Consider the following 57,019-nt stretch of genomic DNA (forward strand, 5'->3'; position numbering starts at 1 on the left):
CAGTTGGTTAGAGCACCACCTTGACATGGTGGGGGTCGTTGGTTCGAGTCCAATTAAACGCACCATAATGCGTCCGTAGCTCAGTTGGTTAGAGCACCACCTTGACATGGTGGGGGTCGGTGGTTCGAGTCCACTCGGACGCACCATTTCACAGCCTCGTGATCTGGTGCCTTTTATCTCCCGCATTGAAATATCCGAAAATTACTTTCAGCACTGGCGATACGCTATTTTCTGATTTTTCCCGGTCGTGTCCTTAATATCTTTCACCATTCCGACAACTTATTTCCCGCGCTTATGTAAAGAGACGTAAAGCCCTGCGCCGCGTCTACGCTGCATTTATTAACGCAGCGGCCCCGCCGATATTCCCTCGCGAATAAAAATCTTTCGTTAGATCATAACCCGTTATGCTGACATTCATTAAAAACAAGCGAAACGGTAACAGCAGCGCAATTCAGAGTATTTCAAAAAATATCACCACAAACCGGTTTGACTGTTCAAAAATAACGACTAAATTTAATTTCTGAACGACAACGGATACGTACCTGAAGCGTATCTTCCTGACATAAACTCAACAACAGAGGTATGAAAATATGGCAGAACATCGTGGTGGTTCCGGTAATTTCGCTGAAGACCGTGATAAAGCATCTGAAGCAGGACGTAAAGGCGGTCAGCACAGCGGTGGTAACTTTAAAAACGATCCGCAGCGCGCATCTGAGGCCGGAAAGAAAGGCGGCCAAAATAGCCATGGCGGCGGGCGTAAATCTGATAATTCCTGATATTAATCGCCTCATTCTCTTGTAACTAAAAGAGTAACCTGCGAGTCTGCGGACTCGCAGTTATTCTCCGTTTATAAAGGTAATTAATATGAATATGAAGAGCATAGAAGACGTTTTTATTCATCTTTTATCGGATACATATAGCGCAGAAAAACAATTAACCCGCGGCCTGGCGAAACTCGCCAGAGCGGCGTCCAGCGAACAGCTTAGCGCCGCGTTCAAGGCCCACCTGGAGGAGACTCAGGGGCAAATTGAACGTATCGATCAAATTGTCGAGCAAGAGCCTGATATCAAAATTAAACGGATGAAATGCGTGGCCATGGAGGGGCTGATTGAAGAAGCTAACGAAGTTATTGAGAGCACGGAGAAAAATGAAGTGCGGGATGCGGCATTAATTGCCGCTGCGCAAAAGGTTGAACATTATGAAATTGCCAGCTACGGCACTCTCGCCACTTTAGCAGAACAGCTTGGCTATAAAAAAGCGGTTAAACTTTTAGCGGAAACGTTAGAAGAAGAAAAATCAACCGACCTTAAATTAACTGACCTGGCGGTCGGCAATATTAATAAAGACGCCCAAAATAAATAGCCAGATGGTAAACCAATATTAAGGAGTTGATTATGAATTATCTTGAACATTATCACGACTGGCTACGCGATGCGCATGCAATGGAAAAACAGGCAGAATCTATGCTGGAATCCATGGCGAGCCGCATCGATAATTATCCTGACCTGCGCAGCAGAATTCAACAGCACGTAACTGAAACCAAACGCCAAATTACGGTACTGGAGGAGATTCTGGATCGTAATAATATATCACGCTCGGTGCTGAAGGATTCCATGAGCAAAATGGCCGCGTTGGGCCAATCCATTGGCGGGATGTTCCCTTCCGATGAAATCGTTAAAGGGTCAATTAGCGGTTATGTATTTGAGCAGTTTGAAATTGCCTGTTATACCTCCCTGCTTGCCGCCGCGAATAAAGCCGGCGACACCGCCTCAATCCCCGCCATCGAATCGATTCTGGCAGAAGAGCGGGCCATGGCCGACTGGCTGCTGAAACATATTCCGCAAACAACGGAAGAGTTCCTTCTGCGCTCTGAAGCCGAAGGCGTTGAAGCGAAAAAATAAGCAATAAGGATAAGAGCCTATGTTCCGACACGTTAAGCAGCTTCAGTATACCGTAAGGGTCGCCGAGCCGAATCCGGGACTGGCGAACCTTCTTCTGGAACAATTCGGCGGTCCCCAGGGCGAACTGGCCGCCGCATGCCGGTATTTTACTCAGGGCCTGAGCGATGACGATCCGGGCCGTAAAGATATGCTGATGGACATTGCCACCGAAGAGCTGAGCCACCTTGAAATTATCGGCTCGCTGGTTGGCATGCTCAATAAAGGGGCCAAAGGCGCCCTGGCGGAAGGCGCGGAAAACGAAGCCGACCTGTACCGCTCGCTTACCGCTAACGGTAACGACAGCCATATCACCTCTTTGCTGTATGGCGCAGGCACGCCGCTGACCAACTCCGCCGGGGTGCCCTGGACCGCCGCCTATATTGATACGATTGGTGAGCCAACCGCGGATTTACGCTCCAACGTGGCGGCCGAGGCGCGGGCCAAAATCATTTATGAGCGCCTGATCAACGTCACTGATGACCCCGGAGTGAAGGATGCGCTGGCCTTTCTGATGACCCGGGAAGCCGCTCATCAGCTCTCTTTCGAAAAAGCGCTCCAGTCCATCAGAAATAACTATCCGCCGGGAAAATTACCGCCCGTCCCTGAATACGCCAGCACCTACTACAATATGTCAGAGGGCGACGACATTCGCGGTAGCTGGAATAGCGATAGGCACTTCGAATATGTGGCAAATCCACAGCCTGCAGTGGATGGCGGAGAGGGTGGCGCCAGCGTTAAGCTAACGGCCAAACAAAAGGCCCTGGCGAAAACCATGGCGAAACGGACCCAATCCGATCCGGATGGCGATCCTCTGACCGGCGCAGAGCTCGGCGCAGGCAAGAAAAGCCCTGGTCCTCGATAACCTGCTGTTAATCACTTCCCCCTGCTCAATTCGGGGGGGGTGTTCTGTGATGGGGTCCGGAATATGTTTGAACTCGACGCGTTTAATCTGGCTCGGCTGCAGTTCGCATTTACCGTCTCTTTTCATATCCTTTTTCCGGCGATTACCATCGGACTGGCCAGCTATCTGGTGGTGCTGGAGGGGATGTGGCTGCGGACAAAAGATGACGTCTGGCGCTCATTGTATAATTTCTGGCTGAAAATTTTTGCCGTTAATTTCGGGATGGGCGTGGTTTCAGGCCTGGTCATGGCTTATCAATTCGGCACCAACTGGAGCGGTTTCTCACAGTTTGCCGGTAGTATTACCGGTCCCCTGCTGCTTTACGAAGTGCTCACCGCCTTTTTTCTCGAAGCCGGTTTCTTAGGCGTTATGCTCTTTGGCTGGAACAAAGTTCCTCCCGGCCTGCACTTCTTCACCACCTGCATGGTGGCGCTGGGCACGCTGATGTCAACCTTCTGGATCCTCGCGTCAAATAGCTGGATGCAGACGCCGCAGGGTTTTACCATTGAAAACGGTCATGTCATTCCCCAGGACTGGCTGGCGATTATCTTTAACCCTTCTTTCCCCTATCGTCTGTCCCATATGGCGATTGCCGCTTTTCTCAGCAGCGCGATGTTCGTCGGCGCCTCCGCCGCCTGGCATCTTCTGCGGGGCAATGATACGCCGGCCATACGTAAAATGTTTTCCATGGCGATGTGGATGGCCCTGCTGGTCGCGCCGGTCCAGGCCATCGTTGGCGATATGCACGGGCTCAACACGCTTGAACATCAGCCAGCAAAAATCGCTGCCATAGAAGGCCACTGGGAGAACAAACCCGGAGAAGCCACCCCGCTGCTGCTGTTTGGCGTGCCCGATATGGATGAAGAACGCACCAAATACGGGCTGGAAATCCCTGCGCTTGGCAGCCTGATCCTCACCCATAGCCTGAACAAGCAGGTCCCGGCGCTGAAAGATTTTCCGCCGCAGAATCGGCCAAACTCCCTTATCGTCTTCTGGTCTTTCCGCATCATGGTCGGCATGGGCGTGTTGATGATTGCCCTCGGCGTATGGAGCCTGTGGCTCCGCTACCGGCAGCGTCTTTTTCACTCCCGCGCCTTTCAGTGGTTTGCGCTGGCGATGGGGCCGGCGGGGCTGCTGGCGCTGCTGGCCGGCTGGATCACGACCGAAGCGGGACGCCAGCCCTGGGTCATCTATGGTTTATTACGCACCCGGGATGCGGTCTCTCTCCACAGCACAGCGCAAATGATCGTCAGCCTGCTGGTCTTTATCGTGGTGTACTGTTCGGTGTTTGGCGTAGGTTATTACTACATTATCCGGCTGATTCAGAAAGGGCCTCAGCCCGTCAGCGAATTGACATCGACAACCTCCGGTACGCCGGCTCGCCCCCTTTCCGCCGCAGAGGCCGTGCCTGAAGAGGAGACTCGCTAATGGGCATCGATATCCCCGTTATCTGGTTTGTCATCATAGTGTTTGCCACGCTGATGTATATCGTTATGGACGGCTTCGATCTCGGCATCGGAATCGTCTTCAGCTTTGTGCCCAACGCCAACGAGCGCGACGTGATGATGAACAGCGTCGCCCCGGTGTGGGACGGCAATGAGACATGGCTTGTGCTGGGCGGCGCGGGGCTATTCGGCGCCTTTCCGCTGGCCTACGCCGTCATCACCGATGCGCTAACGATTCCGCTCACCGCCATGTTAATTGGCCTGATCTTTCGCGGCGTCGCCTTCGAATTTCGTTTTAAGGCCACCCCCTCCCATCAAAAATTCTGGGATTACTCATTTGTGGGCGGCTCGTTGTTGGCTACCTTTAGCCAGGGGATAGTCGTGGGCGCGGTCATCAGCGGCTTTGAGGTTGCCGACCGCAGGTTCATCGGCTCAGCGCTGGACTGGCTGACGCCCTTTAGCCTGTTCTGCGGCTTAGGGCTGGTGGTGGCTTATACGCTCCTCGGCACCACCTGGCTTATCATGAAAAGCGAAGGCGCGCTGCAGCAGCGCATGCGTGAGCTGACCCGTCACACGCTTCTGGCGCTGATGGCGGTTATCGCCGTGGTCAGCGTCTGGACGCCGCTGGGCTGGCCGTCCGTTGCTCAACGCTGGTTTACCCTGCCTAATTTCTACTGGTTTGTGCCCGTTCCCATTCTGGTACTCGTCTTTAGCCTGTGGATCTGGCGCCTGAGCGCTCATCCCGCGAGCCACGCCCGCCCTTTCCTCCTGACGCTTGGGCTTATTTTTCTCGGCTTCAGCGGCCTGGGCATCAGTCTGTGGCCCAATATCATCCCTCCGCATATCACGCTGTGGGAAGCCTCCGCGCCGCCGGCCAGCCAGCTATTTATGCTGGTAGGAACCCTGCTTATCATTCCGGTGATTTTGGTTTACACCGCATGGAGCTACTACGTATTCCGCGGCAAAGTTTCCGGAAATGAAGGCTATCACTGAGGTGGGCTATGGCTGACTGGCATACGCGGGCCATTATCTATCAGATTGATTCAGCGCTGTTTTACGATCTTAACGGCGATGGCTGCGGCGATATCGCCGGGATCGCGGCGAAGCTGCGCTATATTCGCCGGCTGGGCGCGACGGTGATCTGGATAACGCCCTTCTACCTGACGCCGTTTCTGGATGAGGGTTACGATGTCAGCGACCATCTGCAGGTCGATCCGCGATTTGGTCAACTGGCGGATATCATTGCTTTTATCGAGCAGGCCCGCGAATTAGGCATGCAGGTTATTATTGAATTGCTGATCCAGCACACCTCCGACGCTCACCCATGGTTTCAACAAGCGCGGCGCAGCCGTCGCTCGCCGTTCCGCGACTATTATCTGTGGGCAGATAGCGATGATGACGATACGCCGCCCATGTTTCCCGGCGTCGAAGAGAGCATCTGGTCATGGGATGACGAAGCCGGGCAATATTTTCGCCATATGTTTTACCGCCATGAACCCGATCTCAATCTGGCCTCTCCCGCGGTGATCAAAGAGGTCGAAAATATCGTTATCTTTTGGCTGAAGCTGGGGGTTTCCGGCTTTCGTCTGGATGCCGCCTCGCATTTGACGAAACAGGCCGGACGCGGCGAGGAGAAACGCGGGCTATGGCTCCTGGAACATCTGCGTCGGCTGGTTGAACGACATAATCCGCAGGCCATACTGCTCGGCGAAGTCGACGTTGAGGTGGCGCAGTATCGCGACTATTTTGGCGATAATAACCGACTTAATATGGTACTTAACTTCTGGCTGAACAAATATTTTTACGTCAGCCTCGCCAGCCAGAGCGCCCACCCGCTGATCGACGCCATCAAGAAAATGGTGGTGCCTCCTGACGCCTGCTGCTTCGCAAACTGGCTGCGCAACCACGATGAACTGGATCTTGAAGGGATCGGTAACAAGAACAAGCAGACCGTGCTGGATGCCTTCGCGCCGGATAAGGAGATGAACGTTTATCAGCGCGGTATTCGTCGTCGGCTGGCGCCAATGCTGAATGGCGACCGGCGGCGGCTGGCGTTCTGTCATGCCGTGCTTTTTTCGCTGCCCGGCGTACCGATCATGCGCTACGGGGATGAGATCGGCATGGGTGACGACCTGGCGCTGGAAGAGCGCTACGCGGTGCGTACGCCGATGCAGTGGGCCGGTTCAGCGGGCGGCGGCTTCTCCGCAGCCGATCCGCAGACGTTTGTGGCTCCCATGATCGACCGGGGACCGTTTCGCTATCAGAAAGTCAACGTCGCTGATTCCCTGCTGCACCGCCATTCTCTCCTGCACCGTATTATTGATATCGCCAATACGCGGTCAGAATTCCCGGAAATCGCCGTTGCGCCTTTCCGCATCATTAGCACCGATCGGCAGGCGATTCTCGGGATCTGCTACGATGACCACGAGCGCAGCGTTATCGCCTTCCTTAATTTCAGTGATAAACCGCTGCGTTTTACCGCGAAAGGGATCTATGCGGCGGTGTGGACGCCCTGCCTGGCCGACAAAACCTACGCGGACGCCCTCACTCCCGGTAAGCACGCTAAGCTGGAGATTAGCGCATATGGCTATCGATGGTTCTGGACCAGCAGTAGCGCTCTGCGTTAGCGTTTTTTACGCGAGATAAACCATTTTGCTAAAAGTACCCCCGCCGCTGCCGCGCCGCCCAGCAGCGCTTTTCCGGGCACGCCGGAAGTGATGGCGGTGGCGCGATATTTCGCCTCAGAGGAAAAACGCCCGTGCGTTTTATGCAATCCGCTGACCGGCTGTTCGAGATAGTCCTGACGGTCGTCGGCATTCAAGCGCCGGGTCATTTGCCCTTCCCACGCTTTTTTGACCATCAGCCGGTCAAGGAAGCCCGGGAAAAGAAATTGCCCAATAATGGACTGAATCGTGCTGCTCCCTACCCAGAGTTCGCGTACGGGCCGGCGCGCGACGTTGAAGATAGCCTGGGCGGCCACTTCCGGCTGAAATACGGGCGGCACCGGGCGCATCGCCCAGGCAAACTTATTGCGCGCCCACTCGAACTGCGGCGTATTCAGCCCCGGCATCTGTACCATCGCAATACTCACGCCGCTATTTTCATGCATCAGCTCCGTACGCACCGCATCGGTAAAACCCCGAATCGCGGCCTTTGCCCCGCAGTAGGCGGACTGTAGCGGAATGGAGCGATAGGCGAGCGCGGAGCCAACCTGGATAATCACTCCGCGATCGCGGGGCGTCATCAGCGCCAGCGCGGCGCGAGTCCCGTTGACGTAGCCGAGGTAGGTGACCTCGGTTACCCGTCTAAATTCGTCGTGGGTCATCGCTCTGAAAGGCGCCAGCACCGCACACATCGCGTTATTGACCCATACCTCGATAGCCCCGAGCCGATTTTCGATTTCGCCGGCGGCGGTCAAGAGCGCATCGGCATTTGCCACATCGGCCTGCACGGTATGCACCCGAACGCCGCAACGAAGGAGCTCCTGCTTCGTCGCCTCAAGGCTTCGGCCATCGCGGGCAATAATGCCGACGTCATAGCCTGCCCGTGCAAAGCGCAGGGCCGTTGCTTTACCGACTCCCGCAGTACCGCCAGTGATCGCCATGACTGCCATATAAACCTCCGCAATAAAAGCGTTATGCGCTCTGCCAGCTGGGCAGTTTCTCGATGAGCATCGCCAGTGAATAGCGCACGGCTTTCTCCACAACATCCTGGCACTCGCCGGAAAACAGCGTTTTATGCGCGTCGATACTGCCGCGAAAATTCCACGCGAACCAGACGGTCCCCGCAGGCGTCCCGTCATCGCCGCCGTCCGGCCCCGCGTATCCGCTAATGGCGATACTGATATCCGCCCCGGAACGCGCCAGCGCGCCGGTGGACATCTCTTCAACGGTCTGCCGACTGACGGCGCTATATTTCTCCAGCGTTGAGGCGTTGACGTCGAGAAGCTGCTGTTTCGCCCGATCGCTAAAAGTGATTAAGCCAATATCGTAGAATGCGGCCGTATCCGCTTCCGCGCACAGCGCTGCCGCCAGGCTACCGCCGGTGCAGGATTCCGCGGTGGTTAAGCGTAAACGACGGTCAATCAGCGCGCTGGCGACCTGTTTAGTCAGCTCGCCGGTGGTTTTCGCCTGGTTATAAGGGTTATTTGACATAAAAAGACCTTTTTAACTCTCAGCAGGAATAATAGAAATGTGGCCATTCCGTTCCAGTATGGCATATTTGATTTTACTTAATTCCGTAATACCCTGATTCTGCCGCGCGGCGACCAGAATATCATCACAGGAGACGTCCACTTTTTTCAGCTTGTCAATTAACGGCACGCCATTTTCGACTAAAATCACCGGGCAACCATCAAGCGCTGACTCTGCGCCAGCGGAATATTTCTTCATTAATCCGAAAAGCATATCCACGACCACCAGCGTCATAATCGTCAGCATTGCGCCGGTCACCGAAAAATCGTTCCCCAGCAGCGCCTGCTGGGTAGCCTCGCTGATAATAAGTAATAAAATCAGATCAAAGCTGGTCATTTGTAATAGCGCCCGGCGGCCGGCGATTTTAAACACCACCAGCAAAATTAAATATATCGCTAACGCACGCAAGACCATCTCCATCGCATCCTCCTAAGGATAAATAAATTGCCAGAAGCGGATTTCGGGTTCGCCGTTTAGCTGCAAAGAGTGGTTTAACTTACCTGGGCGGGTGGGCGTAACGTAGAGCCATATAGAAAAATTATTCATGCTTTTCAGATCATTATAGACCAGAAAGAGCCGGTCGTTCTGACTGTACATCCTGTCTGGCCGGGGCCAGATACTGCCAGGTTCAAAAGAAGAGGTAAAATCACCGCCAAGGCTAAAAATATATTTATCCGCGACCCGCGGGTGGGCGGTAATCTTTAGCCTGAATTCAGTTTGCAAACGACCGAAGCGGTCATAGGCCACCGTTAAATTGCGCTGCGCAGTTGTTTTTTCGGCAGTGCTAAAATATCCTCCAGAAAAGAGACCCAAAAGGGCTGCCAGTATGATCGCCAATAATATTCCGAGGCCTATCTGGCGGGCAGCGCATTCAAAATTAAGAAAAAATTCGTTCTCTTTAATCCCGGGCAGCCTCTTTTTTTCACTTGCCATTTTTCACCTCACCGTTGCGCTTATTATCGGAGCGCCAGTTTAAGAAATAGCAACCCGGTTTAATATGTCAAGTTCGTCGCGCCAAAGCCGGAATAATAGCTAAACGGGACATCTCGCTTGTTATTCGTTGAGCATCTCCCCCGCCTCCATCCGGAGGAAGATGTTTCCATTTAGCGCGGCGGGTGCACGGATGTTGTCTCGAGCTTAGGCCGTTGCCCGCGACAACATCCGTACCGCTCAGCAGGCGTGTCGTTAACTTTATTGTGAGTCAGGTCATGTTTTATAAAAATGAGGTTGACCCGGCTCCTGCGCGAAAATATTTTATGCCCATGTGATATCGATTTCATAAGAACCATGGCAACCATAAAAGACGTCGCTGTAAAAGCCGGCCTGTCGGTCACGACGGTATCCCGCTTCCTCAACAATCATCCTTATATCTCTGAAGATAAAAAGGAAAAAATCCTCGCGGCCATGAAAGAGCTGGATTACGAGCCGAGCACCGTCGCGCAGCAGATGCGCGGGGTGAAAACCCACCGGATTGGCGTGCTTATCTCAAGGATAACCAACCCTTTTTTTGCCAGCCTGGTCGACGCCCTTGAAGTTACGGCACGAAAAAACGGCTATTCGGTGCTGATCGTCCAGAACCACAATAGCGCGGGCGAAGAAGAAAACTGTCTCGATCTGCTGAAGAAAAAAATCATCGACGGGCTGATCTTATGCGCCGTAGAGAGTGACAAAGACGTCATTGAGCAATATCAGAAATATGGCCCTATCCTGCTGTGCAACACCAGCATAGATAATACCACTTTGCCCGTCGTCAGAATGAACGATGAACTGGCAACCTATAACGCCGTCAGCTGGCTGCTTAACAAAGGGTATAAAAAAATCGCCTACTCCACCGGTGGCGCATTCCAGCAAAAGGGCCACGGCAGCAGAAGGAACCGCGGCTTTATTGCCGCTATGCAAGACGGACAGCAGGCGGTTAACGAGCGGTTTATTTTTCGTCATGTCCACACCTGGCGCGACGGGCAGCGCCTGGCTGAGCAAATTCTGCAGATGACGAAAAGCGAACGTCCCGATGCGATTTTCGCCGGCAGCGATGAGGTCGCCTGCGGCCTGATTTCCGCGCTATCGGCCCACGGCGTCAGCGTTCCCGGCGAACTGGCGGTCATGGGCTTTGATAACCTTCCCGTGGCGGAGATGGTGCATATTCCGCTCACTACCGTTAGCCAGCCCATTGAGCAGCTGGGCCGCATCTCTGTAGAACGCCTGCTGTCCCTGATCAACCACACGCAGTATCGCTATGACGAGGAAGACCTGAAATCGGAACTGGTTATCAGAGCCTCGGCGTAATTTTTTTTCACTCAATATGGTATCGATTTCATACTCAGGAGAAATGATGAATCAATCACAACAAAGCGCATGGTGGAAAGAATCGGTTATTTATCAGGTGTACCCAAAAAGCTTCTATGACAGCAATAACGATGGCGTTGGCGATATCCCGGGTATTATCGCTAAACTGCCGTATCTGAAAACGCTGGGCATCACCCTGATTTGGGTCTCGCCGTTCTACCGCTCGCCGGGAGCAGATAACGGCTACGATATCGCGGACTACTATGCGGTGAATCCCGATTTAGGCCAGATGCAGGACGTTGATAACCTGATTAAACAGGCTGGCGAGCTGGGCATTGAGGTAATGGTCGACCTGGTGGTTAACCATACCAGCGATGAACACCCCTGGTTTCAGGCCGCGCTGGCCGACCCTCAATCGAAATATCGTGATTATTACATCTTTAAACCCGCCGCGGCGGGCGGCGCGCCCAATAACTGGCGATCGATTTTTGGCGGCAGCGCGTGGGAAAAAGTCGCTGGCGAGGAGTGCTACTATCTGCACGTTTTTCATAAAAAGCAGCCGGATCTCAACTGGGAAAACCCGCAGCTGCGCGAGGAAATCTACGCCATGATTAACTGGTGGCTGGATAAAGGCATCGCCGGTTTTCGCATCGATGCAATTACCTTTATTAAAAAAGATCAGGACTACGCCTCTCTGCCCGCAGACGGTATTGATGGTCTGGCATCGATTAAAGCGAAATCGCGCAACCGTCCGGGCATCGAGCGCTTTCTCCATGAGCTAAAAGAGCGCACTTTCCGTCGTCACCGCTGCGTAACCGTGGGCGAAGCGCCGGGCGTGCCTCTGGAAGAGTACGACAGCTATATTGGGCCAGACGGCTACTTTAATATGATTTTCGATTTTCACGCCGCCGATATTGATGTCGAAAACGGTTCTGAATGGTTTAAGCAGCGCGACTGGAACGTTCGCGAATTCAGGGAGGCGCTATTTGCCAGCCAACGGGCCTTTTACCAGGCCGGCTGGGGAACGACGTTTATTGAAAACCACGACCAGCCCCGCGCGCTATCCAAGCTCATCCGCGACGCGGATTATCAAAATGACGTCGGTGCCAAAGCGCTGGCCGCGATGTACTTCTTTATGGCCGGAACGCCGTTTATTTATCAGGGCCAGGAGCTGGGGATGAAAAATTTCCGCCGACAATCGATCGCGGAATTTGACGATATTTCCAGTATTGATAACTACCACCGCGCCCTGGCGGAAGGTTTCTCTGAACAGCAGGCGTTAGGCTTTATCAACCAGCGCTCGCGGGACAATTCGCGAACGCCCTTTCCGTGGTCAGATAGCGCCAACGGCGGATTTAACCGGGGCGCGCGGCCCTGGCTGGCGTTTTCCGCAGCTGACTTCAGCGTCAACGCGCAAAGCCAGATAAACGATGCGGATTCAGTATTCGCGTTTTACCAAAAGATGATCGCCTTGCGAAATAAGCACTATCCGCAAACGCTGATCTATGGTTCATTCGCCGCCATAGAAGACGTTGACGATCGCATCATTGCCTACGAACGGAGAACGGCGACCGCACGTTTTATCTCGATAACCAATTTAAGCGCACAGCCTCTGCCCTTTACGCTCCCGGCGGGTGAGATTGTCCTCAATAATTATGCCAACGCTGAGACTCCCCTGAAACCCTATCAAACCCTTCTCGTTAAGGAATGAGTCAAATATGAACAACTATAAAAATATCGCCGTTGAGATCGTGAATATCATCGGCAAGGAAAATATTGCCTCAGCCACCCACTGCGCCACCCGTTTACGTTTGCAGGTAAAAGATCGACAGAAAATTGATGACGATAAAATCCGCAATATTAGCGAAGTCAAAGGCGTATTTTTTAATGCTGGCCAGTATCAGATAATCCTCGGAACCGGGATCGTCAATAAGGTTTACCAGGCGTTTGTTAACGAATTCCAGGTTGCCGAAATCAGCAAGGATGAAATGACGAAGCAGAGTACGGGCCGGTTACAGCGGGGAATTCGCAATTTATCGGACGTGTTTGTGCCGATTGTCCCGGTACTCGGGGCCACCGGCCTGTTTCTCGGCCTGAAGGGGGTCATTTTTAACGATACCGTCCAGGCGTGGTTTGGCGGCAGCGTTCATCAGGTTCCGGTGGCGCTGCAAACGCTGACCACGGTGCTTTGCGACACCGCTTTCGCCTTTCTGGCGGCGTTTATTTGCTGGTCGGCGTTTAAGAAATTTGGCGGTACGCCAATAATCGGCTTCTTAATCGGCCTGATGCTGGTCTCCCCCGCGCTGCCGAACGCCTATGACGTGGCGTACGGCAACAGCAGCCCGATTTATGTATTGGGTTTTATTCCTCTGGTCGGCTATCAGGGGTCTATTCTGACCGCCCTGATCACCGGCATTATCGGCGCTAAGCTGGAAATTTTTTTCCGCCGGGTGATGCCCAACTCGATGGATCTGATTTTTACGCCGTTTATCGTCATCCTGATTGCGGTGGCCATCGCTTTACTGGTTTTAGGGCCGCTGGTGCATGCATTTGAACATTATGCCGTGATGGCTATTCAGCAATTTCTGACGTTGCCTGCGGGTATTGGCGGTCTGTTAATCGGCTTCATCTATCCCATTGCCGTGATGACCGGGATGCATCATATGTTTATTATGATTGAAACCTCGCTGATTGCCGGTACCGGGTTTAATCCATTAATTACGGTGTGCGCGATGTACGGTTTTGCCAACGCCGCCGTATGTCTGGCTATTTCACTGAAGGCGAAAAATATCGCGTTTAAAACCGCCGGGATTTCCGCGACCATTACTCAGCTATTAGGCGTTTCGGAACCGGCTTTATTCGGTATCGTGATGCAATCCGGGCTACGGGCGATAATGGTGATGCTCACCAGCTCGGCGCTGGGTGGCATGGTGCTGTCGCTATTGTCGATAAAAGCGAACTCATACGGTCTGGCGGTCCTTCTGTCGCCGCTGATGTATCTCTACGATCGCTATCAGTTTGTTACCTATATTACCGTCGGACTCGCGGTCTTTATTTTTGCCTTTATTATCACGTTCATTTTTGTCAAAACCGATAAAGCGACCAAAGAGGCCTGAAAAAAATAAAGCCCAACTATTAATTTAACACCCCAATAAACATCCCATTTTAATGGCACAGTAACCTGTGCTCTGCGCCCGCGCGTCCAGAGCACAGCTACCCCTGTACAGGTATTAATGATGAAAGCCTATATGCTTACGCTCTGCGCGCTGGCTTTGCCAGCATCCGCCGCTGCGGCGGATACGACCCTGAATGAAATTAACGCCCGACTCGAAAGGCTTGAGGCCGAATTAAAACAGTCGCGCATCCAATTACAGGATGCGACGCGAAAAATAGACGCTGCGGAAAAAAGAGCGGCCAGCGCCGAAAAAAACGCGGCGCGCGCGCAAGAAAGATTACAGTTTGTCGAACAGCAAACCGAGCAAGACCTGGCGCGAATAAAAAGTAAACCGTCGCAGCCTCTTATCGCACAAGAGAAGGATCGGGAGATTAAATTCGGCGGCTACGCGCGCAGCGGAATATTGACCAGCAAAGGCACCACCAGCACCGTAGGCCCCTCTCTGACGCCTGCGGGCAGTACCGGCGGCAGCGTCGGGCGCCTGGGCAATGAATCAGATACCTACGTAACCGCCGATATCAACTACCGGCGAAAATATGATAATAACAGCCAGCTGCGTTATTACATGAAAATCGCCGAGTGGGATAAAACGTATAATACCGACAGTTCATTCAACGGTCAGATGAACGTACGGCAGGCGTTTGTCGAAATGAGCGATATGCCTTCGTTTAGCGGCGCATTTAAACAGGCCACGCTGTGGGCCGGCAAGCGTGAAGACCGGGATAACTTTGATATTCACTGGCTTGATTCCGATATGATGAATTTAATCGGTACCGGCGCAGGTATTTATGACGTGAACTTGTGGGGCGATATCAAAACCAATCTCGCCGTATACGGGCGTAATTTCAACGATATCGATACGATGGACAACGTTGAATATAACAACATGACCGGCGCGGATAACACCTATATTCAAAACTACACCTTCTCGCTGAATAACCGGCTGGACAGCTGGCAGTGGATGCTCAACGGGTTATACTCGCAGGACAACGATAAACGCATTAACGATGGCCTGGCGTCGGATAAAGCGGCCTCGCAGGGGTTCAACACCATGCTGGCGTACCATGGCGACAGCTTCTACGGCCTGCGTCCCGGCAGTACCAAAACGGCCCTGCTTTATGGCCGCGCGCTGGGAGCGGAGGTTCGCGGCCCGGGCTCCGACGGCTATCTGATAAACCCGGCATGGACCGTCAAGTTTGCCTCTTACGGGACAACGTCCCTCACCGACAGGCTGAGCTTCGCGCCGCTGATCGTCGCCCAAAGCAGCAATAGCCGCTATATCGATTCAGACCATTACGACTGGGTGACCCTGAACGCGAGAATAATTCAGCAGATTAAGCAGAACTTCGCCCTGCAGTACGAAACCAGCTATCAGTATATGGATATCGATCCGAAAGGCTTTAATGGCAACAGAGCTGCCAGCGGCAGCTATTACAAGCTGACGTTTGCTCCTACTTTCAAGATGCAGAACGTGACGGACTTCTTTGAACGCCCGGAAATCCGCTTTTTTGCCACCTGGATGTGCTGGGACAAATCGCTGGATGACTACTCCTCGACGGACACCTTCGGCAGCGCCGGATACCATAGCGCGGGGACGTTATTCTTCGGCGCCCAGCTCGAAACCTGGTTCTGAAAGCCTGCCTCTTTGACTAACCCCGAGGAAGAGGCGCGCCAGCAATTGGCCCTCTTCCTCATTTTGAACCACAATTATTGGGCCAGATTTCCGTTACCCGGAAATGATCTATCGTGGAGCTTTTCAACTGGCGGAAGGCCACCGACAACAAATGTGATAACAACAACGGCGGGTCAGTCATTATGAAGAAAATTGCCATTATCGGCGCAGGTCCAACCGGAATTTATACCCTGTTCTCATTACTCAAACAGGGCGAGCCGCTGGACGTCTCAATTTACGAGCAGGCCGAGGAAGCGGGCGTGGGCATGCCCTACAGCGATGAAGAGAATTCGCGCATGATGCTGGCCAATATCGCCAGCATTGAAATCCCCCCCATTCAGAGCAGCTATCTCGACTGGCTGAAAGCCCAGAGCCGGACGCGCCTTGCGCGCTACGGCGTGGATTACGACGCTTTGCACGATCGTCAATTTTTACCGCGCATCCTGCTGGGTGAATACTTTCGCGACCAGTTTCTTGCGCTGGTCGGAGAGGCCAGGGAGCAGGGCTTTCGCATCCGGGTCAATGAGTCCTGCCGGGTCAGCGACCTGCAGGCGACCGAAGAAGGGGTCAGACTGTGGGTTGAGGATGAGCCGGTCGCCGAAGCCTTTGACCTCGCGGTAATCGCCACCGGACACGTCTGGCCCGATGAAGAAGAGTCGACCCGCACATGGTTTCCCAGCCCGTGGTCTGGCCTCATGGAGGCCAGCATTCCCCCCTGCCGGGTGGGCATTATGGGCACCTCGCTTAGCGGAATTGACGCCGCGATGGCCGTCGCCGTCCAGCACGGTCGGTTTATCGGGTCCGACGATGACGCCCTCGCCTTCAGGCTGGACGAGGCAAGCGAGGCGCTAAGCATCGCGCTGATGTCGCGCTCCGGCATTCTGCCGGAAGCGGATTTTTACTGTCCTATTCCCTGGGAGCCGCTGAGCATCGTCAGCGAAAGCGCGATGGAGCAAGCCATCGCCGCGGGCAGCGACGGTCTGCTCGATCGCGTCTTTGAGCTGGTGGCGCAGGAAATCACGCTTGCCGACCCCCTATGGAGCGAAAATATCGCCCTTCACAGCCTTAACGCCGACAGCTTCAGCGAGGCGTGGTTTGCTAAACGCCAGCAGCATAATCCGTTCCACTGGGCGCTGGATAACCTTGAAGAGGTTGAGCGCAACAAACGCGCGCGATATACGGTTCCCTGGCGCTACGCGATCCTGCGGCTACATGAAGCCGTTCAGGCGATGGTGCCTCACCTTAATGACCATGACCGGGAGCGTTTCAAAAATGGCCTTGCGCGGGTCTTTATCGACTGCTATGCCGCCATTCCTTCAGAGTCTATCCGCCGGCTGCTGGCGCTGCGCGAAGCGGGCGTCATCACTATTCTCGCCTTAGGGCATGACTATGAGATGGCGGTAGAGCAGGAAAAAACGGTGATTACCAGCGAACAAAATCGCTATACGTTTGATGTGTTTATTGATGCCAGAGGGCAAAAGCCGCTGAAAAATAAAGATCTTCCCTTCCCGCATTTAAGGGAGCAGCTGCTGGCGACCGGAGAAGAGATTCCTGAGGTCGGAGACGACTATACGTTGCGGGAACCGCCCGAAGTACGCGGGCGCATCGCGTTCGCCGCCATTCCCTGGCTGATGCACGACCAGCCTTTCGTTCAGGGTATCACCGCCTGCGCGGAGATCGGCGCGGCGATAGCGAAAGCGATATCCCAGCCGGCAAGCCGCTCGCGCAGGCGTTTATCCCCGCTCGATCTTTAGGAAAGAAAAATAGCCGCCCGTTGACGGGCGGCTATTTTTAACGCTTTTCAGGCTGGGGATGCCAGGGATCTTTTTTATGATCTTCGCTGTCGTCTCTTTTACGCGGCACTTCCCCCTGCTCGCGCGGGTCCTCTTTCGATGGATGACGGCCCCGCTTATCCGGGTCGGCTGGATGCTGTACGGACATCAATTCCTCCTGCTTGAGCGGTTATTTCTGGATCCGGTCCACCCGCACTACCGGCGGCGTCATTTTTTTATCGAGGCTGCCGTTGATGCTGATCATCTGATCGGGCTTCACTTCGCGGCCATCAAAAACCGCGGCGGGGATAATCACTGCGATGGTGTCGGTTTTATCGCGAAAGCTGTAGCGGTCGTTACCGTGCTGCTCGATAAGATTGCCGCGTAATGAGATGGTTGCCCCATCGTGCATTTCCAGGGCCTGGCGCACGGTCATAATTCGTCCGTCCTCCGTCCCGCGGTAGCCATCGTCAATTTTATGCGGCGGCGGCGGAGCGGCATCTTTTTTAAATCCCCCGTCGTCCGCGGCATAAACGCCCTGAGCCATCAGCGCACAGAAAATAACGGGCAGTAATTTTTTCATCAACCATACCTCCGGCATATTTTTGTCTTGTCTTAATAAGTCTGGTTGCTGATGTTCATTTTCACAAGTTCCGTACCTGATGAATCGCCCGGGAAATATTTTTAACGACTTCACCGCCCGCGTAAATATGCGCGCCGGGCAGCATTAAAAAGGCGATAAATATACCGTCAGGCTTGCGATAGAATAATCCTAAAATGCCAAACGCCGCTGGCGCCTCTCATTTTGAAAAGTTTCCCGGCAATCAGTAAATTACCGATGGGAGAGGAATCAAAGCGCCAAAATTATAACAGCGAAGCCGTTCAATTATTCTTCAATATTCCACGGCAGGCTGGCCAGGCAACTACGCTTACTCTTTTAACACGAGGAGGTCAGTATGAGCGACAACGCTAACAATACCGCGAAGTATCCCCGTCCCCCCTTTGTTGACCAGCCGCAATCGCCGCCGGGTCTTGCCGAAGAGATGAAGCCGCAGCCGGATCACGGTGAGCTGAGCTATGTCGGTTCCGGGCGGCTCGCCGGTAAGCGCGCCCTGATTACCGGCGGCGATTCCGGGATTGGGCGCGCGGTCGCGATCGCCTTCGCCCGCGAAGGCGCCGATGTGGCGATAAACTATCTGCCGGAAGAGGAGTCCGATGCGGAAACCGTGATTGCCCTGATTCAGGCCGAAGGACGTACAGCCGTCGCGATTCCGGGAGATGTGCGCGACGAATCCTTCTGCGAAACCCTGGTGGAACAGGCCGCCAGCGAACTCGGAGGGCTGGATATTCTGGTCAATAACGCCGGACGCCAGCAATATTGCGAATCACTGGAAGAACTCACCACCGCCGACTTTGACGCCACCTTCAAAACCAACGTTTATGCGGCCTTCTGGATCACCAAAGCCGCCCTGCGACATCTTAAAGAACACAGCGCGATTATTAATACTTCATCCGTCCAGGCCTTTAAGCCGAGCCCCATCCTGCTGGACTACGCGCAAACCAAAGCCTGCCTGGTGGCGTTCACGAAATCGCTGGCCAAACAGCTGGGGCCGAAGGGTATCCGGGTAAACGCGGTCGCCCCCGGTCCCTACTGGACGGTGCTGCAGTCAAGCGGCGGCCAGCCGGATGAGAAGGTGCGTCAGTTCGGCGCCGATACGCCGCTGGGGCGTCCCGGGCAGCCGGTAGAGATTGCGCCGCTGTACGTTACCCTTGCCTCTGATGCCTGCTCCTTCACCTCCGGCCAGGTGTGGTGCTCCGACGGCGGCGACGGCGTGCTGTAAATCCCGCGCGGCGGCGCGCCCCTCAGCGGTGCGCCGTCGTCTTAAGACAGGCGAGGTATTTCTGCGCTGAGTCCAGAACGATCTGCCGGGCATTTTTGGGGACGTTCTGCCCCTTAAAGGCGCCGTACAGCGCCCCGAAAGGCGTATCGCCCAGACGTTAAACGATCTTCTCCACGCTGGCGGCCGCCAACGGCAGCAAATTGGGATAGCTCCACATAAACGAAACGGCGCGCGCCCCCGGCGTCACCTGGATAATATCGCCCGCCAGCATAATACCGTCATCTTTCGCCCAGTGCAGAACGGTTCCTCCGGCGAAATGGCCTCCCAGGCGCAGCAGCCGCACCGCCGGGAGGATCTCCAGCGCATCTCCTTCCCATAGCGTGATGGCCGGGCTATCGCGCATAATCCATTCGCGATCGCTGGCGTGGAGATAAATTCGCGCATTAAAGGCGTCGGCCCAGTCCTGCATCGTGGTGTAGTAATGAGGATGGGAGATGGCGATCTCGTTTATCCCGCCCAGGGCGGTAATCAGCGTTTTGCTGGCGGCATCAAGATTGGCGATGCAGTCCCAGAGAATATTCCCCTGCGGCGTGAGCAGCAGAAACGCGCGCTGATCGATTGCAAATTTCGGTACCGTCCTGACGCTCAACAGCCGATCGTTATGCTGCTGCCACGTATTCGTATGCGTCTCGCTCAGATCGTCTGGCTTGATCCAGACCTGCCCGCTGGCCGGGACGTACTGGCGTTCATCCTCACAGATACGACAATGGTTCAGGGTGTTGCCGCGATCGTCGTAGGACGTCCCGCAGGTTGCGCACAGCTTAATCATCACTTCTCCTTAAGAAATCATTCAGGGAGCCGTAATGAGTATGGCAGACAGGGAATTTATGGCAGGAGGTGAGCATCTCAGGGCTTCCGTGCCCTGAAAGAGAAGTTTATTCGAAATAAACGTCAGGGTTTTCCGACAGCGACACAAAGGTTTTGCTGTTTTTATCCAGCGCGCGAATGTCACCGCTTTCAATATCGTAGAACCAGCCGTGCAGACGCAACGTGCTATCCCGCAGACCCACGGCAACCGACGGGTGGGTTTTAATATTGTTCAGTTGGGCGATAACGTTTTCCTGCACCATACCGTTGACTTTATCGGTCTCGTTGGCCCAGGTTTTCTTCTCCACGACGGCTTTCGCCGCATCGGAGTAGCGCAGCCAGTGGGAAACGGCAGGCATGGGGTCCAGGCACTGGCAGGTGGCGATGGCTTTCATCGCGCCGCAGTTGGAGTGGCCGCAAATGACGATATCGGTCACGCCCAGGGCCACGACGGCATACTCGATCGTCGCGGAAACCCCGCCCGGCTCAGGACCGAAAGAGGGCACGATATTCCCGGCATTACGGATCACAAACAGCTGGCCCGGCTCCTGCTGGGTCACCAGCTCCGGCACCAGGCGGCTATCGGAACAAGAGATAAACAGCGCTTTAGGATTTTGGCTGGAGGCCAGGCTGCGGAAGAGCTCTTTACGTTGCGGGAAAATCTCTTTCTGGAAGTTGAGGAAGCCCTCAATGATATGTTGCATAGCAGTGTCTCTTTTCTCTGTTTTAATGACGATATGACAAAGATCACATTTAGCCAGTTTATCACCGACGCGCGAAATGGGAATCGTTATTCGAACAGGCGATGAAACATCGCGCCGTAAAGTCGGGTGACAGCGCGCTAAAGATTGTTTATTTTTTGACGGTGAAACAATCATGAGCGGGAGCCGGATGCGACTTTAGCGCTCAACATCAACCAGGAGCGTTTATGTTTTTATCCAGCCTGATGGCCATTGCCGCCGTACTCATTATGGGCGTGATCAGCCCCGGCCCAAGCTTTATTTACGTGGCCCGCAACGCCGTTGCGCGCTCAAGGATGCATGGTCTGGTCACCGCGCTGGGAACCGGGACGGGGGCGGCTATCTTTTCGATTATGGCCATGATGGGGCTGCAAAAAGTGCTGACGGCAGTGCCGGAAATGTTTATTGGCCTGAAGGTCGCGGGCGGCCTCTATCTGCTCTGGCTGGGGTATAAAATCTACCGCGGCGCGGCGCAGCCGATGGATTTTGCGGCAGGCGGCATGGCGGCGGAACATTCCCTGCTGAAAACCTTCCGCGATGGCCTCTATACCCAGCTCAGCAACCCAAAAACGGCGCTGGTGTTCGCCTCTATTTTTACCGCCCTGCTGCCGGAGCGTATCCCGCTGGCCTTTTACTATATCGTGCCGCTGATGAGCTTCCTGATTGACGTCAGCTGGTATTCGCTGGTGGCCCTGGTGCTCTCTTCCGCGCGACCGCGCAGCGTCTACCTGCGCATGAAGCGTAAGATCGATATCGTCACCGCCACCGTGCTGGGCGCGCTCGGCCTGCGCCTGATTGCCACTTCGCTGTCAAAGTAGGCCAGCAAACCGTTTAAACGGTATAAATACGAATATCGTGTTCGCTAAACGCGTCGCGATATTCGCGACTGATATTCTCCTCGACCACCAGCACGTCAATGGCGCTGCTTTCGACCACCACAAAACGCGCCACCGCCGGGATTTTGTCCGAGGTCAGGCCGACGATGATTTCGCTGCACTGTTTTATCACCGCTTTTTTAAATTCACAGTCGGCGTAGTCAAAGCCCGTCAGACCGGACTCAGGCGCCATGGCGCAGCCGCCGATAAATCCCTGATCGAAGAGCATGCCCTGAATCTGCGCCACGGCGGAGGCGCCCACGCAGCCGCCGCTGGCCCGCTGGATTTGACCGCCAAGCATCACCACGTCATACAGCGGTTTTTTGAGCAGTACGGCAGCGATCTCGGGAGAATTCGTGACCACCGTTAACGCCAGCTCCGCCGGCAGCGCTTCCGCCATCGCCAGGTTGGTGGTGCCGGTATCGATAAAAATGCAGCCGCCGGGCTTCACCAGCTTTGCGCACTTCTGCGCGATCCTGCTTTTTGTCGCCGTATTTTTCTCTTTGCGCTCGCTATAGTCCCCCGCCTCCGGCAGGGTCATCACCGCGCCGCCGTAGACCTTTTTACAGTACCCTTCGCGGCTAAGTTCATGTAAATCACGGCGAATAGTATGCTCGGAGACGTTAAGGCGGCTGGCGAGTTCGGCGCAAACCACCCTGCCGTTCTCCTGCAGGATCTGGCAAATAAGCGCTTGTCGTTGTTTAGGAAAAACAGCATAATCGAGCACAAATAACTCCTGATAAAATCTTTATCGAGCAACAAAGTGCATGATCGTGCATTCAGACCCTGACTGTCAATACACCCTATAAAGAGGTTTGCTATGAAAATTGCCCACATCGCCCTATGGACCCGCCAGCTTGAGCAACAGGCCCGCTTTTGGGTGGCCTTCTTCGACGGCGAGATTAATGAGAAGTACTGCAGCCAAACCAACCCGGGCTTTGAGTCCTTTTTTGTCAAGATTGGCGACGGCATTGCCATTGAGCTGATGACCAAGCCGGGGCTTGTCGCGCAGACGGCGGATAACAACCACACCGGCTGGGTACACCTGGCGATTACCGTTGGCGGCGCTGAAAAGGTCAATACGCTGGCAAACCGCGCCGCCGCGCAGGGGATTCTGGTCTCGCCGCCGCGGACCACCGGCGATGGCTATTATGAAGCGGTGATTAAAGACCCCGATGGCAACCTGATTGAAATCGTCGCATAGTATCAGGCACTGACTCAACAGGAGACGCCCGTGGCCAACTATCGCGTAATCGACAAACAAAACTGGCCGCGTAAAGATCATTTTGATTTTTATCGCGGTTTTGCCAACCCCAGCTTTAATCTCTGCGTTCCTGTCGAGGCGCAGCGGCTATATGAGTGCGCGAAAGATCGCGGCGTCTCGTTTTTCCAGCTGGCGCTCTACGCCCTGGTTCGCGCGGCGAACGGGGTGCCGCAGCTGAAACAGCGGCTGCTGGGCGACGATATTATCGAATATGACCAGCTGGCGGTAATGACGCCGGTGATGACCGCCCAGGAAGGCTTTCGCCAGGTCTGGTGCGACAACGCCGCCGATTTTGCCGCCTTCAGCCATGCCGCCACGCCGAACATTGAAGCGGCGAAACATACCGCGCCGGCGCCGCTTATCGTCAACGGCGAGAATTTCTTCTGCGCCAGCTGCCTGCCGTGGCTGCATTTCAGCGCCATCACTCACGCGGAGTATTACGTCGGCGCGGCGGTGCCCGCCCTCACCTGGGGCAAGCTGAAAAACGGCATCATCCCGGTGGCGGGCAAATTCAATCACGCCTTTGTTGACGGCCTGCACGCCAGCCGCTTCTTTGCCCGAGTCGAAGAGGGGTTCGCCGAGCCGGAGACCCTCTGGCAGGCAGAATAAATATCGTCCCTGTCATTCCCCTGCCCCGACCTTTCCCGGGGCGGCTTCCCCTCCCTGCGCTGCTGCAAATCCAACACGCGGGTTGCCTCAGGTTGCAATTGCAGCAGCCCGCGCGCTTTCCACAAAACCTATCTAACTGATTAATAAACATTAAAAATGAAATGCGTTCTGGCATAGCCTTTGCTTTAGCTGTCATATAACCCACAGGAATTATTAACTATTTAGATAGTTATTTTTTGCATATACCGTTTATTGAACCGTGAGATGTGACTATGCCCGACGAAAAACTAACCCTTCGCTATACCCGCCAGACGCCAAAGGCATACGTTATCCGCAGCGATGACGAAGCGATCGCCATCGCCCATGAGATCGCGGCGGTACTGCAGCCCGACGCGGCGCAACGCGATCGCAGCGGCAGCGTGCCGCCGGAGATTATCGATACCTACTCCAACAGCGGCCTGTGGGGGATTACCGTCCCGCGGCAGTGGGGCGGCGCCGAGGTTTCTGCCGCGACGCTGGCTCAGGTGATTGCGATTATTTCCGCCGCCGACCCGTCGCTGGGGCAAATCCCGCAGAACCACTACTGCCTGCTGGAGGATATTCGTCTGCAGGGCAGCGAAGCGCAGCAGGCCTTTTTCTTCGCTCAGGTGCTGAAAGGCTATCGCTTCGCCAATGCCCTTTCTGAGACCGGCGGTAAGACGGTGCTCGATATCCGCACCCGCCTGGAGGCCAGCGATCGCGGTCTGCGCATCACCGGTCGTAAAGGATACTGCACCGGATCGCTCTACGCCCACTGGATCGGCATTCTGGCGCTGGATGCGGAGAATAACGCGCAGCTGGCGTTTGTTCCGCGCGAATCTGCAGGGCTGACGGTCATCGACGACTGGGCCTGCCTCGGCCAGCGCACCACCGCCAGCGGGACGGTCCTGGCGGAGGATCTGGCCGTCGAGCCTTTCCACCTGTTCCCGACGTGGAAATCCTACGCGACGCCAACCCTTGCCGGACCGTTTGCCCAGCTCACCACCGCCGCCATCGATCTGGGAATCGCCCGCGCGGCGCTTAGCGATACGGTAAGCTTTGTCAGCGAATTCGCCCGGCCGTGGATTGATGCCGGCGTTGAGCGCGCCAGCGAAGATCCGCTGACTATCTATCAGATAGGCCAGCTTGACAGCCGCCTGGCGGCCGCCGACGCGCTGCTGGAGCGGGCCGGGAAGGTGCTCGACCGGTATAAATACGATCTGAGCGAGGATAACGTCGCCCAGGCGTCTATCGCCGTGGCGCGCGCCAAGGTCTTTACCACCGAAGCGGCGCTGGAAGCCGCCAGCCGCCTGTTTGAGCTTAGCGGCACTCGCTCGACCAGCATCGCCCTCAATCTTGATCGCCACTGGCGCAACGGGCGCGTCCACACCCTGCACGACCCGGTGCGCTGGAAATATCAGCTGCTGGGCAACTGGGTGCTCAACGGCATTCGTCCGCAACGCCATGACTGGAACTGAGATGAACCGCGCGCTGGCTTTTTTCGCGAATATCGACTGGGGCGACGTGGCGCAGGCCAGCGTCGATACCTTGACCATGCTGGGCTGGTCGCTGGGCTTTACCGTGCTGATTGGCCTGCCGCTGGGGATTGTGCTCTATCTCAGCGGCCAGCCTCGCCTGCTTCACGCGCCGCGCCTCTATCGCCTGCTGTCGCTGGGGGTCAACGTCCTGCGATCGCTGCCGTTCATCATTTTATTGATCGTGATGATCCCGGTGACGACGCTGATTACCGGCACTTCGCTCGGCGTTGAAGGCACCATCCCGCCGCTGGTTGTCGGCTGCGCGCCCTTCTTTGCCCGGCTGGTTGAGACCGCGCTGCGCGAGGTGGAGCACGGCCTGGTGGAGGCCAGCTGGTCGATGGGCGGCAACACCTGGCAGCTTATCTGGCACACCCTGCTGCCGGAGTCGCGCGCCGGGCTGATTGCCGCCGTGACCGTGACCGCGATTTTACTGGTGGATTACACCTCGATGGCCGGGGTCATCGGCGGCGGCGGGCTGGGCGACCTGGCCATCCGCTTTGGCTATCAACGCTTCCAGACGGACGTCATGGCGATTACCGTTCTGCTGCTGATTGCGCTGGTGCAGATAGTACAAATGAGCGGCGATCGTCTGGTGAAGGCGATGAGCCGCAAATAACAATAGCTTCAGGAATAAGACAATGAAAAAAACAATCCTCGCAGCGGGGCTTCTGGCCCTTTTCTCCCTGTCCGCCAGCGCCAATGAGACGCTGACCGTGGGCGCAACGCCGGTCCCCCATGCCGAAATTCTCGAGTTCGTGAAGCCCGAGCTGGCGAAACAGGGGGTCGATCTGAAAATTAAAGTCTTTAACGACTTTATCCAGCCTAACCAGCAGCTGGCGGAGAAAAATCTCGACGCCAACTACTACCAGTACCGCCCTTTCCTTGATAACTACAATCAGACCCGCCATACCCATCTGCTTCCGGTGGTCGGCGTGCATATTGAACCCTTTGGCGCTTATTCGAGTAAATATAAAACGCTCAAAGAGGTACCGGATGGCGCCACCGTTGCCATTCCGAACGATCCGGTGAATACCGGTCGCGCGCTGGTGATGCTCAGCAATGCCGGGCTGATTACCCTGAAAAACCCGCAGGATCCGCAGTCGGCGACCAAAGATATCACCGCTAATCCACACCATTTTAAAATTCGCGAGCTGGAAGGCGCAATGCTGGCGCGGGCGGTGAATCAGGTCGATCTGGCGTTTATCTTCGCCAACTATGCGCTGGAGGCCGGAATTGATACCGACAAGGCGCTGCTGGTGGAAAAAGGCAGCGACCTGTACGTCGAGTATCTGGTGGCGCGTCCCGACAACATCAACGATCCCGGCATTCAGAAGCTGGCGAAAGCCCTGAACTCAGACCGCGTGCGCAGCTTTATTCTCACCCGCTATAAAGGCAAAATTTTGCCCGGTTTTTAATCGCCGGATGTTCATCGGCAGCCTGCGGGCTGCCGCTTAATTTCGTTAACAGAGCCGCTATCGTGACGCAAAAACCCAACGCCACAACGCATATTCAGCTAAGCCAGATAAGTAAAGCCTACCCCAACGGCGTGCAGGCGCTGCGGGATATTAATCTGCAGATCGCGCAGGGAGAAATCTTCGGCATTATCGGGCGCAGCGGCGCCGGAAAATCAACCCTGCTGCGCCTGTTCAACCGCCTGGAAAATGCCGATAGCGGTGAAATTATCATTCACGGCGAGCATACGCGGCACTACTCCCGCAGCCAGCTGCGCGACCTGCGCCGCCGGGTCGCGATGATCTTCCAGCACTTTAATTTGATGGCCACCAAAACGGTGGCGCAGAACGTTGAGCTGCCGCTGAAAATGGCCGGGGTACCGCGAGCGGAGCGGCGGCGACGGGTCGATGAGATCCTGGCGCTGGTCGGCCTCAGCGCCCTGCGCGACAGCTGGCCGGCTAAGCTTTCCGGGGGACAAAAGCAGCGTACCGGCATCGCCCGCGCGCTGGTTACGCAGCCGGAGATCCTGCTGTGCGACGAAGCCACCTCGGCCCTCGACCCGGAAAATACCCTTGCGGTGCTGAAACTGCTAAAAGAGATTAATCAGCGCCTCGGTCTGACCATCGTACTGATCACCCATGAGATGGACGTCATTCGCACCCTCTGCGACCGGGTCGCGGTGCTTGAGCGCGGAGAAATTATCGAACAGGGGGAGGTGTGGCGAGTATTTGGCCATCCCCGGCACGAAGTCACCCAAAGCCTGCTCGGCACGCTGCACCATGACCGCCCGGACGAGCGTCCGCCGCTGAGCGGAAACCAGCAGCTGGTCACGCTGCATTTTGACGGCAGCAGCGGACATGAACCCAACTTACAGCATATCGCCGCCCTGCTGGGCGACGATGCTCGCCTGCTTTACGGCAGCTGCGAGCAGATTCAGGGACGGGTGATTGGCCAGCTGCGGGTACGCCTGGCGACACCGCTGGCAAATCAGCGCTTAGCGCAGCATGCCGGCTGGGTAGCAGACCGCCTGACCTTCTCCGGCGAACCGACAGCAGAGAATGCTGGCGCTTAGCGCAAAAATGACAGATTAATGCTGAATTATTGCTAATGCTAAATCGCTATAAGCCATAGCTTTTCGGTGTTAGACAGTGCGCGGTGCGCCTCTTATCTTTCGTCATGATTTGTAAATATTTTACGCAATTCTTTGATGAGGGAGCACTTTTGTCCAGACTACTGCACGGGTTAAAAACCAAACAGACGCGGTTCGCGCTTGCTCTGAAAATCGCGTTGCTCGGCGGCGCGGTGGCATTTTCTTCGGTCGCCATCGCCGACGACATTTTAAAAGAAGGGATCACCCCGGCCAGCGATGCCAGCCAGATCCCCGCCGCCGCGAAGCTGCGCAAAGATACCGTCGTGGCCGGCATCTCCGAGCCGCAGGGCATTTTTAACCCCTACTTCTTCGTCAACGGCTGGGATGAGAACGTCACCAACGTGATTTTCTCTCGCCTGATCGACTGGGACAGCCACGGCAATCTGGTGCCGGGCCTCGCCGAAAGCTGGACAGTGAGTCCGGATAACAAGGTCTACACCATCAAGCTGCGCCCCAACCTGACCTTTAGCGACGGTTCGCCGCTGACCGCCGACGATGTCGCCTTTACCCTTACCGTGCTGCTGGATCCGAAATACGACGGCGATACCGATATCACGCTCGCCAATATTGCCGGCGGCGCGGAGTACAAAGCGGCGAAAGCCGATAGCGTCAGCGGTCTGAAAGTGCTTGACCCCTTAACGCTGCAGGTGACCACCACCCAGCCGGGCGCGACGACGCTGGCAAAAATTGGCGGCCCGGTACTCTCCAAAGCCTATTACGGCAAAGGCTACCAGCGCGGCAACCTCGACTATCTGCGCACCCTGCACGGCAAACCGCTGGGCAACGGTCCTTACGTTTACGACAAATACATCCCCGGCCAGGAGATTCGTTTCCACGCCAACAGCCATTTTTATCGCGGTACGCCGCCCACCCCGCGCTTTATCTATCGCGTGACCAACCCGTCAACCAACTTCCAGCTCTTCCAGACGGGTGAAACCGACTACGACGCCTTTACCTCGCGTCCTGACGATATCGAACAGCTGAAAATGCTCGGCTTTGCCAACATCAACCTTTATGGCTCCAGCGACTACAGCCAGGTGGAATTTAACGTCCGCCGCCCGGCGTTGAAGGACGTGAAGGTACGCCAGGCGCTGATTTACGGCCTCGACCGCCAGAAGCTGATTGATGTGGTCTACCAGGGCTACGGCAAGGTGGCGATTGAGCCTATCGCGCCGATCTCCTGGGCCTGGAACGCCGACGGGGTAAACCCGTATCACTACGACCCGGCGCAGGCGAAAAAGCTGCTTGACGAAGCCGGCTGGAAACCGGGGCCGGACGGTATCCGCGTTAAAGAGGGCAAACGCCTGGAGTTAACGCTGCTGGTGAGCAAGAAAGTGCTCAACGATGCGCTGATCCCCATCGCCAAAGAGAACTGGCAGCAGATTGGCGTCCTGTTAAAACCGCAGGTCGTCGATTTCAACGCCCTGATGGCGCAGCGTAAGTCGGGTAATTACGATCTGGCGTCGTTCAGCACCAGCACCCTTAACGACCCGCATGATGGCGTGTGGGATTTTTACAGCGCGGAAGCGAAAGAGTCCGGCTATAACAACCCGCAGGTCGATAAGCTGATTACCGAAGGTAACTCGGTGCTCGACGTCGAGAAGCGTAAGCCTATCTACCACCAGCTGTATCAGGTACTGGCGCAGGACCCGCCGGTGATCCTTCTCGGCTACCGTGAAATTCTCTCGGCGAGCAGCGCCCGGGTCACCGGCTTCAAACCGGATATCTACAACGGCCTGACCGGCAGCCTGCCGGATGTCAAAATCGTTAAGTAAATCCCCGGCCGCCGGGATGACCGGCGGCTGACGTGAGAATGTCATGAGAAATTTCATCCTGAGACGGCTGCTGCAAACGCTGCCGATGCTGCTGCTGGCCTCCTTTATTATCTTTATGCTGTTTGCCAAAACGCCGGGCGATTTTATCGACGGCAATATCACCCTCACCGCCGCCCGCGCCGCCGAACTGAAAGCCATTTACGGCCTGGATCAGCCGCTGCTCACCCGCTATATCCACTGGCTCGGCCAGCTGCTGCGCGGCGATCTCGGGTTTTCGCTGCAGTACCAGATCCCGGTCAGCCAGCTGCTCAACCAGTACATCTGGAACTCTTTCCTGCTGGCCAGCGTGGCGCTGGTATTTTACTGGGGAATTGGCCTGACGGTGGGCGTGGTCTCAGCGCTGAAGCCCAATTCTGCGTTCGATCATCTGGTGAGCGTCGCGGTGTTCGCCGCCATGTCGTTCCCGACCTTTTTTCTCTGTCTGCTGCTCATCAAGTGGTTCGCCGTCGACCTGCACTGGCTGCCGGTGGGCGGCATGACCAATACCGGCAGCGACGATCGCGGCTGGGAGTATGTGCTGCAGGTCGCCGCCCATCTGGTGCTGCCGGTACTGGCGCTGGTGATGCTCCAGGCGGGCAGCCTGACCCGCTATTTTCGCGCCAGCATGCTCGACGTGGTGAAAATGGATTTTATCCGCACCGCCCGCGCGAAAGGGCTGCGCGAACGCACGGTTATCCTCAAGCACGCCCTGCGTAACGCCCTGCTGCCGATCATCACCCTGCTCGGCTTCGAGCTGCCGGGGCTGTTCTCCGGGGCGATCATTACCGAAAAAGTGTTTAACTGGCCGGGGGCCGGGCATATTCATATCGATTCGCTGGCCGCCCGCGACTACCCGGTGTTAATGGGCTTTACCCTGTTTCTGGCGGTGCTGACCATTCTTGGCAACCTGATTGCCGATGTGCTTTACGCGTGGGTCGACCCGCGCATTCGCGTGAGGTCCTGATGCTCAGCTCTCTGTTTTCTGCTAACCGACGCCTGCGCAAGGCGGAAATCCCGGCGCTGGCGAAGGTGACCCCATCCCCCTGGCGTCAGGCCTGGCAGGCGCTGCGCCGCAATCGCCTGGCGATGCTGTGCCTGCTGCTGCTGGTCGTAATGGCCCTCTGGTGCATACTGGGGCCGCTGTGGTCGCCGTGGAAAGACGATGCCACCGACGCGCTGATGATTAACAGGCCGCCCGGCGCGGAACACTGGCTGGGTACCGACTTTCTCGGTCGCGATATTTACACCCGCCTGCTGCTGGCCGGGCGCATTTCGCTGATTATCGGCCTGCTGACCATGCTACTGTCGGTCACCCTTGGCTATCTGCTCGGCGCGCTGTCGGGCTACGCCGGCGGCCTGACCGATAAACTTATTATGCGTTTTGCCGATCTGGTGATGACTATCCCCGGCCTGCCGCTGCTGATTGTCGCGGGCGCGATGCTCTCGGAGCTCGATTTCTCACCGGACTCACGCATCTATATGGTGGTGATTATGCTGAGCCTGCTGGAGTGGCCGAAGCTGGCGCGTCTGGTACGCGGGCAGTGCCTCTCCCTGCGCGAGCGCGACTTTATGCTGGCGACCCAGGTGCTGGGACTGTCGGCGCGACGCCGTCTGTTTGGTCATCTGCTGCCGAATACGGTACCGATTCTGGTGGTCATGGCGACCATGGCGGTGGCGAACGCCATCCTCAGCGAGTCGGCGCTCAGCTACCTCGGGCTTGGCGTGGTACCGCCGACGCCATCGTGGGGCAATATGATGGACGCCGCCAATAGCCTGATCGACTTTCAGCGCCGGCCCTGGCTGTGGATGCCGCCGGGGATCGCCATTTTTATCACCGTCATCGCCATTAACGTGCTGGGCGACGGCCTGCGCGACGCCATGGACCCTAAAATGAAACAGAGGCTGAAATGAGTCGCGCATTAATCACCTTTAATCAGCTTTCGGTCTCTTTTGCCGCCGACAAAAACCGGGTACGCGCGGTACAGGATGTGTCGTTCACTATTCGCGCCGGGCAGACCGTTGGCGTGGTCGGCGAATCCGGCTGCGGCAAAAGCGTCACCGCCATGTCGTTAATGGGCCTGCTGCCACCGCAGGCGGCGCGCATTGACGGCGGGGAAATTCTTTTTGAGGGCCAGGACCTGCTGCGGCTGAAAAACGCCCGTATGGCCGACCTGCGCGGCAATCAGCTGGCGATGATTTTTCAGGAGCCGATGACCGCCCTGAATCCGGTACTCACCGTCGGCGAGCAGCTCTGCGAACCGCTGATTCGCCACCGCGGCGAGCCGCCGAAGGCCGCATGGCAACACGCTACCCAGCGCCTGACGGATGTCGGGCTGGCGCGCGCGGAGAGCCTGATGGCCAGCTATCCGCATCAGCTTTCCGGCGGCATGCTGCAGCGGGTGATGATTGCCATGGCGCTGAGCTGCCAGCCGAAGCTGCTGATTGCCGATGAGCCGACAACCGCCCTGGACGTCACCGTGCAGGCGCAGATCCTGCGCCTGCTGCGCGACCAGGCGCGGGCCAACCGGATGGCGATGATGCTGATTACCCACGATCTCGGGGTTATCGCGCAGATGGCCGAGCACGTTGTGGTGATGTACGCCGGGCGTATCGTCGAGCAGGGCGCGACCGCCGCGATTCTGCGTCACCCGCAGCATCCCTATACCCAGGGGCTGATTGCCTCGCGGCCGGTGCCGGGGGCCCGGCGCCGACGCCTCTATTCAATCCCCGGCCAGGTGCCGGACCTCGCCGCCCTTCCCGCCGGATGTGCCTTCGCCGAGCGCTGCGCAAAAGCCACCGCGCGCTGCCGACAGAGCATTCCGCCGCTGTCAGGGCAAGACCGGCAGGCCGCCTGCTTTTACAGTGAACTTTCGGAGTCCGTGACATGAGTCATGAATACGTGATTGAAGTGGATGGGCTGAAAAAACACTTCCCGCTGCGCGATGGGCTGTTCGGTCAGCAGACCGGCGTACTGCGGGCGGTGGATGGCGTGAGCTTTAAGATTCGCCGGGGAACGATTTTTGGTCTGGTGGGCGAATCCGGCAGCGGGAAAACCACCGTTGGCCGTACGCTGCTGGGGCTGTATGAGAAGACCGCCGGCAGCGTCAAGTTTCGCGGTCAGGAACTTGCCGAACTGCCGCCGCGGGCAATGCGCGCGCTGCGGCCTAAAATCCAGCTGGTGTTTCAGGACCCCTACAGTTCGTTAAACCCGCGCATTCGCATCGGCGACGCCATTGGCGAAGCGATGCTGGAGCACAAGCTCTGTCGCCGGGCGGAGCTGTATGACAAAACCCTTGAGGTGATGCGCATCTGCGGGCTGGCCCCGCAGCATTACAACCGCTTCCCGCACGAGTTTTCCGGCGGCCAGCGTCAGCGCATCGGCATTGCCCGGGCGCTGATCTTAAACCCGGATTTTATTATTGCCGATGAGCCGATTTCGGCCCTCGATGTGTCGATTCAGGCGCAGATTATTAATCTGTTTTCCGATCTGCGCGACGATCATGGGGTGACGTTTTTGTTTATCTCCCACGATCTCGGGGTGGTAGAACATCTCTGCGATGACGTGGCGGTGATGTATCTCGGGCAACTGGTGGAGACTGCCAGCCGCGATGCGCTATTCAGCCGGCCTTTGCATCCCTACACCCGGGCACTGCTGGCGGCGGTACCGACCCTCGATCCGGACAGCGAGCCGGTCGCGGTGGTACAAGGTGAAATTCCCGACCCGTCCCGGCCGCCTTCCGGCTGTCGCTTTTCCTCCCGCTGCCCGCAGGCCAGCGACCGCTGCCGTCGCGATATTCCACTATTAAGGGAGGTCGCCGACGGCCACCACGTCGCCTGTCACGCGGTTTAGCGCCGGCCAGGCTTCGGACCATAAAAAAACCGCCCACAGGGGGCGGTTACTTGCGCAAGAGCGAAACGGCTGCGGCTACTCTTCCAGCGCGAAGGCAATAATATCATCGCCCACGTCCGGCGAGTGGCTGGCGCCCCCGGCGGAGATCACCACGTACTCTTTACCGCTTTTCGGTGATTTATAGATCAGCGGCGCCGCCACTGCCCCAACAGGCAGACGAGCGCGCCACAGCTCTTTACCGGTGGCGGAATCCAGCGCGCGCAGGTAGTTATCCTGAGTTCCCGCGAAGAACACCAGTCCGGAAGCGGTTGACGTCGGGCCGCCCAGCGTCGGCATACCCAGCGGGATATGCATGTGCGTTTTCAGCCCCAGCGGACCGGTATCCTCCACCGACCCCATCGGCACCTGCCACAACAGCTGGCGAGTGTTGAGGTCAATGGCGCTCATGGTGCCAAACGGCGGGGTATTACAGGGAACGCCCAGCGCCGACTGCAAAATATCGATCCGCACGCCGCCGTATGGCCCGGCAATTTGCGGCCGCACGGTTCCCATAAAGCCGGGCACCTCGTCGGTGGAGACTTTATATTTCGCCATATCCTCTTTGCGCACCAGCGACATTCTCAACGGCATCCGCATATCGTTGACGAACAGCGTTCCTGTGCGCTCATCGATAGTGATACCGCCCCAGTTCATGCCGCCCAGCAGGCTTGGCCACTCGATGTACGGCTTCTCTGACGGCGGCGTGTACATGCCCAGATAAGTCGACGCTTTGAAGTCGATACGGCACATCAGCTGATCGAACGGCGTCACGCCCCACATCGATTTCTCGGTGAGCGGCTCGACGCCCAGCTGCGGCATGCCGGTGGAGAAAGGCTGGGTGGCGGAGAGATGCTCGCCTTCCGCGCCATCATGGGCGACAGGCTGCTCTTCCACGCGGGTCACCGGCTTACCGGTACGCCGGTCGAGTACGTAAATCTGCCCGGTTTTGGTGGTCTGGATCAGAACCGGAACCTCTTCGCCCCGCTCGTTTTTCATATGGAACAGTACCGGCTGCGACGGCAGGTCATAGTCCCAGATATCATGATGCACGGTCTGGAAGACCCACTTCGTCTCGCCGCTGCTGGCGTCCACCGCCACCACGGAAGATCCGTATTTCTCTTTGGCCGCGTTGCGATCGCCGCCCCAGTAGTCCGGCGGACCGTTACCGGTCGGCAGATAAATCAGGTTCAGCTCTTTGTCAAAGCCCGGCACCGTCCAGACGTTCGGCGTTTCGAGGGTATAGACGCGACCTTTTACCGGGTCGGTAACGTTTTCCGGCTGGCCGACGTCCCACGCCCACACCACGTTTCCGTTACGTACGTCAAACGCGCGTACCACCCCGGACGGTTCACCGTGCACGATATCGCGCACCCAGCCGCCGAGCACCGCAATATGCCCCATAATCACCGGCGTTGAGGTCGGGTGGTAGCGTTTGCTGTTTTCGGTATTGTCCATACCCTGTTTCAGATCGACGCTACCGTGATCGCCGAAGTCATCGCACAGTTCGCCGGTTTTGGCGTTCAGGGCGATCAAACGGGCGTCGACGGTAGACACCAGGATACGCTGCGGGCACTGCTGCAGCGCCGGGCTGGCCTTCTCTTCTGCGCTCAGCGAATCATCGCTTTGTACATCGTAATAGCCGACCCCGCGACAGGTGACGTGTTCGGCGGTACTTGCGTGCGGGTCAAAACGCCAGCGCGCTTTCCCGGTATCCGCATCCAGCGCCGTAACCACGTTCAGCGGCGTACAGGAGTACAGCGTGTCGCCTATTTGCAGCGGGGTATTTTCATCGACGCCAATCCCGGCGCCGGTTAGCCGGCGGCCGGTGTGATACGTCCAGGCGACTTTCAGGTTTTTGACGTTTTGCGGCGTGATCTCATCGTACGGCGCAAAACGGGTGCCGGAGGCATCGCGGCCGAAGAACGCCCAGTTATCGCTTTTGGCAGCCAGGGTCGGCGTGCTGTCGTCGCTCGCTTTCACCACGCCGTGATGAATACCGCCGTGCGGGTAGAAGGCGGAAACCAGCGTCGCCAACAGCAGGAGAAAAATCGCCGAGGCACTCCAGTTGGCGTAGCGTCTGCGCGCAGGCGGGATCGGCAGCGTCGCCGCCAGCCACAGCGCCAGCATCAGCATCAGCGCGGGAACGACCAGCCGGGGGATCAGGCCCCAATAGCTGAGCTGCACTTCATACAGCGCCCAGCAAAGGGTCAACAGGAAAGTCAGAATGGCAAAAGGCAGGACATAGCGGCTGCGGACAAGATAGCCGACGGCGATAAGCAGATAAGCGAGACCGGCTAACAGATACCAGGCGCTGCCGCCGAGAGAGAGGAGTTTGCCCCCCCAGATAGTGAAAAAGAGTCCAGTGCCAAAGCTCAGTAATGCAAAAAGTACCCGGTAAACGGTAAAGAACAGGCCCCTACCGCTACCTTGTTGTTCGTCCATATTTCATCCCATACGACGTCAGTCGAAAAAACCAAAACATCTCATATAAACAGCGCGTTATCAGACCAAGAAAAGCGCATACCGCATATCATGTTGGTTGGACGCTCTCGGACAGAGCGAAGAACGTAAGGAATTATATGTATTTGTAAAAATAATGTAAAACTATCAGGCATTAAATGTTTAAAATTTTTTAATTTATAAAAGTAAGTTGAACGAATGATGGGTTATAACGAAAGCCGCAAAGCCCGCGTTGCATCCGCTGTTAAGCCCGTTTCGATCCAGGCGAATCAGTCCGATCGTCTTGCTATCCTCCCCCCGCTGTTTAATCATACCCGGCGCGTTCATTTGACCGCTTACATCGGGCGAAGCCATTCGCCTTGACACCTGAAGGGGAAAAATTTCATGGCTGTTCAGGAGAGTAAACATGAATAAACGAAAATATCTCACCGAAACTGAGATAAAAAAAATCATCAACGAGGCGTATAAGGGAGCGAACCCGGAGAGGGATCGTTGTTTAATCTGGATGTGCTTCATTCACGGCTGCCGCGTCAGCGAAATTCGCCACTGGCGGCTATCTGACCTTGACTTGCATAACCACTCAATTTACGTCAAACGGCTTAAAAATGGGTTTTCCACCACGCATCCTCTCTTTTCCAGCGAGATGACGTTTATCCGTGAATGGCTGTCGGCGCGTAAAAACTATCGCAACAGCGACAGCGACTGGCTATTTCTTTCGCAAAAAGGAACGCCGCTATCGCGTCAGCGGATCCACGTATTGATTAGCCACTATAGCCAAAGTGCGGGTTTAAGGATTGCGGCCCATCCGCATATGCTGCGCCACGCCTGCGGTTTTTCGCTGGCCGATAAGGGCATGGATACCCGGCTAATTCAGGATTATCTCGGTCACAAAAATATTCAGCATACGGTGCTTTATACTGCGAGCAATGCTGCAAGATTTAAAAATATATGGTGACGCGATAACCAATATATTTCTTACTTGACATAATGTATCAGATTGTCACTAACATAATAAATCGCTAATAACCTTTCAGCCCGTAAGGTTTTTCGCATCTCGAAAAATTAAAAACATTAATTATCAATAGATTAGAAACTGACGCGCATTTTCCAGTAAACCCTGACCTCAGACGTTACCCTCCGAAACACCAGATTATTTACCATCCAATCCTGAATTTATAGTTTTTAATATTGCAAAAATCGCCATCCTTGGCATCTACATCTAAAAAATCAACAAACAAAATAGATAAAACTAAACATGACACTTTGATACAAAATGTCTTCTGCAGAAATAAACCTCAGCGTCACTGAATCTATTTCAGCACGACATCTGGCTATCAGATTAATAAAGGCTCATGAGAAATTTATTTCTGTGAAGCTATTACCTTTCTATATTGCATATAAGGACTACCTTATGAACAAGAGTCTTATTGCTGTTGGTCTGTTAGCCGGTGTCATGTCCGCCTCCGTATTCGCGGATGATGGCCGTATTGATTTTTACGGTTCCATCACCGATAGCGCCTGTACCGTGATCAATAATATGACAAACCCGCTGTCGGTTATGATGGGGAATGTCTCCAGCAAAGCCTTCAACGGCGCTGGCTCCACGGCCTCGGCGACTAAATTTATTATTGAGCTGAAAGATTGCCCGAAATCCGCTAAGTCGGCCACGGTAAAATTCGACGGCACGGCGGATAGCAGCGTCGGTACTATTCTGGCGCTCACCCAAGAGCCTGGCGTGGCACAGGGCGTCGGGATCCAGTTAATGGATAATAAAAACGTCGTCGTTCCATTATATACCGCCTCATCCGCTTACCCGCTGCAGCCGGGCGGAAATAGTCTCGCTTTCGTCGCCCGCTATTATGCGACATCAAGCACCGTAAACGCAGGGTTCGCTAACTCTACCAGCACATTTACCCTCAATTACAACTAACGGATATTTCGTCGGCGTATTTCTGTTGCGCTGGCGTTATTTCCGCGGACCGGCAGCGGCCGGTCCGTCCCTTTTCGTATTTGTGGAGTCAATAGCTATCATGCATAAAGGATATAGAATATTTCCCCTTCTCCTCTTGGTGCTGGCGAGCGAATTAGCGGCGGCGACAGAAAGCGGCGGCGTCACAATTGGCGGCACGCGACTGATTTTTGATGGCGGCAAAAAAGAGGCCTCTTTAAGCGTCAGCAATTCGGATACCGGCCCATATCTGATCCAGTCGTGGGTGGAGCCGCGCAATAACGATCCGGCCAGGCCGCCGTTTATTATTACCCCGCCGCTGTTCCGCCTCGACGGCAATCAGCAAAACCTGCTGCGGATCGTCAATACCGGCGGCCAGCTCCCTACCGATCGCGAGTCGCTTTATTGGCTAAACGTCAAAGCTATTCCGACAAATACCGCCCCGGAAGACGCGAACACGTTGCAAATCGCCGTAAGAACGCGCCTCAAGCTTATTTATCGTCCCAAAACGCTGAAGGGTATCCCGGAAGAGGTGACCCATAAGCTGAAATGGAGCCTGACGGGCAGCAGGCTAACGGTATCGAATCCGACGCCGTTTTACATGAATTTCAACGAGGTCACGGTGGGCAATCATCCCATTACCGAAGCCACCTTTGTCGCACCAATGAGCTCAGCCACGTTTGCTACCCCTGGCAAGGTGACCGGCCTGGTGTCATGGAAAATCATTAGCGACTTTGGCGGCGTGGGAAAAAGCCACACGCAGGTTCGCTAACCCGCCGCTGCCGACGGTTTGCGCTGCGGCGATTTGCCGTCAGCTAAGGAGCATTTCAGGATGAACAAAAGAACCTCAAGCGACTCGCCCTTGAATTTAGCTTACCTTATCGCCACCCAGATTGCCCTGATTGTGGGGATAAGCCCCTCAGCTAACGCCCGGGAACGGTTCAACCCCGCCCATCTGGAAACCGGCGCAGGCGGGCTGGCCACCACCGATCTCTCCGCCTTCGAGGAGCATGGCGGGCAGCAGCCCGGACGCTACAGGGTGGATATTTATGTCAATGACAGCAAGGTGGATACCCGGGACGTTGAGTTCCGCATACAGCAAAACGCGCAGGGACAGAACACATTACAGCCCTGCCTGTCCCTGAACGATTTGGCCTCATGGGGCGTCATGATCCAGCGTTATCCGACGTTAGGCCAGCCCGATGCCAGCTGCGCAAGGCTGTCGGCGATTCCTCAGGCCAGCGCCGACTTTCGTTTCTCGCACCAGCAGCTGCTGTTAAGTTTTCCCCAATCTTCCCTTACCAACGCCGCGCGCGGCTGGGTCGATCCGGCGCGGTGGGATGACGGCATTCCGGCGGCGCTGGTCAATTACAGCGTCAGCGGCGCCAACAACCGGGACAAAAAAGGCGGCGGCGGCGGCGGAAACGCGCAGTACATTAATTTACGCCCCGGTCTTAATATCGGTCCCTGGCGATTGCGTAATTACACCACCTGGAACCGCAACAGCCAGAACGGTGAAAGCGGCACCTCAACAAAATGGGATACCGTTTATACCTACGCCCAGCGCGATATACGCTCGCTGAAGAGCCGACTGACGCTGGGCGATAGCACCACGCCTTCCGATATTTTCGACAGTATTCCGTTTCGCGGCGGCCAGCTGGCGTCTGACGACGATATGCTGCCGGAGAGCCTACGCGGCTATGCCCCCGTAGTGCGGGGGATCGCCCGTACCCATGCCCAGGTCACGATCCGACAAAACGGATACATCATTTATCAGACCTACGTTTCGCCCGGCAGCTTCGAAATCACCGATATGTACCCCACCGGCGGTTCCGGGGATCTGTACGTCACCATCAAAGAGTCTGACGGCAGCGAACAATTCCTCGTGGTGCCCTACGCCTCGGTCCCGGTGCTGCAGCGCGAAGGCCGGTTAAAATACGCCATGACCACCGGCGTTTACCGCGCCTATGACAACGGCATCGATAAAGCCCCGCTGGCCGCCGGCACGGCGATTTATGGCCTTCCCGCCGGCTACACCGTATACGGCGGCGGCCAGTTCAGTAACAGATACCAGGCGTTAGCGTTGGGCATAGGTAAAAACCTGGGCTCCATTGGCGCCCTATCCACCGATATCACCCAGGCCTGGTCGCAGCAAAAAAATCGACCGCGAGAAGAAGGCCAATCCTGGCGTATTCGCTACAGCAAAAACCTGGTGCAGACCGGGACTAACTTCACCTTCGCTGGCTATCGCTATGCCACCAGCGGCTACTGGGATATGCAGGACGTTCTTAATACCTGGCGCGATGGGCGGCGCTACGTGATGCCGGAACGCAGGCGCAACCGCGCCGAGTTAACCGTCAGCCAGAACCTGTTTCAGATACCAGGCAACCTCGCGCTTAGCGCCATCGTGGAAGACTATTGGGATACAAACAAACGCATGGAGTCATATAGCGCGAGCTACAACGGTTCGTATAAAGGCATCAGTTTCGGTCTGAGCTACAGCTATAACATTCACTCTGCGGAACGCTACGGCCAGCGCTCCGGGCGCATCTACGACCGCGATGGGCTGTTTGCGCTCACCATGAGTATTCCTCTGGAGAAATTATTCGGCGGCCATCCCACCTACGTCAGCTACATGATGAATACCAGTAAGCAGGGGAATACCACCAATAATCTGAGCCTGGGCGGTACCTTATTGGCCGATAACAATCTGAGCTGGAGCGTCATGCAGGGCTATGGTTCTCAGGGCCAGGGAAGCAATAGCGGGATTAATGCCGACTGGCGCGCCTCTTACGCCGAGACCCTCGTCGGCTACGCCCGCGATCGCTACAGCGAACGCGTTAACTATGGTTTGCAGGGCGGGATCGTGGCGCATCGCAACGGCCTCACCTTTAGCCAGCCCCTCGGCGAAACGATGGCGCTGATCGCCGCGCCCGGCGCACAAAACGTAGCGGTGCTTGGGCAGTCAGGCGTCAAAACCGATCGCTTCGGCTACACCGTCGTCCCCTACCTCAGCCCCTATCGCAAAAACGATCTCACGCTGAATACCGAAACCCTGGCCGATGATGCCGAACTGGCGCTGGCAACGCAGACGGTCATCCCCACGCGCGGCGCGCTGGTGAAGGCCAGCTATGAAACCAGCCTCGGTAAACGGGTCCTGATGACCCTGAGAAAACGCAACGGCGCGTCGGTACCGTTCGGCGCAACGGTTATCGATCCCGCCTCCCCGACGCCAAAAAGCTTCATCGTAGGCGATGGAGGACAGGTTTATCTGACGGGGCTAAAAGACGCGGGTCAGCTGGAGGTTAGCTGGAGTCACGACCCTGATGGCCGGTGCAGAGTGAATTACAGCCTGACGCAAAGCGCCAGCGGGATCATCAACCTTAATGCACAGTGTTTATAGCAGGAGCATGACGATATGAAACGAGTCAACGTCCCCCTTATGCTGGTTACTCTGATCGCCAGCGCTGCCCACGCGGAGAACAACTATTGTCCCAGTTCTCCGCCCACGCCGTTTACCCAGCAGCTCGCGCAGATCGCGGTATCGCGGGCGCTGCCGGTAGGCAGCGATATTCCCGGCACGCAGCGGGTCTTCACCTTTAACGGAAACTGCAAAGGCCGCAGCGGTTGGGCGGATGTCACCCCGGGGCACCCCATTATCGCCTGCTATTACGGCAGCGGCGAAGAAGTCGCGGGTTTTCCGGGGGTCTATGAAACCGGCGTCGAAGGCATCGGTATTGCGCTGCAAAATAGCGCCGGCCAAAGGGTGAGTGGTATCGGCAGCGATTGCGATACGCGCGCGCAGGCGCTGGGGTATATCTCCCGCGACGCCAGCATGACCTTTGGATATACGGTCACACTAACGCTGGTAAAAACGGGGGATACGGCAACGAGCGGCACTCTCGATGTCGCGCAAACCAAATTTGGTATGGGGGTCTATGATACCGGTCTGGGCATCGGCAGCCAGGGGCAGCAAAACTATATCGGCTATGCCGGAGATATTGTTTATAAAGCGGTAAGCTGCACCGTCCCCTCGACGTTAACTGTCAACATGGGTGCTGTTCCGGTGGGCCAATTCTCTGGTCCGGGCAGCACCAGCGGCGAACAGAGTTTGTCAATTCCGGTGAGGTGCGACGATAAGGTCGCCGTGAATACGTCAATAAGCAGTCAAGGTTATCTCTCCCCGACGCTCGGCGTAGTGGCCTTAAGCAATGAAACCGGCGTAGCCCAGGGGGTCGGCGTTCAGGTGCTTTATAACGGCTCGCCCGTCCAGTTCGATCGTTTTTTCCCGGTCGGCACCATCCCTGAGGCTGGCGCATCGATAACCCTGCCGCTCACCTTTCGCTATTACCAGAACACGCCGGAGATCCATCCCGGCCACGCCAACGCGGTGGCCACCTTAACGATGATGTACAACTGAGTTTATCCCGCTCTCGTTTCTCACTGCTTACTTAAGGAGTCGATAATGAGAATTATCGCCAGCCCGGCCGTCATAACGTTATTTACGGCGATTTCGTCGTCATTACCCGCTTATGCTGCGGATGTCACTCTTTATATCAACGGCGATATTGTTGCGTCTTCCTGCACCGTCGAAAACAACGGTATTTATAATATCGATCTCGGACAAAATATTCCCAGCCGCCGGCTTAGCGCGGCCAACTCTTACTCCGAGTGGAAAGAATTTTACGTCACGCTGAGCCACTGCCCTGTAGGAACATCAAGCGTTACCGCTCACTTTACAGGCCCTGTCGACGGAGCTGACCCTGATTTATATGCCAACGTGAGCAGCCCGGACAGTTCACGCAATGTCGCGATAGAACTTCAGCGTATAACCGGTTCAATTAATGCAGGCAGCGGAAAATCTATTGCCGTCGACGTCGATAATAACCGTCAGGCCATATTCGATATGCGCGCGCGCATATTTAGCGTCGCAGGGGACGCCACCGCGGGTCATATCAGCGCGATGGTCGTTATGAACTTTACCTATAACTAAAGGGTATCTGGCTCTTATCGAGCCAGATACTCCGGCTTCAGAGGGTAATCGAGCTAAAGCGCGCCGGATTGCTCGCCGTATACAAGACGGTATGCTGGATATTGCGATGGCCGAGATAATCCTGAATCAGGCGTGTATCAACGCCCTCTTCCGCAAGCGCATAACCGCAGGCGTGGCGCAGCATATGCGGGTGTACCGGAACGGCAATGCCGGCCTGCACGCCATAATTTCGCATCATAACGTGAATGTGCTGTCGGGAAAGCGGAGTGCCTTTTCGCGACAGGAACAGCCAGGGAAGATCGGCGTTTAAACAGCTCGTGCGCTTAACCAGCCACTGGCTTAACGCCAGCTGTTCACGGGGCTGAAGAGGATGAATAGTTGAAAAGCCATTTTTTAAACGCCGAATGGCGATCCGCTGGCTGGATAAATCAATATCGCTCACTTTTAAAAAACGTAATTCACTTACGCGCAGTCCGTGAATAAAACACATGAGGAGCATGCAATAATCACGCAGCGAGCCATCCTGCTGCTGCGAAGCATCAATTAATGCCTGCACCTCTTTTTTACTTAAATATTTTCGTTTTTTCATAGCCAACCTGACGGTTTCTTCAATGGAGCCCCTGAGATTTGGCTCCTGTATTGACTCTGCTCATGGCTACTGGCAATCCACTGTCGAGCAATCCTTGATAACTGCAAGTCCTGAACACTGTTAATAGTCATAAACGCTACCGCCCAATAATATCAAATATCAGGAATAGCCCAAATGCCACATCGATAAAATTAAAACCAAATAGATTTAGCTGTTATGTAAATAAGGAGATTTATAAGCTTATGCTATTAATATTTATCTTAAGTCTGATGAGGCGGCAAGTTTTTTTAAGTCTATGTGTAGACTCATTGGGGGTTTATTCGCCCCCTCAGCGTCATCGATAATGTTTTGGCTACAGTTTGCTGTTTTTTGGGAGTTCTCTTTTTTATAAGGAAATCATAAGCATGGAAACAATCCCTCGTGTGCAACATGACACAGATCTGCTCCGGACCATCACCAAACCCATAGACGACATTGATAAACTCATTCGCTGCCTGGCACCCAAATGTAACCAAATGTTAATGGATGGGAGACGAAACATCGGCATAGTAAAAGAAAACCAGCATCAATGCTTGGTTTTGTTCCGTGGCACGATGTCTTTATATCGCAACAACGACGGACTCATCATCAACTCCGAAACGAGTCCATTCATCTTTGGCATGAATAGTCAGCTACGTTATTCTCGGCATATTTACCTGCGCACCCAGGAAACATCTTCTATTGGCCTGATATCAATTAACGAGGCGCATAAGATCATCGCCGAACAGCAATTATGGGAAAACGTCTCACGACTTCTGGAATATTCGTCGGCAAAAGTCTACGCCCACTGCTTTAAGGTTTCTAAACTTTCCTGTTATGAGATCATTGTTCATCAGCTTATAGAATTAAACAATGAACCGGAAGCGATCAAAAATAAAATCACCGCCGCCAATTATATTCTGTCGCGAACCTTTTTGTCGCGCAGTGGGGTCATGAGAACCCTGGCCAAATTAAAACAGCTGGGCGCTATTCAGCTCCATCGAGGGGTTCTGGTGACGATGAATCAACTGCCTCCCAGCCTAAAGCTTAGTGAATAACGTGTTAGCCGAGCGGCCACCGCGATGAAGGCGCCGGCCGCATTCAGCTTGCGTTGACTCCGCCATTGCCGGTGGGCAGCCCCCTGCCCACCGGCAAATGCGAAACGAGGATAATCAGCCGTGACGATTCACGCTAATGTCGCGTAGCGCGGCGGCCATATCCAGCTGGGCCAGCTCTTTCAAGCCTTCTCGCTTGATAAACTGGCTCCGGTGCTTGCTTTTAACCTCTTCCAGGCTTTTCTTTATCTCGTTCGCCGGTAATTTATACCAGCCGCGACTATGCTTCTCACCGCCAATTTCCAGCCAAAGCTCAGAATAGCTGGTTTTTACTCTGTCGCTTTTAACATGGTAATGGCTGTCGATCGCATAGATCTCCTTGATATTGAAATGCGACAAAAAACCGTACAGCAGCGTGATAATTAAGTTCTTAGGTCGGATGCCGTAAAGCTCCTTGGTCAGCGCTTTCACTTCTTCATTATCAATGTCTTTCCCACCCTGAATGCCGCCAATCCAGGCTTGGCCATCTTCGGTGCAGGAAAAACAGATACTGTAGACGCGTTTATCGCCCAGGAACATTAAGATCATCAGCTCCCCCTCCTCCTGAAAAGGCGATGCCAGCAGCTTCACATCAATGCAGGTACCGTTTTTCAGCGGAATAGTGATTAGCGAACGACCAAATGCTTTCATATCGTACAGCTGCGGCAACGCCTCGGGAAGAAAGGTTTTCTCTATAAAATTCAAAGCGCCATGAGCAATATTGAGCTTCGCTCTTTTTGACATCTTTTTATTTAAATAGGCCTTAAAGGGTTTATCTTCAAAGTTAACCAGACCCTCGGTTGCTCCTGTTAGTTTTGCGCAAGCGTAATTTTCACATAACGTCTGATATTCCTTATATTTTCCTCCGATTAAAGATATTTCTCTGCATTTCCGCAATACCTTTTTATAGTTGAGTTTAACGTGACAAATAAATTTATTAGTTTTCCGCCATTCTTTGATAGCGGCTACTGCTGTTGTCGAGACCATTGACCATAATCCATAGATACATCCATAAGCCGGTCAATATTAGCATATTTTATACAAGTCAATGTCTAACCCAGCGCTCGTTGTCGATTCGTTTAATAAATAATTTGATCGCGACTATAATAATCGCCGGCAGGTTATAAAACATGCTTTCAACTATTATTATTAGTAGGATCCCGACCCGCGCTCGCTCCCGACAGCACGCAATAACACACCCGCACTTATCGCTATGTGCTACACGGGTTCACACCGGGTGCATCCCCCCGGCGTTTTGCCTATACTTGCTCACGGTCAAAACTGAACTTAAGTGGGTAACGCATGGAAATTGATCTCGATAACCTCGTCTTTAGCGGGCTGGAAGAAGCGCAAGAGCGCAACGCTGAGCGCCTTGAAGAGGCCGATAAAAAAGCGCAGGCCGTTGTTGCCGACGATGACTGCGGCGACGCCTGTAAGATCTAACGACGAAACCGGCAGCTCTGCCGGTTTTTTTACCTGCCTCTCTCCAGGGACGGACATAAAAATGCCTTCAACGCGCCCATTTACCGGTCGGGCGCCGCCCTGCGTCCTTAAATCTGTAGGTTAAAGCGTAAAACCGACAATTAAATAAACAACGAGCGCCAGGCTACCCGTCACCAGCGCATAAGGCATTTGGGTACGAATATGTTCAATATGGTCGCAGCTGGTCGCCATCGAGGCCACGATGGCATCGCTGGAGATAGGGGAAGTCATGTCGCCAAAAATTGAGCCGGAAATCGCCGCGCCGATCATAAAGTGCGGGTCGATACCTATTGAGACGCCCAGCTGAACGCCAATCGGAATCATAATGGCGAAGGTCCCCCATGAGGTGCCCGTGGCCAGCGACATCACCGCGGCAATCAGAAAGATAAAGCCGATCGCGAAACCGGATGGAATAACGCCGGAGGTAATGGAGGCGATATACTGCCCGGTATTCAGTTCCGCTGAAATATGCCCCATCAGGAAAGCCAGGATCATGATTGAGCTAATTTTAACCATGCTGGCGTAGCCGATATACAGCTCTTTGAAAAAGTTCTCAACGTTCAGAATACCGCGCGCGCGGAACCAGATAAAAGAGACGACGGTACCAAACATAACGCCGGAGTAGACCGACATCGAGCCGCTGCCTTTTGAGAATTGTCCGTCGCCGGTAATATACAGAACAACCGGAACCATTAACACAGTGGAAAGAATGGGAATAAAGAAGTTCAGCAATGAATTGCAGGCCGGATGGTCAATTACCGAGTCCGCCTCCTCTTCGCCATGCTCTTGTTCTATTTCGGTCTGGATCGTTTCAAATTTCACCTCCGCCTTTTTCATTGGCCCCCAGCTGCAGCCGGAGAGAATATAAAACAGCACCGAGGCTAATGAAAACCAGGCCATCGTGTTCCAGATCATTGAGCTTGCCAGGACTTCAAATGGCTCGCCGGTCAGGTACCCCTGCGCAATCTGTACGCCGATAACGCCCATCATCGCCGCCCCCCAGCCGTTGATCATCACCGACGAGCAGACGGAGACGCAGGATGTCTGGATAATATAGGACATCTTTTCCGGTGAGACTTTATAGCGTCGGGCAAGGTTTTTCGTCGAGGCCCCGGCGATCAGCTGGTTTATCGAGCTCTCGATAAAAATCAACGATGTCACCAGCATCGCCAGCAGCTGGACCGATTTTTTATTGGTGACGAAATCGTTTTTTTCCGACAGAAACTGCACCAGTTTCCGCACGCCGCCGGTCACCACAATCAGCCGCATAATACCGCCGATCATCACCATAAAAACAATCGTTCGCGCATTACCGGCGGAAGCGAAGGTTTCGATAATCCCGTTCAGGGTGGCGCCAACGCCCTGGATAATACTGTGGTTAATCACCGCGTAGCCAACGAAAATGCCGGTGAGCAGGGAAAGGATCACCTGGCGAGTCAGGATAGCCAGAATAATGGTGACCAGCGGGGTAATAATCGTCCAGATGCCATAGTCATGCATGATGATTATCCTGTGCGATGCCCATCGCGGCGAAGGCGCTGTCAAGGTCTTGCAGCAAATCATCGATATATTCAATACCGACGGAGAAACGTAGCGTCGTGTCGTAAATCCCAATAGCCTCCCGCTCTTCTTTTGACATCGACCCGTGGGACATAGAAGCCGAATGGTTGATCATGCTCTCCACCCCGCCAAGCGATTCCGCCAGCACAAAATAGTGCAGACCGCCGATGAAGCGTTTCAGACTCTGGATATCCCCCTTCAGCGTTGCGGTTACCACCGCGCCGCCTGAACGCATTTGCTTTTTGCACAGCGCATGCTGCGGGTGCGACGGCAGGCCGGGATAATAGACGCTGGCAATCGCCGGATGGTTTTCCAGATATTCAGCCACCCGCAGCGCATTGCCGCACTGACGCGCCATGCGTAGATCCAGCGTTTTCATACCGCGCAGGGCAAGATAGGCATCGAATGGCGAGGCAATGGAACCGATGGTGGTTTTAATAAAGTCGAGCTTCGACGCCAGCGTTTCATTATTGGTGATTACCGCGCCGCCAATTAAATCTGAATGTCCGCCGACATATTTACTGGTAGAGAGCATGACCATATCCGCGCCCATTTCAAGCGGCTTATGATTCCAGGCGCTGGCAAAGGTATTATCGACGCAGGTAGTAATGGCGCGTGCTTTAGCAATACGGCACACTTTCGCGATATCGACCAGTTCCAGTAAGGGATTGGTCGGTGTTTCAATCCAGATTAAAGCGGTATTTTCCTGAATAGCGGCCATCAGGCTTTGCTCATCATTCAAATCGATATAGGAAATCGTGGCGCCGGTGGTACGCGTTTTTAATTTTTCGAACAGCCGCCAGGTTCCGCCATAGACGCCTTTCATGGCGATAATATGGGCATCTTTGGGCAAGAGTTCCATCACGATATTGGTGGCCGCCATTCCCGATGCGGTGGCGGTGGCGTAAATGCCGCCTTCCAGCTCGGCAAGCGCCGATTCATAAGCCTGACGCGTTGGATTAGAGACCCGGGAATAACAAAAATCGCCGCCTTCATAAAGGTTAGGTTGAATAAATGAGCTGGCCGTGACGATCGGCGTAAATATAGCGTTAGTTACCGGATCGGATTGATTTCCAGCGTGTACCGCCAGGGTTGCAATATCTTTAGTTTTGGTTTTCATAGAGTACACTCAAATTATTATTAGACATAAAGGTCGTGATTTTTTATTGACGCCTTCGGCGGAGCTGGCGAATAAAACAACAGCCAAAACTCCGTTTAATAGCCAAAAAGGAATAGCTATTTCATCATTAACAGCGTGATTTGCGTCCTTCAATCACTATTAAAATGTATATCAGACGAGGAAGAAAATTTTGCCTATTTTCACTCTATTCCGGGAAAAATGGAGAAAAATGTTCTCTACACGCCAAAATCGATGATCGCTAATTAATTGATATAAATTGATTTTATTTTAAAGAGTGATGTTAATCACAAAAAATAGGGGAAAAATCCTCTCCTGCACGCTTCCGCTGGATCTTTTTTTTCGTCCTGCCGCTCACAGCCTGAACCACCGCTGCGAAGAATGAGTTAGAGCTATTTTCTGTAGAATGCTGTATGGTCATACGCTCTTAAATCAGGAAATATCATATGTCAGAACGCAAAGACGCTAAAACTCGCCGTAATTATCTCGTTAAATGCTCCTGCCCTAACTGCTCCCAGGATTCAGAACACAGCTTCAGCCGAGTCCAAAAAGGTGCGCAACTCATTTGTCCCTACTGCCATAAACTCTTTCAGTCCTCATCACGACCCGCTGCATAATTTTCTCTTGCCAGATGCCGATTGCCGCGCGTGGTTGAGCAATAATCAGCCAGCGCCGATCTCTTTTGGCGAAAAAAAGCCCGCCAGCGCGGGTTTTATTTTGATTTGAATAGACTTCCCGCGCGCTTACTGTATAGTCGTGCCGGTTTTCATATTTAAAAGGTATTTCGTTGTTCCAAAAAATGACAGGTATTGTCAAAGCATTTGATAATAAAACAGGCAAAGGCCTGATAATCCCCTCCGATGGTCGTAAAGACGTTCAGGTTCATATTTCCGCATTATCGCCCGGCGAACCCACCACAATCAGCCCAGGAATTCGCGTTGAATTTCGTCGCGTTAACGGACTGCGAGGGCCAACCGCCGCCAATGTCTATCTTTCATAAACACCGGCTCCAGGCGCTACCGAGCGGATTAAAACATGGCCAGAAAACGCTTCACCGTGCGCGAGCGCTCGTAGCGTCGCCAGGCGATAGCAATATCGGTTTTTAGCGGCGTGCCCGACAAAGGGTGATAGCTGACGTTAGGTAGCGTGATGCAGGTCATGGACTGCGGCACCAGCGCAAACCCGAATCCGGCCTCCACCATGCTTAACGACGACGATATTTGCGATGACTGATACGTTCGTTGCATATCAATACCGGCGCGCAGATAGCTGTTATACACCAGCTCATACAGCCCCGGTGCCACTTCCCGCGGGAAAAGAATCGGCGCCACGTCCGTTAACTGCTCCAGCGTCAGCTCGCTGTGGGACGACAGCGGATGCGAACGCGCCAGCGCAATCACCATCGGCTCCTGGTCGATAATTCGCAGGTTGAACGCTTTACTGCTTTCACAGGGCAGGCGCACAAAAGCGATATCCAGCTCCGCTTCGCCAAGCGCCCCCATTAGCGTCGCCATATTGCCCTCGACCTGATGTAACGTGACTCCCGGGTGACTGTGCTGAAACTGCTGGAGCAGGCTAAAGATTTGCGGATGAAAGGCATCAGAACTGGTAATGCCCAGCGAGAGTCGGCCGTTCAAGCCCCGGGCGATCCCCTTGGTCTTTTCCAGCGCCGCGTCGCTTAATGCCAGGATCTGGCAGGCATCCTCATAGAACGACTCCCCCGCTTCCGTCAGCTCGACGCCGCGGGTTAAACGGCGGAAAAGCGGCGTGCCAATTTCCCGTTCAAGTCGCTGTATTTGCTGGCTTAATGGCGGCTGGGAGATGCCGAGTTCTTTTGCCGCTTTAGTGAAGTGTCGCGCCTCGGCGACGGCGACGAAGTAGCGCAGATAACGAAGTTCCATATCGAAAACGTCTCAAACAATCATAGATTCTATATTGGAACTGTGAGCTGAATCGGGTCAACATTTATTTAACCTTTCTGATATTCGTTGAACGAGGAAGCGGGTAATGAACCATTCTGCTGAATGCTCTTGCGAACAGAGCCTGTGTGAAACTCTACGAGGATTTTCCGCGCAACATCCCGATAGCGTCATCTACCAGACTTCTCTGATGAGCGCGCTGTTGAGCGGCGTTTACGAGGGCAATACCACCATCGCCGATTTGCTCACCCACGGCGATTTCGGCCTGGGCACCTTTAATGAACTGGACGGCGAGCTGATCGCGTTTAGCAGCGAGGTTTACCAGCTGCGCGCCGACGGCAGCGCCCGCAAAGCCCGCATGGAGCAGCGTACGCCCTTCGCGGTGATGACCTGGTTTCAGCCGCAGTACCGCAAAACGTTTGATAAACCGGTCAGCCGCGAACAGCTGCACGACATTATCGACCGGCAAATCCCCTCCGATAATCTGTTCTGCGCCCTGCGTATCAACGGCCATTTTCGCCACGCCCATACCCGCACCGTACCGCGCCAGACGCCGCCCTACCGGGCGATGACCGACGTGCTCGACGACCAGCCCGTTTTCCGCTTCAACCAGTGCGAAGGGGTACTGGTGGGGTTTCGCACGCCGCAGCATATGCAGGGCATTAACGTTGCCGGCTACCACGAACACTTCATCACCGATGACCGCCAGGGCGGCGGCCATCTGCTCGATTATCAGCTCGACCACGGCGTGCTGACCTTTGGTGAGATCCACAAATTGATGATTGACCTTCCTGCCGATAGCGCCTTCCTGCAGGCGGATCTGCATCCTGACAATCTTGATGCCGCCATTCGCTCAGTCGAAAACTAAGGAGATTCTCGTGGATAATCAACATCAACCGCGCCAGTGGGCGCACGGCGCCGACCTTATCGTCAGCCAGCTTGAGGCGCAGGGCGTACAACAGGTGTTCGGCATTCCAGGGGCCAAAATCGATAAAGTCTTCGATTCGCTGCTGGACTCCTCCATTCGCATTATTCCGGTACGCCACGAAGCCAACGCCGCGTTTATGGCCGCCGCGGTTGGCCGCATCACCGGGAAAGCGGGCGTCGCGCTGGTCACGTCCGGCCCCGGCTGCTCCAACCTGATTACCGGCATGGCCACCGCAAACAGCGAAGGCGACCCGGTGGTGGCGCTGGGCGGTGCGGTAAAACGCGCCGACAAGGCCAAACAGGTGCACCAGAGTATGGATACGGTGGCGATGTTTAGTCCGGTAACCAAATACTCGGTGGAAGTCACCGCCGCGGAAGCGCTGGCGGAAGTGGTTTCCAACGCGTTTCGCGCCGCCGAGCAGGGACGTCCCGGCAGCGCCTTCGTCAGCCTGCCGCAGGACGTGGTCGACGGGCCGGTCCACGCCAGGGTTCTGCCCGCCAGCGATGCGCCGCAGACCGGTGCGGCGCCGGACGAAGCCATTGAGCGAGTCGCGAAGATGATTGCCGGCGCTAAAAATCCAATATTCCTGCTCGGCCTGATGGCCAGCCAGGCGGAAAACAGCGCGGCGCTGCGTGAATTGCTGAAAAAAAGCCATATCCCGGTTACCAGCACCTATCAGGCCGCCGGCGCGGTGAATCAGGACCACTTTACCCGCTTCGCCGGGCGGGTTGGGCTGTTCAATAACCAGGCGGGGGATCGACTCCTGCATCTCGCCGACCTGGTCATCTGCATCGGCTATAGCCCGGTGGAGTACGAACCGGCCATGTGGAATAACGGCAACGCCACGCTGGTGCATATCGACGTGCTGCCGGCTTACGAAGAGCGCAACTATACCCCGGACATCGAGCTGGTCGGCAATATTGCCGCCACTCTAAACAAACTCTCTCAGCGTATCGACCACCAGCTGGTGCTGTCGCCGCAGGCCGCCGAGATCCTGGTTGACCGCCAGCATCAGCGGGAGCTGCTCGACCGCCGCGGCGCGCAGCTGAACCAGTTTGCCCTTCATCCGCTGCGCATCGTTCGCGCCATGCAGGACATCGTCAACAGCGACGTGACGCTGACCGTCGATATGGGGAGCTTTCATATCTGGATCGCCCGCTATCTCTACAGCTTCCGCGCCCGTCAGGTCATGATTTCCAACGGCCAGCAGACCATGGGGGTGGCGCTGCCGTGGGCGATTGGCGCCTGGCTGGTGAACCCGCAGCGCAAAGTGGTTTCGGTTTCCGGCGACGGCGGCTTCCTGCAATCCAGTATGGAGCTGGAGACCGCCGTACGGCTAAAAGCTAACGTCCTGCATATCATCTGGGTCGATAACGGCTACAACATGGTGGCGATTCAGGAAGAGAAAAAATACCAGCGGCTCTCCGGCGTTGAGTTCGGTCCGGTGGACTTTAAAGCCTACGCCGAAGCCTTCGGCGCCAAAGGGTTTGCGGTAGAGAGCGCTGCCGCCCTTGAGCCGACGCTGCGGGCGGCGATGGACGTCGACGGCCCCGCCGTGGTCGCCATCCCCGTTGATTACAGCGACAACCCGCTGCTGATGGGCCAGCTTCATCTCAGTCAAATACTTTGAGTTACTACAGAAGGAATCCAGCAATGAAAAAAGTCGCACTCGTGACCGGCGCGGGCCAGGGCATCGGGAAAGCTATCGCCCTTCGCCTGGTTAAAGATGGTTTTGCCGTGGCTATCGCCGATTACAATGACGCCACCGCACAGGCGGTCGCCGATGAAATTAACCGCGGCGGCGGCCAGGCGCTGGCGGTGAAGGTGGATGTCTCTAAACGCGACCAGGTTTTTGCCGCCGTAGAACAGGCGCGGAAGGGCCTGGGCGGTTTTGACGTGATTGTGAACAACGCCGGGGTGGCCCCCTCCACGCCTATCGAAGAGATTCGCGAGGACGTGATCGATAAAGTCTACAATATCAACGTCAAAGGCGTTATCTGGGGTATCCAGGCCGCGGTAGAGGCGTTTAAAAAAGAGGGCCACGGCGGCAAAATCATCAACGCCTGCTCCCAGGCGGGCCACGTGGGTAACCCGGAACTGGCGGTCTATAGCTCAAGTAAGTTTGCCGTGCGCGGCCTGACGCAAACCGCCGCCCGCGATCTGGCGCATCTGGGAATTACCGTTAACGGCTACTGCCCAGGGATCGTTAAAACCCCAATGTGGGCGGAAATCGACCGTCAGGTTTCCGAAGCGGCGGGTAAACCGCTGGGCTACGGGACCCAGGAGTTCGCCAAACGCATTACCCTTGGACGGCTTTCCGAGTCGGAAGACGTCGCGGCCTGCGTCTCTTATCTCGCCGGTCCGGACTCCAACTATATGACCGGCCAATCGCTGCTGATCGATGGCGGCATGGTATTTAGCTAATAATAAATAAGCTCTGACATGGTTTGCCCCGGCTTCAGCGCCGGGGCTTTTTTATCTCACCCTTTAGGGAAGATCCACAGGTCGCTGACGGGCAAGGCCAGATGGCAGCGCTCGGCATCGCGCAGCGCGCTGCCGTAGGCGCGAATGGCGAAATCATCGCCCTCGGTGCGAAACAGGTACTCCCAGCGGTCGCCGAGATACATACTGGTCAGCAGCGGCAATGCCAGCATATTCTCCTCAGGCGCTGAGGCGATGCGCAGGCGTTCAACGCGGATCACCGCCGTCGCCTCTTCCCCCACCTTGACCCCCTCCCCGCCCATCCCCCACAGCGCCCAGCTGGCGCCCTCAATTCGCGCCCGACCATTATCCAGAGCGGTGACGGTGCCATGCAGCCGGTTATTGCTGCCCATAAACTCGGCGGCAAATAGCGTTCTCGGGCTACCGTACATCTCCTGCGGCGTTCCCTGCTGCTCGATCACCCCGTTATTGAGCAGCAGAATGCGATCGGAAATCGCCATCGCCTCGTTCTGATCGTGCGTGACCATCAGCGCCGACAGCCCCAGCTTGACGATCAGCTCGCGCAAAAAGACCCGCGCCTCTTCCCGCAGCTTGGCGTCAAGGTTCGACAGCGGCTCATCCAGCAGAATTACCGGCGGGTTGTAAACCAGCGCCCGGCCGATGGCCACGCGCTGCTGCTGCCCTCCGGAGAGCTGGTGCGGATGGCGATTGCCAAGATGCCCCAGACCCAGCTGTTCAAGCACGGTCTGCACCCGCTGCTTGATCTCCGCGGCGGCAACCTTACGCAGCTTCAGCGGATACGCCACGTTTTCAAACACCGTTTTATGCGGCCACAGCGCGTAGGACTGAAATACCAGCCCCAGGTTGCGCGCCTCCGCCGGGATTTCGCTACGCGGGTTGCCGTCATAGACGCGGGTTTTACCAATAGTGATAATGCCGCTGGTCGGCTTCTCCAGCCCGGCTACCGCCCGCAGCAGCGTGGTTTTTCCACTGCCCGATGGCCCGAGCAGCGAGACCACCTCACCCCGCTTCAGTTCCATTGACACGCCCTTGAGCACCGGATTATCACCGTAGGTCAGATGCAGGTTTTCTACCGATAATTCAATCATGTAATTTCACTCCAAAGCGCAGGGCGATACCCAGGCCCACGACCACCAGCAGAATATTAATAAAGGAGAGCGCGGCAACGATATCGATAGCCCCCGCCGCCCACAGCGACACCAGCATCGAACCGATGGTTTCGGTGCCCGGAGAGAGCAGATAAACCCCGGTGGAATATTCGCGCTCGAAGATAAGAAACATCAGCAGCCAGGAGCCGATTAAGCCGTAGCGCGACAGCGGAACCGTGACGTGGCGGGTGATCTGCCCGCGCGATGCGCCGGTACTGCGTGCGGCCTCCTCCAGCTCCGGCGCTACCTGCAGCAGCGTCGAGGAGATGAGCCGCAGCCCGTAAGCCATCCATACGACGGTATAGGCCAGCCAGACGCTAAAAATGGTGTTACGCAGCGCGCGCAGCTGAACGATCAGATGTTCACGCAGCCAGTCTGCCACCGGCAGCGCCGAGAGCCAGCCGTTTTTCAGCGACTGATCGAGCCACATCGGCAGAAACAGAAATACCCACAGAAACGCCAGCCCGGCCAGCAGCCCGGGCACCGCGCGCGGCACCAGCACGCTATAGTCCAGAAAGCGCGTGACGTTATCCGGTTTGCGGTGCATCGCGATGCCCACGAACAGATAGCAGACCACCGCCAGCGCGCCGCCAATCACCCCAATCGCCATGGAGTTAACGATGGCGCGCAGCAGATTCGGCTGCTGCCAGATGTTACGGAACGTCGCCAGCGAGAGTTCATCCCACAGCGAAACGCCCACGCCCCAGTTTGAAATAAAGGCCCGCAGCGCCACGCCGATCAGCGGCACCCCAATGGTGACCGTCAGCCATGCCACCACCACAATCCCGGCGACCCAGCGCCATTTCCCCAGCGGCAGCGCGCGGGCCTGGGACGCTTTTCCCTTCATGGTGACAAAGCGGTTGGCGGTGCGCATCAGGCGGCGCTGGAGCATCACCAGCGGAACGGTGATGCAGATCAGGACCACCGCCACCGCCGCCATCAGGTGATAAGAAGGCGTACCGAGCTTGTTGGTGAGCTTATAGAGATAGGTCGCCAGCACCATGTTGCCTTCCGGATCGCCCAGCACCAGCATCAGGCCAAATACCTCCAGGCCGAGGAAAAACAGCAGTACGCAGGCGTAGAGTATCGACGGTCGCACCATCGGCAGGCTCACCGAGGTCATCACCTGCAGCGGCGATGCGCCCACCGTCCGCGCGGCCTCCTCGACATCCGATCCGACGCTGCGCAGCGCGGAAGAGATATAGAGATAGGCATGCGGAACGTGCGTCAGCCCGGCAATTACCACGATGCTGAACATCGAGTAAATATTCCACGGCACGAAGCCGATCAGCTGCTCGGCCCACTGCGAAAAGAAGCCCACCGGCCCGGCCGCCACCACGTAACCAAAGCCCAGTACCATCGGCGAAACGAAAATCGGTACCAGAATCAGCGGCTCGATAAACCGCCGCCCGGGTAAATCGGTACGTACCATTAAAAAGGCGAGGATCCCGCCGAGGGGGATGGCAATCGCCACCAGACCAAAGGCCAGAATAAACCCGGACTTGAGCGCCAGATAAAAATCCGGGTCGCTAAAGATGAAGGCGAAGGCTTCGAGGCTGAACGATTTCGTGCGGGCAAAAAAAGGCGCCGAGAGAAAGCTCTGCACCACGATAAATAACAGCGGGACATAAATCGCCAGCGCCGTCATCACGACGACGATACCGCGCGGCAAACCCTGCCATTTTCGACGTAAGACATTCATAAGCGATCCCTTTAAACCTGGCGGGCGTTAAGCGGGCTGCGCATCCTGAAATGATGCGCAGCGCCGGAGGGTTATTTCGCCGCGGCGGTGCGCCACTGTTTGATAAACTCCAGTCGTTGTTTCGGCTCAAGATACG

55 protein-coding genes, 1 tRNA gene and 1 pseudogene (1 of these 57 cut by a window edge) are annotated in these 57,019 nt (G+C 55.5%); 39 read left to right on the forward strand and 18 right to left on the reverse strand.

Features of this window, described 5'->3' with window-relative positions; genetic code table 11:
• Window positions 1–69 precede the first annotated feature (69 nt).
• The 8 genes from ABLU88_RS22610 (at window position 70) to ABLU88_RS22645 (ending at window position 6,913) form a co-directional block, all read left to right on the forward strand.
• Window positions 70–146: transfer RNA gene (locus ABLU88_RS22610), tRNA-Val, on the forward strand.
• 444 nt (window positions 147–590) lie between these two features.
• Window positions 591–776, forward strand: coding sequence for a general stress protein (locus tag ABLU88_RS22615; RefSeq protein ID WP_004136767.1), 186 nt, complete (start codon window positions 591–593; stop codon window positions 774–776).
• Between the two features lie 88 nt (window positions 777–864).
• Complete coding sequence (locus ABLU88_RS22620; protein WP_014229611.1) at window positions 865–1,362, forward strand: ferritin-like domain-containing protein; 498 nt, start codon at window positions 865–867, stop codon at window positions 1,360–1,362.
• Window positions 1,363–1,394: 32 nt separating this feature from the next.
• A complete protein-coding gene (locus tag ABLU88_RS22625) occupies window positions 1,395–1,901 on the forward strand; it encodes a ferritin-like domain-containing protein (protein ID WP_009653688.1) in 507 nt (168 codons plus the stop codon).
• 19 nt (window positions 1,902–1,920) lie between these two features.
• Window positions 1,921–2,802: a manganese catalase family protein gene (locus ABLU88_RS22630; protein ID WP_046878485.1), complete on the forward strand. Its 882-nt coding sequence runs from the start codon at window positions 1,921–1,923 to the stop codon at window positions 2,800–2,802.
• A 63-nt stretch (window positions 2,803–2,865) separates the two neighbouring features.
• Entirely contained in the window at window positions 2,866–4,269 is a 1,404-nt protein-coding gene (locus tag ABLU88_RS22635; RefSeq protein ID WP_014229613.1) for a cytochrome ubiquinol oxidase subunit I, read from the forward strand.
• The gene (gene cydB / locus ABLU88_RS22640; RefSeq protein ID WP_046878487.1) at window positions 4,269–5,279 is read left to right on the forward strand and encodes a cytochrome d ubiquinol oxidase subunit II; all 1,011 of its coding nucleotides are present in this window, start codon (window positions 4,269–4,271) and stop codon (window positions 5,277–5,279) included. The genes ABLU88_RS22635 and cydB overlap by 1 nt, the downstream gene beginning before the upstream one ends.
• An 8-nt stretch (window positions 5,280–5,287) precedes the next feature.
• Window positions 5,288–6,913, forward strand: a complete 1,626-nt coding sequence (locus tag ABLU88_RS22645) for an alpha-amylase family protein (protein ID WP_148849545.1) — start codon at window positions 5,288–5,290, stop codon at window positions 6,911–6,913.
• Here the strand turns inward: ABLU88_RS22645 and ABLU88_RS22650 are convergent.
• From ABLU88_RS22650 to ABLU88_RS22665, 4 genes are read right to left on the reverse strand one after another with little or no spacing between them, the layout of a single operon-like run.
• Window positions 6,910–7,899, reverse strand: coding sequence for an SDR family oxidoreductase (locus ABLU88_RS22650; protein WP_014229616.1), 990 nt, complete (start codon window positions 7,897–7,899; stop codon window positions 6,910–6,912). The two genes, ABLU88_RS22645 and ABLU88_RS22650, sit on opposite strands and share 4 nt — an antisense overlap.
• A gap of 22 nt (window positions 7,900–7,921) precedes the next feature.
• On the reverse strand, window positions 7,922–8,440 hold the full coding sequence (locus ABLU88_RS22655; protein ID WP_064357270.1) for a 2-oxo-tetronate isomerase: 519 nt from the start codon (window positions 8,438–8,440) through the stop codon (window positions 7,922–7,924).
• 12 nt (window positions 8,441–8,452) lie between these two features.
• Window positions 8,453–8,899: a YetF domain-containing protein gene (locus tag ABLU88_RS22660; RefSeq protein ID WP_025105847.1), complete on the reverse strand. Its 447-nt coding sequence runs from the start codon at window positions 8,897–8,899 to the stop codon at window positions 8,453–8,455.
• Window positions 8,900–8,908: 9 nt separating this feature from the next.
• Window positions 8,909–9,412, reverse strand: a complete 504-nt coding sequence (locus ABLU88_RS22665) for a hypothetical protein (protein ID WP_348838036.1) — start codon at window positions 9,410–9,412, stop codon at window positions 8,909–8,911.
• A 354-nt stretch (window positions 9,413–9,766) separates the two neighbouring features.
• On the opposite strand from ABLU88_RS22665, the gene ABLU88_RS22670 reads away from it, so the two are divergent.
• The 5 genes from ABLU88_RS22670 (at window position 9,767) to ABLU88_RS22690 (ending at window position 17,366) form a co-directional block, all read left to right on the forward strand.
• Entirely contained in the window at window positions 9,767–10,765 is a 999-nt protein-coding gene (locus ABLU88_RS22670; RefSeq protein WP_004851570.1) for a LacI family DNA-binding transcriptional regulator, read from the forward strand.
• Between the two features lie 43 nt (window positions 10,766–10,808).
• Window positions 10,809–12,476, forward strand: coding sequence for an alpha-glucosidase (locus ABLU88_RS22675; RefSeq protein ID WP_348838038.1), 1,668 nt, complete (start codon window positions 10,809–10,811; stop codon window positions 12,474–12,476).
• Between the two features lie 7 nt (window positions 12,477–12,483).
• Window positions 12,484–13,881 carry a PTS transporter subunit EIIC gene (locus tag ABLU88_RS22680; RefSeq protein WP_025105851.1) on the forward strand — a complete coding sequence of 466 codons (1,398 nt, stop codon included), beginning with the start codon at window positions 12,484–12,486 and terminating at the stop codon, window positions 13,879–13,881.
• Between the two features lie 117 nt (window positions 13,882–13,998).
• Window positions 13,999–15,573 (forward strand): carbohydrate porin, encoded by a 1,575-nt coding sequence (locus ABLU88_RS22685; RefSeq protein WP_348838041.1) that lies wholly within the window; start codon window positions 13,999–14,001, stop codon window positions 15,571–15,573.
• Between the two features lie 182 nt (window positions 15,574–15,755).
• Entirely contained in the window at window positions 15,756–17,366 is a 1,611-nt protein-coding gene (locus ABLU88_RS22690; protein ID WP_064374907.1) for an FAD-NAD(P)-binding protein, read from the forward strand.
• Between the two features lie 37 nt (window positions 17,367–17,403).
• Here ABLU88_RS22690 and ABLU88_RS22695 read toward each other — a convergent pair whose 3' ends face one another.
• Both ABLU88_RS22695 and ABLU88_RS22700 read right to left on the reverse strand, forming a co-directional pair.
• Complete coding sequence (locus ABLU88_RS22695; RefSeq protein WP_004851580.1) at window positions 17,404–17,553, reverse strand: hypothetical protein; 150 nt, start codon at window positions 17,551–17,553, stop codon at window positions 17,404–17,406.
• A 21-nt stretch (window positions 17,554–17,574) separates the two neighbouring features.
• Window positions 17,575–17,967: a YdeI family stress tolerance OB fold protein gene (locus ABLU88_RS22700; RefSeq protein ID WP_025105854.1), complete on the reverse strand. Its 393-nt coding sequence runs from the start codon at window positions 17,965–17,967 to the stop codon at window positions 17,575–17,577.
• Window positions 17,968–18,340: 373 nt separating this feature from the next.
• On the opposite strand from ABLU88_RS22700, the gene ABLU88_RS22705 reads away from it, so the two are divergent.
• Entirely contained in the window at window positions 18,341–19,225 is an 885-nt protein-coding gene (locus ABLU88_RS22705) for an SDR family oxidoreductase (protein WP_032749766.1), read from the forward strand.
• 22 nt (window positions 19,226–19,247) lie between these two features.
• Here the strand turns inward: ABLU88_RS22705 and ABLU88_RS22710 are convergent.
• Window positions 19,248–20,054: pseudogene (locus ABLU88_RS22710) on the reverse strand (MBL fold metallo-hydrolase).
• Between the two features lie 106 nt (window positions 20,055–20,160).
• Window positions 20,161–20,796, reverse strand: coding sequence for a carbonic anhydrase (locus ABLU88_RS22715; protein WP_004119381.1), 636 nt, complete (start codon window positions 20,794–20,796; stop codon window positions 20,161–20,163).
• A 224-nt stretch (window positions 20,797–21,020) separates the two neighbouring features.
• Between ABLU88_RS22715 and ABLU88_RS22720 the strand changes: the two genes are divergently transcribed.
• Window positions 21,021–21,650 (forward strand): LysE family transporter, encoded by a 630-nt coding sequence (locus tag ABLU88_RS22720; protein ID WP_014229623.1) that lies wholly within the window; start codon window positions 21,021–21,023, stop codon window positions 21,648–21,650.
• Window positions 21,651–21,663: 13 nt separating this feature from the next.
• Here the strand turns inward: ABLU88_RS22720 and ABLU88_RS22725 are convergent, their stop codons facing one another.
• Window positions 21,664–22,434: a DeoR/GlpR family DNA-binding transcription regulator gene (locus ABLU88_RS22725; RefSeq protein ID WP_207172611.1), complete on the reverse strand. Its 771-nt coding sequence runs from the start codon at window positions 22,432–22,434 to the stop codon at window positions 21,664–21,666.
• Between the two features lie 93 nt (window positions 22,435–22,527).
• Here ABLU88_RS22725 and ABLU88_RS22730 point away from each other — a divergent pair, with 93 nt between their 5' ends.
• The 11 genes from ABLU88_RS22730 (at window position 22,528) to ABLU88_RS22780 (ending at window position 33,402) form a co-directional block, all read left to right on the forward strand.
• Window positions 22,528–22,911, forward strand: a complete 384-nt coding sequence (locus tag ABLU88_RS22730) for a VOC family protein (protein WP_048262238.1) — start codon at window positions 22,528–22,530, stop codon at window positions 22,909–22,911.
• 30 nt (window positions 22,912–22,941) lie between these two features.
• Window positions 22,942–23,580, forward strand: a complete 639-nt coding sequence (locus ABLU88_RS22735; RefSeq protein WP_025105858.1) for a CatA-like O-acetyltransferase, family 1 — start codon at window positions 22,942–22,944, stop codon at window positions 23,578–23,580.
• Between the two features lie 272 nt (window positions 23,581–23,852).
• Window positions 23,853–25,076, forward strand: coding sequence for an SfnB family sulfur acquisition oxidoreductase (locus tag ABLU88_RS22740; protein WP_047723712.1), 1,224 nt, complete (start codon window positions 23,853–23,855; stop codon window positions 25,074–25,076).
• Between the two features lies 1 nt (window position 25,077).
• Window positions 25,078–25,752, forward strand: a complete 675-nt coding sequence (locus ABLU88_RS22745; protein WP_047723711.1) for a methionine ABC transporter permease — start codon at window positions 25,078–25,080, stop codon at window positions 25,750–25,752.
• 22 nt (window positions 25,753–25,774) lie between these two features.
• Window positions 25,775–26,551 (forward strand): MetQ/NlpA family ABC transporter substrate-binding protein, encoded by a 777-nt coding sequence (locus tag ABLU88_RS22750; RefSeq protein WP_046878498.1) that lies wholly within the window; start codon window positions 25,775–25,777, stop codon window positions 26,549–26,551.
• A 62-nt stretch (window positions 26,552–26,613) separates the two neighbouring features.
• A complete protein-coding gene (locus ABLU88_RS22755) occupies window positions 26,614–27,660 on the forward strand; it encodes an ATP-binding cassette domain-containing protein (RefSeq protein ID WP_048262240.1) in 1,047 nt (348 codons plus the stop codon).
• Between the two features lie 149 nt (window positions 27,661–27,809).
• Window positions 27,810–29,513: an ABC transporter substrate-binding protein gene (locus ABLU88_RS22760; protein ID WP_049083733.1), complete on the forward strand. Its 1,704-nt coding sequence runs from the start codon at window positions 27,810–27,812 to the stop codon at window positions 29,511–29,513.
• A gap of 43 nt (window positions 29,514–29,556) precedes the next feature.
• Entirely contained in the window at window positions 29,557–30,516 is a 960-nt protein-coding gene (locus ABLU88_RS22765; protein WP_049083734.1) for an ABC transporter permease, read from the forward strand.
• Window positions 30,513–31,463 carry an oligopeptide ABC transporter permease gene (gene opp4C, locus ABLU88_RS22770; protein ID WP_128334807.1) on the forward strand — a complete coding sequence of 317 codons (951 nt, stop codon included), beginning with the start codon at window positions 30,513–30,515 and terminating at the stop codon, window positions 31,461–31,463. The genes ABLU88_RS22765 and opp4C overlap by 4 nt, the downstream gene beginning before the upstream one ends.
• The gene (locus ABLU88_RS22775; protein ID WP_032719243.1) at window positions 31,460–32,440 is read left to right on the forward strand and encodes an ABC transporter ATP-binding protein; all 981 of its coding nucleotides are present in this window, start codon (window positions 31,460–31,462) and stop codon (window positions 32,438–32,440) included. The genes opp4C and ABLU88_RS22775 overlap by 4 nt, the downstream gene beginning before the upstream one ends.
• Window positions 32,437–33,402 carry an oligopeptide/dipeptide ABC transporter ATP-binding protein gene (locus ABLU88_RS22780; RefSeq protein WP_025105867.1) on the forward strand — a complete coding sequence of 322 codons (966 nt, stop codon included), beginning with the start codon at window positions 32,437–32,439 and terminating at the stop codon, window positions 33,400–33,402. The genes ABLU88_RS22775 and ABLU88_RS22780 overlap by 4 nt, the downstream gene beginning before the upstream one ends.
• A gap of 75 nt (window positions 33,403–33,477) precedes the next feature.
• Here the strand turns inward: ABLU88_RS22780 and ABLU88_RS22785 are convergent, their stop codons facing one another.
• Window positions 33,478–35,883 (reverse strand): membrane-bound PQQ-dependent dehydrogenase, glucose/quinate/shikimate family, encoded by a 2,406-nt coding sequence (locus tag ABLU88_RS22785; RefSeq protein WP_048262248.1) that lies wholly within the window; start codon window positions 35,881–35,883, stop codon window positions 33,478–33,480.
• 424 nt (window positions 35,884–36,307) lie between these two features.
• On the opposite strand from ABLU88_RS22785, the gene ABLU88_RS22790 reads away from it, so the two are divergent.
• The 6 genes from ABLU88_RS22790 (at window position 36,308) to ABLU88_RS22815 (ending at window position 42,842) form a co-directional block, all read left to right on the forward strand.
• Entirely contained in the window at window positions 36,308–36,856 is a 549-nt protein-coding gene (locus ABLU88_RS22790) for a tyrosine-type DNA invertase (protein WP_348838050.1), read from the forward strand.
• Window positions 36,857–37,312: 456 nt separating this feature from the next.
• The gene (locus ABLU88_RS22795) at window positions 37,313–37,831 is read left to right on the forward strand and encodes a fimbrial protein (protein ID WP_049079334.1); all 519 of its coding nucleotides are present in this window, start codon (window positions 37,313–37,315) and stop codon (window positions 37,829–37,831) included.
• Between the two features lie 100 nt (window positions 37,832–37,931).
• On the forward strand, window positions 37,932–38,621 hold the full coding sequence (locus ABLU88_RS22800) for a fimbria/pilus periplasmic chaperone (RefSeq protein WP_025105871.1): 690 nt from the start codon (window positions 37,932–37,934) through the stop codon (window positions 38,619–38,621).
• 60 nt (window positions 38,622–38,681) lie between these two features.
• Entirely contained in the window at window positions 38,682–41,252 is a 2,571-nt protein-coding gene (locus ABLU88_RS22805) for a fimbria/pilus outer membrane usher protein (protein WP_048262250.1), read from the forward strand.
• A gap of 15 nt (window positions 41,253–41,267) precedes the next feature.
• Complete coding sequence (locus tag ABLU88_RS22810) at window positions 41,268–42,269, forward strand: fimbrial protein (RefSeq protein ID WP_025105873.1); 1,002 nt, start codon at window positions 41,268–41,270, stop codon at window positions 42,267–42,269.
• A gap of 45 nt (window positions 42,270–42,314) precedes the next feature.
• On the forward strand, window positions 42,315–42,842 hold the full coding sequence (locus tag ABLU88_RS22815; RefSeq protein ID WP_025105874.1) for a fimbrial protein: 528 nt from the start codon (window positions 42,315–42,317) through the stop codon (window positions 42,840–42,842).
• A gap of 37 nt (window positions 42,843–42,879) precedes the next feature.
• Here the strand turns inward: ABLU88_RS22815 and ABLU88_RS22820 are convergent, their stop codons facing one another.
• Window positions 42,880–43,431, reverse strand: coding sequence for a tyrosine-type DNA invertase (locus ABLU88_RS22820; protein WP_014838689.1), 552 nt, complete (start codon window positions 43,429–43,431; stop codon window positions 42,880–42,882).
• Between the two features lie 404 nt (window positions 43,432–43,835).
• On the opposite strand from ABLU88_RS22820, the gene ABLU88_RS22825 reads away from it, so the two are divergent.
• Window positions 43,836–44,507, forward strand: a complete 672-nt coding sequence (locus ABLU88_RS22825; protein ID WP_049079336.1) for a helix-turn-helix domain-containing protein — start codon at window positions 43,836–43,838, stop codon at window positions 44,505–44,507.
• Between the two features lie 114 nt (window positions 44,508–44,621).
• On the opposite strand, the gene ABLU88_RS22830 is transcribed toward ABLU88_RS22825, so the two are convergent.
• Entirely contained in the window at window positions 44,622–45,530 is a 909-nt protein-coding gene (locus ABLU88_RS22830) for a DUF535 family protein (RefSeq protein ID WP_154950832.1), read from the reverse strand.
• A 315-nt stretch (window positions 45,531–45,845) separates the two neighbouring features.
• Between ABLU88_RS22830 and ABLU88_RS22835 the strand changes: the two genes are divergently transcribed.
• Entirely contained in the window at window positions 45,846–45,986 is a 141-nt protein-coding gene (locus tag ABLU88_RS22835) for a hypothetical protein (RefSeq protein ID WP_004851627.1), read from the forward strand.
• 120 nt (window positions 45,987–46,106) lie between these two features.
• On the opposite strand, the gene ABLU88_RS22840 is transcribed toward ABLU88_RS22835, so the two are convergent.
• The gene (locus ABLU88_RS22840; protein ID WP_032749783.1) at window positions 46,107–47,525 is read right to left on the reverse strand and encodes a Na+/H+ antiporter NhaC family protein; all 1,419 of its coding nucleotides are present in this window, start codon (window positions 47,523–47,525) and stop codon (window positions 46,107–46,109) included.
• Window positions 47,518–48,705 carry a PLP-dependent aspartate aminotransferase family protein gene (locus ABLU88_RS22845; protein WP_224237494.1) on the reverse strand — a complete coding sequence of 396 codons (1,188 nt, stop codon included), beginning with the start codon at window positions 48,703–48,705 and terminating at the stop codon, window positions 47,518–47,520. Before ABLU88_RS22845 ends, ABLU88_RS22840 begins: the two co-directional genes overlap by 8 nt.
• A 464-nt stretch (window positions 48,706–49,169) precedes the next feature.
• Here ABLU88_RS22845 and ABLU88_RS22850 point away from each other — a divergent pair, with 464 nt between their 5' ends.
• Together ABLU88_RS22850 and cspF are read left to right on the forward strand one after the other, a co-directional pair.
• On the forward strand, window positions 49,170–49,340 hold the full coding sequence (locus ABLU88_RS22850) for a YnfU family zinc-binding protein (RefSeq protein ID WP_213220741.1): 171 nt from the start codon (window positions 49,170–49,172) through the stop codon (window positions 49,338–49,340).
• A 170-nt stretch (window positions 49,341–49,510) separates the two neighbouring features.
• Entirely contained in the window at window positions 49,511–49,723 is a 213-nt protein-coding gene (cspF, locus tag ABLU88_RS22855; protein ID WP_004136705.1) for a cold shock-like protein CspF, read from the forward strand.
• Between the two features lie 28 nt (window positions 49,724–49,751).
• Here cspF and ABLU88_RS22860 read toward each other — a convergent pair whose 3' ends face one another.
• On the reverse strand, window positions 49,752–50,624 hold the full coding sequence (locus tag ABLU88_RS22860; RefSeq protein WP_014229640.1) for a LysR family transcriptional regulator: 873 nt from the start codon (window positions 50,622–50,624) through the stop codon (window positions 49,752–49,754).
• Between the two features lie 106 nt (window positions 50,625–50,730).
• Here ABLU88_RS22860 and budA point away from each other — a divergent pair, with 106 nt between their 5' ends.
• The 3 genes from budA to ABLU88_RS22875 are packed head-to-tail and all read left to right on the forward strand — an operon-like array spanning window position 50,731 to window position 53,994.
• Entirely contained in the window at window positions 50,731–51,510 is a 780-nt protein-coding gene (gene budA, locus ABLU88_RS22865; RefSeq protein ID WP_182157877.1) for an acetolactate decarboxylase, read from the forward strand.
• Window positions 51,511–51,520: 10 nt separating this feature from the next.
• On the forward strand, window positions 51,521–53,200 hold the full coding sequence (alsS, locus tag ABLU88_RS22870) for an acetolactate synthase AlsS (protein ID WP_014838692.1): 1,680 nt from the start codon (window positions 51,521–51,523) through the stop codon (window positions 53,198–53,200).
• Between the two features lie 23 nt (window positions 53,201–53,223).
• Window positions 53,224–53,994 (forward strand): (S)-acetoin forming diacetyl reductase, encoded by a 771-nt coding sequence (locus tag ABLU88_RS22875; protein ID WP_224237493.1) that lies wholly within the window; start codon window positions 53,224–53,226, stop codon window positions 53,992–53,994.
• 56 nt (window positions 53,995–54,050) lie between these two features.
• On the opposite strand, the gene ABLU88_RS22880 is transcribed toward ABLU88_RS22875, so the two are convergent.
• The 3 genes from ABLU88_RS22880 to ABLU88_RS22890 all read right to left on the reverse strand — a co-directional run.
• Entirely contained in the window at window positions 54,051–55,121 is a 1,071-nt protein-coding gene (locus ABLU88_RS22880) for an ABC transporter ATP-binding protein (RefSeq protein WP_182157876.1), read from the reverse strand.
• Complete coding sequence (locus tag ABLU88_RS22885) at window positions 55,114–56,883, reverse strand: iron ABC transporter permease (protein WP_025105882.1); 1,770 nt, start codon at window positions 56,881–56,883, stop codon at window positions 55,114–55,116. The genes ABLU88_RS22880 and ABLU88_RS22885 overlap by 8 nt, the downstream gene beginning before the upstream one ends.
• Window positions 56,884–56,954: 71 nt before the next feature.
• Window positions 56,955–57,019, reverse strand: the end of a protein-coding gene (locus tag ABLU88_RS22890; RefSeq protein ID WP_004851647.1) for an ABC transporter substrate-binding protein. Its footprint extends 1,024 nt past the window's final position; the window shows 65 of its 1,089 coding nt (coding positions 1,025–1,089); its start codon lies off the right edge, out of view — the gene reads right to left on this strand; it ends in the stop codon at window positions 56,955–56,957.

Source organism: Klebsiella sp. GW_Kp182, assembly GCF_040062275.1.
GTDB classification, from domain to species: Bacteria; Pseudomonadota; Gammaproteobacteria; order Enterobacterales; family Enterobacteriaceae; genus Klebsiella; species Klebsiella michiganensis.

Excerpts from the sequence above, each read along its gene's own strand:
- budA (WP_182157877.1), top strand. The coding sequence starts at position 50,731 with ATGAACCATTCTGCTGAATGCTCTTGCGAACAGAGCCTGTGTGAAACT.
- ABLU88_RS22835 (WP_004851627.1), top strand. The coding sequence starts at position 45,846 with ATGGAAATTGATCTCGATAACCTCGTCTTTAGCGGGCTGGAAGAAGCG.
- ABLU88_RS22670 (WP_004851570.1), top strand. The coding sequence starts at position 9,767 with ATGGCAACCATAAAAGACGTCGCTGTAAAAGCCGGCCTGTCGGTCACG.
- ABLU88_RS22795 (WP_049079334.1), top strand. The coding sequence starts at position 37,313 with ATGAACAAGAGTCTTATTGCTGTTGGTCTGTTAGCCGGTGTCATGTCC.
- ABLU88_RS22745 (WP_047723711.1), top strand. The coding sequence starts at position 25,078 with ATGAACCGCGCGCTGGCTTTTTTCGCGAATATCGACTGGGGCGACGTG.
- ABLU88_RS22685 (WP_348838041.1), top strand. The coding sequence starts at position 13,999 with ATGATGAAAGCCTATATGCTTACGCTCTGCGCGCTGGCTTTGCCAGCA.
- ABLU88_RS22810 (WP_025105873.1), top strand. The coding sequence starts at position 41,268 with ATGAAACGAGTCAACGTCCCCCTTATGCTGGTTACTCTGATCGCCAGC.
- ABLU88_RS22625 (WP_009653688.1), top strand. The coding sequence starts at position 1,395 with ATGAATTATCTTGAACATTATCACGACTGGCTACGCGATGCGCATGCA.
- ABLU88_RS22690 (WP_064374907.1), top strand. The coding sequence starts at position 15,756 with ATGAAGAAAATTGCCATTATCGGCGCAGGTCCAACCGGAATTTATACC.
- ABLU88_RS22720 (WP_014229623.1), top strand. The coding sequence starts at position 21,021 with ATGTTTTTATCCAGCCTGATGGCCATTGCCGCCGTACTCATTATGGGC.
- ABLU88_RS22635 (WP_014229613.1), top strand. The coding sequence starts at position 2,866 with ATGTTTGAACTCGACGCGTTTAATCTGGCTCGGCTGCAGTTCGCATTT.
- ABLU88_RS22805 (WP_048262250.1), top strand. The coding sequence starts at position 38,682 with ATGAACAAAAGAACCTCAAGCGACTCGCCCTTGAATTTAGCTTACCTT.
- ABLU88_RS22660 (WP_025105847.1), bottom strand. The coding sequence starts at position 8,899 with ATGGAGATGGTCTTGCGTGCGTTAGCGATATATTTAATTTTGCTGGTG.
- ABLU88_RS22825 (WP_049079336.1), top strand. The coding sequence starts at position 43,836 with ATGGAAACAATCCCTCGTGTGCAACATGACACAGATCTGCTCCGGACC.
- ABLU88_RS22815 (WP_025105874.1), top strand. The coding sequence starts at position 42,315 with ATGAGAATTATCGCCAGCCCGGCCGTCATAACGTTATTTACGGCGATT.
- ABLU88_RS22845 (WP_224237494.1), bottom strand. The coding sequence starts at position 48,705 with ATGAAAACCAAAACTAAAGATATTGCAACCCTGGCGGTACACGCTGGA.
- ABLU88_RS22875 (WP_224237493.1), top strand. The coding sequence starts at position 53,224 with ATGAAAAAAGTCGCACTCGTGACCGGCGCGGGCCAGGGCATCGGGAAA.
- ABLU88_RS22695 (WP_004851580.1), bottom strand. The coding sequence starts at position 17,553 with ATGTCCGTACAGCATCCAGCCGACCCGGATAAGCGGGGCCGTCATCCA.
- ABLU88_RS22750 (WP_046878498.1), top strand. The coding sequence starts at position 25,775 with ATGAAAAAAACAATCCTCGCAGCGGGGCTTCTGGCCCTTTTCTCCCTG.
- ABLU88_RS22840 (WP_032749783.1), bottom strand. The coding sequence starts at position 47,525 with ATGCATGACTATGGCATCTGGACGATTATTACCCCGCTGGTCACCATT.
- ABLU88_RS22705 (WP_032749766.1), top strand. The coding sequence starts at position 18,341 with ATGAGCGACAACGCTAACAATACCGCGAAGTATCCCCGTCCCCCCTTT.
- ABLU88_RS22780 (WP_025105867.1), top strand. The coding sequence starts at position 32,437 with ATGAGTCATGAATACGTGATTGAAGTGGATGGGCTGAAAAAACACTTC.
- ABLU88_RS22850 (WP_213220741.1), top strand. The coding sequence starts at position 49,170 with ATGTCAGAACGCAAAGACGCTAAAACTCGCCGTAATTATCTCGTTAAA.
- ABLU88_RS22665 (WP_348838036.1), bottom strand. The coding sequence starts at position 9,412 with ATGGCAAGTGAAAAAAAGAGGCTGCCCGGGATTAAAGAGAACGAATTT.
- ABLU88_RS22715 (WP_004119381.1), bottom strand. The coding sequence starts at position 20,796 with ATGCAACATATCATTGAGGGCTTCCTCAACTTCCAGAAAGAGATTTTC.
- ABLU88_RS22655 (WP_064357270.1), bottom strand. The coding sequence starts at position 8,440 with ATGTCAAATAACCCTTATAACCAGGCGAAAACCACCGGCGAGCTGACT.
- ABLU88_RS22700 (WP_025105854.1), bottom strand. The coding sequence starts at position 17,967 with ATGAAAAAATTACTGCCCGTTATTTTCTGTGCGCTGATGGCTCAGGGC.
- ABLU88_RS22675 (WP_348838038.1), top strand. The coding sequence starts at position 10,809 with ATGATGAATCAATCACAACAAAGCGCATGGTGGAAAGAATCGGTTATT.
- ABLU88_RS22800 (WP_025105871.1), top strand. The coding sequence starts at position 37,932 with ATGCATAAAGGATATAGAATATTTCCCCTTCTCCTCTTGGTGCTGGCG.
- ABLU88_RS22830 (WP_154950832.1), bottom strand. The coding sequence starts at position 45,530 with ATGGTCTCGACAACAGCAGTAGCCGCTATCAAAGAATGGCGGAAAACT.
- ABLU88_RS22630 (WP_046878485.1), top strand. The coding sequence starts at position 1,921 with ATGTTCCGACACGTTAAGCAGCTTCAGTATACCGTAAGGGTCGCCGAG.
- ABLU88_RS22680 (WP_025105851.1), top strand. The coding sequence starts at position 12,484 with ATGAACAACTATAAAAATATCGCCGTTGAGATCGTGAATATCATCGGC.
- ABLU88_RS22885 (WP_025105882.1), bottom strand. The coding sequence starts at position 56,883 with ATGAATGTCTTACGTCGAAAATGGCAGGGTTTGCCGCGCGGTATCGTC.
- ABLU88_RS22785 (WP_048262248.1), bottom strand. The coding sequence starts at position 35,883 with ATGGACGAACAACAAGGTAGCGGTAGGGGCCTGTTCTTTACCGTTTAC.
- ABLU88_RS22615 (WP_004136767.1), top strand. The coding sequence starts at position 591 with ATGGCAGAACATCGTGGTGGTTCCGGTAATTTCGCTGAAGACCGTGAT.
- ABLU88_RS22620 (WP_014229611.1), top strand. The coding sequence starts at position 865 with ATGAATATGAAGAGCATAGAAGACGTTTTTATTCATCTTTTATCGGAT.
- ABLU88_RS22790 (WP_348838050.1), top strand. The coding sequence starts at position 36,308 with ATGAATAAACGAAAATATCTCACCGAAACTGAGATAAAAAAAATCATC.
- ABLU88_RS22730 (WP_048262238.1), top strand. The coding sequence starts at position 22,528 with ATGAAAATTGCCCACATCGCCCTATGGACCCGCCAGCTTGAGCAACAG.
- ABLU88_RS22740 (WP_047723712.1), top strand. The coding sequence starts at position 23,853 with ATGCCCGACGAAAAACTAACCCTTCGCTATACCCGCCAGACGCCAAAG.
- ABLU88_RS22820 (WP_014838689.1), bottom strand. The coding sequence starts at position 43,431 with ATGAAAAAACGAAAATATTTAAGTAAAAAAGAGGTGCAGGCATTAATT.
- ABLU88_RS22860 (WP_014229640.1), bottom strand. The coding sequence starts at position 50,624 with ATGGAACTTCGTTATCTGCGCTACTTCGTCGCCGTCGCCGAGGCGCGA.
- ABLU88_RS22775 (WP_032719243.1), top strand. The coding sequence starts at position 31,460 with ATGAGTCGCGCATTAATCACCTTTAATCAGCTTTCGGTCTCTTTTGCC.
- ABLU88_RS22650 (WP_014229616.1), bottom strand. The coding sequence starts at position 7,899 with ATGGCAGTCATGGCGATCACTGGCGGTACTGCGGGAGTCGGTAAAGCA.
- cydB (WP_046878487.1), top strand. The coding sequence starts at position 4,269 with ATGGGCATCGATATCCCCGTTATCTGGTTTGTCATCATAGTGTTTGCC.
- ABLU88_RS22645 (WP_148849545.1), top strand. The coding sequence starts at position 5,288 with ATGGCTGACTGGCATACGCGGGCCATTATCTATCAGATTGATTCAGCG.
- ABLU88_RS22880 (WP_182157876.1), bottom strand. The coding sequence starts at position 55,121 with ATGATTGAATTATCGGTAGAAAACCTGCATCTGACCTACGGTGATAAT.
- ABLU88_RS22765 (WP_049083734.1), top strand. The coding sequence starts at position 29,557 with ATGAGAAATTTCATCCTGAGACGGCTGCTGCAAACGCTGCCGATGCTG.